Annotated in this window: 36 protein-coding genes and 2 pseudogenes; 17 read left to right on the top strand and 21 right to left on the bottom strand. The window is 73.6% G+C overall.

The window, feature by feature from the left end:
• Positions 1-104: 104 nt before the first annotated feature.
• From ACZ42A_RS38405 to ACZ42A_RS38390, 4 genes are read right to left on the bottom strand one after another with little or no spacing between them, the layout of a single operon-like run.
• Entirely contained in the window at positions 105-1,463 is a 1,359-nt protein-coding gene (locus ACZ42A_RS38405; protein WP_468532016.1) for a glycoside hydrolase family 32 protein, read from the bottom strand.
• On the bottom strand, positions 1,460-2,314 hold the full coding sequence (locus ACZ42A_RS38400; RefSeq protein WP_468532015.1) for a carbohydrate ABC transporter permease: 855 nt from the start codon (positions 2,312-2,314) through the stop codon (positions 1,460-1,462). Before ACZ42A_RS38400 ends, ACZ42A_RS38405 begins: the two co-directional genes overlap by 4 nt.
• Before the next feature lie 14 nt (positions 2,315-2,328).
• Positions 2,329-3,282, bottom strand: coding sequence for a carbohydrate ABC transporter permease (locus ACZ42A_RS38395; RefSeq protein WP_468532014.1), 954 nt, complete (start codon positions 3,280-3,282; stop codon positions 2,329-2,331).
• Positions 3,279-4,685 carry an ABC transporter substrate-binding protein gene (locus ACZ42A_RS38390; protein WP_468532013.1) on the bottom strand — a complete coding sequence of 469 codons (1,407 nt, stop codon included), beginning with the start codon at positions 4,683-4,685 and terminating at the stop codon, positions 3,279-3,281. Before ACZ42A_RS38390 ends, ACZ42A_RS38395 begins: the two co-directional genes overlap by 4 nt.
• Before the next feature lie 182 nt (positions 4,686-4,867).
• Here ACZ42A_RS38390 and ACZ42A_RS38385 point away from each other — a divergent pair, with 182 nt between their 5' ends.
• Positions 4,868-6,427 carry a glycoside hydrolase family 32 protein gene (locus ACZ42A_RS38385; protein WP_468532012.1) on the top strand — a complete coding sequence of 520 codons (1,560 nt, stop codon included), beginning with the start codon at positions 4,868-4,870 and terminating at the stop codon, positions 6,425-6,427.
• Between the two features lie 12 nt (positions 6,428-6,439).
• Here ACZ42A_RS38385 and ACZ42A_RS38380 read toward each other — a convergent pair.
• From ACZ42A_RS38380 to ACZ42A_RS38360, 5 genes and pseudogenes are all read right to left on the bottom strand, one after another.
• A pseudogene (locus tag ACZ42A_RS38380) lies at positions 6,440-6,878 on the bottom strand (M15 family metallopeptidase); the annotation flags it as partial.
• A gap of 61 nt (positions 6,879-6,939) precedes the next feature.
• The gene (locus ACZ42A_RS38375; RefSeq protein WP_468532011.1) at positions 6,940-8,439 is read right to left on the bottom strand and encodes a metallophosphoesterase family protein; all 1,500 of its coding nucleotides are present in this window, start codon (positions 8,437-8,439) and stop codon (positions 6,940-6,942) included.
• Positions 8,440-8,529: 90 nt separating this feature from the next.
• A complete protein-coding gene (locus ACZ42A_RS38370; RefSeq protein WP_468532010.1) occupies positions 8,530-9,732 on the bottom strand; it encodes a glycoside hydrolase family 64 protein in 1,203 nt (400 codons plus the stop codon).
• A gap of 174 nt (positions 9,733-9,906) precedes the next feature.
• Positions 9,907-10,653: a dienelactone hydrolase family protein gene (locus ACZ42A_RS38365; RefSeq protein WP_468532009.1), complete on the bottom strand. Its 747-nt coding sequence runs from the start codon at positions 10,651-10,653 to the stop codon at positions 9,907-9,909.
• A 108-nt stretch (positions 10,654-10,761) separates the two neighbouring features.
• Entirely contained in the window at positions 10,762-11,382 is a 621-nt protein-coding gene (locus ACZ42A_RS38360; protein ID WP_468532008.1) for an L-threonylcarbamoyladenylate synthase, read from the bottom strand.
• Positions 11,383-11,636: 254 nt separating this feature from the next.
• On the opposite strand from ACZ42A_RS38360, the gene ACZ42A_RS38355 reads away from it, so the two are divergent.
• The 3 genes from ACZ42A_RS38355 to ACZ42A_RS38345 all read left to right on the top strand — a co-directional run bounded on the left by ACZ42A_RS38355 (position 11,637) and on the right by ACZ42A_RS38345 (position 14,352).
• Positions 11,637-12,227 carry an NADPH-dependent FMN reductase gene (locus ACZ42A_RS38355; protein WP_468532007.1) on the top strand — a complete coding sequence of 197 codons (591 nt, stop codon included), beginning with the start codon at positions 11,637-11,639 and terminating at the stop codon, positions 12,225-12,227.
• Positions 12,228-12,260: 33 nt separating this feature from the next.
• Positions 12,261-12,743, top strand: coding sequence for a MarR family winged helix-turn-helix transcriptional regulator (locus ACZ42A_RS38350; RefSeq protein ID WP_468532006.1), 483 nt, complete (start codon positions 12,261-12,263; stop codon positions 12,741-12,743).
• An 82-nt stretch (positions 12,744-12,825) separates the two neighbouring features.
• Entirely contained in the window at positions 12,826-14,352 is a 1,527-nt protein-coding gene (locus tag ACZ42A_RS38345; protein ID WP_468532005.1) for a helix-turn-helix domain-containing protein, read from the top strand.
• A gap of 150 nt (positions 14,353-14,502) precedes the next feature.
• Here the strand turns inward: ACZ42A_RS38345 and ACZ42A_RS38340 are convergent, their stop codons facing one another.
• Complete coding sequence (locus tag ACZ42A_RS38340; protein ID WP_468532004.1) at positions 14,503-15,177, bottom strand: TetR/AcrR family transcriptional regulator; 675 nt, start codon at positions 15,175-15,177, stop codon at positions 14,503-14,505.
• A gap of 159 nt (positions 15,178-15,336) precedes the next feature.
• On the opposite strand from ACZ42A_RS38340, the gene ACZ42A_RS38335 reads away from it, so the two are divergent.
• Positions 15,337-15,573, top strand: coding sequence for a hypothetical protein (locus tag ACZ42A_RS38335; protein ID WP_468532003.1), 237 nt, complete (start codon positions 15,337-15,339; stop codon positions 15,571-15,573).
• A gap of 160 nt (positions 15,574-15,733) precedes the next feature.
• On the top strand, positions 15,734-16,546 hold the full coding sequence (locus ACZ42A_RS38330; RefSeq protein ID WP_468532002.1) for a hypothetical protein: 813 nt from the start codon (positions 15,734-15,736) through the stop codon (positions 16,544-16,546).
• Positions 16,547-16,564: 18 nt separating this feature from the next.
• On the opposite strand, the gene ACZ42A_RS38325 is transcribed toward ACZ42A_RS38330, so the two are convergent.
• From ACZ42A_RS38325 to ACZ42A_RS38310, 4 genes are all read right to left on the bottom strand, one after another.
• Positions 16,565-19,327 carry a SpoIIE family protein phosphatase gene (locus ACZ42A_RS38325; RefSeq protein WP_468532001.1) on the bottom strand — a complete coding sequence of 921 codons (2,763 nt, stop codon included), beginning with the start codon at positions 19,325-19,327 and terminating at the stop codon, positions 16,565-16,567.
• Between the two features lie 92 nt (positions 19,328-19,419).
• Positions 19,420-21,948: a SpoIIE family protein phosphatase gene (locus ACZ42A_RS38320; RefSeq protein WP_468532000.1), complete on the bottom strand. Its 2,529-nt coding sequence runs from the start codon at positions 21,946-21,948 to the stop codon at positions 19,420-19,422.
• A gap of 116 nt (positions 21,949-22,064) precedes the next feature.
• On the bottom strand, positions 22,065-22,799 hold the full coding sequence (locus ACZ42A_RS38315) for a lipoprotein (protein ID WP_468531999.1): 735 nt from the start codon (positions 22,797-22,799) through the stop codon (positions 22,065-22,067).
• A 78-nt stretch (positions 22,800-22,877) separates the two neighbouring features.
• A complete protein-coding gene (locus ACZ42A_RS38310; protein ID WP_468531998.1) occupies positions 22,878-23,753 on the bottom strand; it encodes a fructosamine kinase family protein in 876 nt (291 codons plus the stop codon).
• A gap of 199 nt (positions 23,754-23,952) precedes the next feature.
• Here ACZ42A_RS38310 and ACZ42A_RS38305 point away from each other — a divergent pair, with 199 nt between their 5' ends.
• The 4 genes and pseudogenes from ACZ42A_RS38305 to ACZ42A_RS38290 all read left to right on the top strand — a co-directional run bounded on the left by ACZ42A_RS38305 (position 23,953) and on the right by ACZ42A_RS38290 (position 26,752).
• Positions 23,953-24,591 (top strand): class I SAM-dependent methyltransferase, encoded by a 639-nt coding sequence (locus ACZ42A_RS38305; RefSeq protein WP_468531997.1) that lies wholly within the window; start codon positions 23,953-23,955, stop codon positions 24,589-24,591.
• A gap of 69 nt (positions 24,592-24,660) precedes the next feature.
• Positions 24,661-24,774: pseudogene (locus tag ACZ42A_RS38300) on the top strand (alpha/beta hydrolase fold domain-containing protein); the annotation flags it as partial.
• A gap of 170 nt (positions 24,775-24,944) precedes the next feature.
• Positions 24,945-26,483, top strand: a complete 1,539-nt coding sequence (locus ACZ42A_RS38295) for an FAD-dependent oxidoreductase (protein WP_468531996.1) — start codon at positions 24,945-24,947, stop codon at positions 26,481-26,483.
• 95 nt (positions 26,484-26,578) lie between these two features.
• Positions 26,579-26,752 carry a CsbD family protein gene (locus ACZ42A_RS38290; RefSeq protein ID WP_468531995.1) on the top strand — a complete coding sequence of 58 codons (174 nt, stop codon included), beginning with the start codon at positions 26,579-26,581 and terminating at the stop codon, positions 26,750-26,752.
• A gap of 97 nt (positions 26,753-26,849) precedes the next feature.
• Here ACZ42A_RS38290 and ACZ42A_RS38285 read toward each other — a convergent pair whose 3' ends face one another.
• The 3 genes from ACZ42A_RS38285 to ACZ42A_RS38275 all read right to left on the bottom strand — a co-directional run bounded on the left by ACZ42A_RS38285 (position 26,850) and on the right by ACZ42A_RS38275 (position 28,583).
• Positions 26,850-27,587 (bottom strand): D-Ala-D-Ala carboxypeptidase family metallohydrolase, encoded by a 738-nt coding sequence (locus ACZ42A_RS38285; RefSeq protein WP_468531994.1) that lies wholly within the window; start codon positions 27,585-27,587, stop codon positions 26,850-26,852.
• Between the two features lie 167 nt (positions 27,588-27,754).
• Positions 27,755-28,249 (bottom strand): NUDIX hydrolase, encoded by a 495-nt coding sequence (locus ACZ42A_RS38280; RefSeq protein ID WP_468531993.1) that lies wholly within the window; start codon positions 28,247-28,249, stop codon positions 27,755-27,757.
• A gap of 1 nt (position 28,250) precedes the next feature.
• Positions 28,251-28,583, bottom strand: coding sequence for a MazG-like family protein (locus ACZ42A_RS38275; protein ID WP_468531992.1), 333 nt, complete (start codon positions 28,581-28,583; stop codon positions 28,251-28,253).
• A gap of 227 nt (positions 28,584-28,810) precedes the next feature.
• On the opposite strand from ACZ42A_RS38275, the gene ACZ42A_RS38270 reads away from it, so the two are divergent.
• From ACZ42A_RS38270 to ACZ42A_RS38250, 5 genes are all read left to right on the top strand, one after another.
• Entirely contained in the window at positions 28,811-29,314 is a 504-nt protein-coding gene (locus ACZ42A_RS38270; protein WP_468531991.1) for a hypothetical protein, read from the top strand.
• Positions 29,284-30,708 carry a hypothetical protein gene (locus tag ACZ42A_RS38265; protein WP_468531990.1) on the top strand — a complete coding sequence of 475 codons (1,425 nt, stop codon included), beginning with the start codon at positions 29,284-29,286 and terminating at the stop codon, positions 30,706-30,708. The genes ACZ42A_RS38270 and ACZ42A_RS38265 overlap by 31 nt, the downstream gene beginning before the upstream one ends.
• Positions 30,705-32,132: a vWA domain-containing protein gene (locus tag ACZ42A_RS38260; protein ID WP_468531989.1), complete on the top strand. Its 1,428-nt coding sequence runs from the start codon at positions 30,705-30,707 to the stop codon at positions 32,130-32,132. The genes ACZ42A_RS38265 and ACZ42A_RS38260 overlap by 4 nt, the downstream gene beginning before the upstream one ends.
• Before the next feature lie 66 nt (positions 32,133-32,198).
• Positions 32,199-33,311 (top strand): ATP-binding protein, encoded by a 1,113-nt coding sequence (locus tag ACZ42A_RS38255; RefSeq protein ID WP_468531988.1) that lies wholly within the window; start codon positions 32,199-32,201, stop codon positions 33,309-33,311.
• Entirely contained in the window at positions 33,308-36,139 is a 2,832-nt protein-coding gene (locus tag ACZ42A_RS38250) for a DUF5682 family protein (protein WP_468531987.1), read from the top strand. The genes ACZ42A_RS38255 and ACZ42A_RS38250 overlap by 4 nt, the downstream gene beginning before the upstream one ends.
• A 77-nt stretch (positions 36,140-36,216) precedes the next feature.
• Here ACZ42A_RS38250 and ACZ42A_RS38245 read toward each other — a convergent pair whose 3' ends face one another.
• Positions 36,217-36,765 carry an HAD domain-containing protein gene (locus ACZ42A_RS38245; RefSeq protein ID WP_468531986.1) on the bottom strand — a complete coding sequence of 183 codons (549 nt, stop codon included), beginning with the start codon at positions 36,763-36,765 and terminating at the stop codon, positions 36,217-36,219.
• A gap of 15 nt (positions 36,766-36,780) precedes the next feature.
• A complete protein-coding gene (locus ACZ42A_RS38240; protein ID WP_468531985.1) occupies positions 36,781-37,749 on the bottom strand; it encodes an ankyrin repeat domain-containing protein in 969 nt (322 codons plus the stop codon).
• Between the two features lie 120 nt (positions 37,750-37,869).
• Here ACZ42A_RS38240 and ACZ42A_RS38235 point away from each other — a divergent pair, with 120 nt between their 5' ends.
• A complete protein-coding gene (locus ACZ42A_RS38235; RefSeq protein ID WP_468532017.1) occupies positions 37,870-38,859 on the top strand; it encodes a hypothetical protein in 990 nt (329 codons plus the stop codon).
• On the opposite strand, the gene ACZ42A_RS38230 is transcribed toward ACZ42A_RS38235, so the two are convergent.
• The gene (locus ACZ42A_RS38230) at positions 38,856-39,524 is read right to left on the bottom strand and encodes an O-methyltransferase (protein ID WP_468531984.1); all 669 of its coding nucleotides are present in this window, start codon (positions 39,522-39,524) and stop codon (positions 38,856-38,858) included. The genes ACZ42A_RS38235 and ACZ42A_RS38230 overlap by 4 nt on opposite strands.
• A 95-nt stretch (positions 39,525-39,619) precedes the next feature.
• On the opposite strand from ACZ42A_RS38230, the gene ACZ42A_RS38225 reads away from it, so the two are divergent.
• Entirely contained in the window at positions 39,620-40,525 is a 906-nt protein-coding gene (locus tag ACZ42A_RS38225; protein ID WP_468531983.1) for a winged helix-turn-helix transcriptional regulator, read from the top strand.
• Here ACZ42A_RS38225 and ACZ42A_RS38220 read toward each other — a convergent pair.
• Positions 40,487-41,368 (bottom strand): alpha/beta fold hydrolase, encoded by an 882-nt coding sequence (locus ACZ42A_RS38220; RefSeq protein WP_468531982.1) that lies wholly within the window; start codon positions 41,366-41,368, stop codon positions 40,487-40,489. The two genes, ACZ42A_RS38225 and ACZ42A_RS38220, sit on opposite strands and share 39 nt — an antisense overlap.
• Between the last annotated feature and the right edge of the window lie 231 nt (positions 41,369-41,599).

The raw sequence follows: 41,599 nt of genomic DNA, 5'->3' as shown, positions 1-41,599 counted from the left end.
CCCCCCCCCCCCCCCCCCCCCCCCCCCCCCCCCCCCCCCCCCCCCCCCCCCCCCCCCCCCCCCCCCCCCCCCCCCCCCCCCCCCCCCCCCCGCCCGCCTGCCGGTCAGTTCAGGGTCGGCGGCACCAGCTCCCACGCCGTGACGGCGGCTTCGGAGCCCTCGACGGTGAGCTCCGGCGCGTCGCCGGGACGCCGGTAGACCCGCTCGGTCACCGTCGCCCGGTCGCCCGCGAACACCTCGTACAGCGAACCGTCGACGAGGACCCGCACCGTCAGCTCCTCGCCCCCCGGCACCCGCACCTCCACCGGCGCGGGGCGCCCCGCGCGCCGTACGGTGAGGCTGCCCTCGGCGGGGTCCACGCGGAGCGTCAGCCCCTCGCCCAGGCGCACCGTCGTGACCGCGCGGGCGGTGACCGTCAGGTCGTACGCGTCCGGCAGCCGCGCCCCCGCGCCGGGCGCCGAGACGAACGGCTCCGGTGCCCGCAGCAGGTCCAGCTCCGGTGCCGGTACGACCCGCAGGGTGCCGTCGGCGTGCACGTCGACGACACGCGGCGCGGTGAGCACCCCGGCCCAGCCGGCCCGCTCGGCCTCGCCCGGATCCCGGGACTCCCAGGACCAGGCCCACATGAGGGCCCGGTCGGCCTCTTGGAGGACGGCGGGCGCGTAGAAGTCGCGGCCGTGGTCGAGAGGCCCGCCGGTGCGGGGGACGAAGCGCAACTCGCCGTCTTCACCAGCCTCCAGACGGCCCGTCAGGTAGCCCGTCGTGCTCGGGTCGCCGTCCCACAGGGACACCGCCAACGCCCACTCCCCGCCCGGTGTCACGAACAGCTGCGGGCACTCCCAGCCGACCGCCTTGTCGCCGAACGCGTCCACGGCCACCGGGTCGTTGCCGTCCAGGAGCACTCCGGCGAACCGCCAGTCGGACAGGTCCTCGCAGTCGTAGAGCAGCACCGACGGGGTGCCGTCGGCGTGGCCCGCGCCGACCAGCGCCCAGCGGCGCCCGCCGTACCGGAAGACGAACGGGTCGCGGAACATGACCACGTCCAGGTCGGTGGGCGGCCCGGACACCACCGGTTCCGGCAGCGACCGCCACTCGGTCAGCGCCGGGTCGTCGGGGTCCGCCGCGCGGGCCAGGCAGATCGCGCCCAGGCCGGTGTGGTGACGGTCGATGCCGGTGTACACCGCCGTCGGCACGCCGTCGTCGTCGACCATGCAGCCGGACCAGCAGCCCGCCTCGTCGGGGCCGCCGGGCGTCGGGGTGAGCGCGATGGGGTGATGCTCCCAGCGGGCCAGGTCGGGGCTGGAGGCGTGGCCCCAGTGGACGTCGGCGTGCACGGGGGCGTTCGGGTTGTGCTGGTAGAAGAGGTGGTAGCGGTCGCGCCAACGGAACGGACCGTTCGGGTCGTTGATCCAGTCGGCCGGCGGACGGACCCGGAAGCGCGGGGCGTGGGGGTCGAGGCTCAACGGTTGACTCCTGCGGAGGTGATGCCCTCGCGGAGAGGGCGCTGGCCGACGACGAACACGGCGACGGCGGGGATCATGGACAGCACGACACCGGCGAGCACAACGGAGACGGAGCCGGTGCCAAGGTTGCCCTGGAGAGAGACCAGGCCCAGCGGCAGGGTGTAGTTCTGGCCGGAGGTCTCCAGGATCAGCGGGCGGAAGAACTCGTTCCAGTGGTAGTTGAAGGCCAGCACGCCGACGATCGCGAGACCGGGTGCCGCCAGCGGGGCGTACACCGACCGGAACACCCGCCAGGGTCCCGCGCCGTCGAGCATCGCCGCCTCGCCGAGGTCCTTCGGCATGCCGAGGAAGTACTGGCGCATCAGGAAGGTGCCGAACGCGGTCGGGAACGCCGGGATGATGAGGCCGAGCAGCGTGTCGGTCAGCCCCATCGACTTCAGCACCAGGAACACCGGCACGATGGTGACCTGCAACGGCACCATCATCGTCGCCAGGACCAGCGCGAACAGCGACTTCTTGAAGCGGAACTCCAGGCGCGCGAAGGCGTACCCGGCGAGCCCCGCGGTGATCATCTGGCCGACCGCGATCAGCGCCGTCACCAGCGTCGAGTTCAGGGCGAGCAGCCAGACGTCGATCTGGTCGAAGACCCCGCGGTAGGACTCGGCGGTCGGGTCGGACGGGATGATCCGCGGCGGCAGGTCGAAGGACTCGGCGGGGACGCGCAGCGAGGTGGACACCGTCCAGATCACCGGGCCGAGGGTCAGCAGCGCGCAGACGGCGAGACCGGCGATCCGCGCCCAGGGCGCCAGGGTGTACCGCACACGGCCGGCGGTCAGGGTCGATTGGCTCATGGGACTCACCCGGCTCACTGGTAGTGGACGAAACGCCGGCTGAGCCGGAACTGGAGGGCGGTGACCGCCATGATCAGCACGAACAGCAGCACGCCCACCGCGGACGCGGTACCGAACCGCAGCTGCTCGAACGCGGTCTCGTAGATGACCATCACGACGGTGCGGGTGGAGTCGCCGGGACCACCGTTGGTCAGCACGTACGGCTGCTCGAACACCTGGAGCGCGTTGATGATGCCGACCACGGACGCCACCAGCAGCGTCGGCGACAGCAGCGGCAGCGTGACATGCAGGTGCTTGCGCAGACCGGTCGCGCCGTCCAGGGCGGCGGCCTCGTGCACCTCCTTCGGGATGTTGTTCAGGCCGCCCACGAACAGCAGGAACGAGAAGCCGAACTGCTGCCAGACATAGACCAGGATCACCGCGGCCATCGCCCCGTTCTCCGAGGTCAGCCAGGGCACCGGCGCGATCCCGACCAGGCCGAGCAGCCAGTTCACCACTCCGAAGTCCTGATTGAACAGGTACTTCATCACCACCGAGATGGACGCGGCGGACAGCACCAGCGGGAAGAAGAACGCCGACCGGAAGACGGACCGCAGCCAGACCGGCATCCGCCCGTTCACCGTGATCGCCAGCACCAGCGCGATCAGCAGCTGCAGCGCCACCGCCAGCACCATGAAGACGAGGGTGTTGCGGAAGGAGACCAGGACGGTCGAGTCGCTGAAGACCTCCCCGTAGTTGGCCGCCCCGGCGAACCGCGGGGAGTCGATCACATTCCAGTGGAAGAGGCTCAGCACCACGGACCCGACGATCGGCACGACCGTGAAGACGACGATGCCGACGATCGTGGGAGCCAGGAACAGGGTGGCCAGCAGCCGGGTGCCGCGCTCCCGCGCCGGGGGACGGGCAGCCACCGCGGGCGGGCGGGGCGCGGACCGCTTCTCCACGGGCGGTGTCTGAGTGTTCGTCATACGTCACGCTCCATGGCCTTCTCCAGATCGCCCTGGAGTCTGCGCAGCGCCGGACGCACCGAACGCGGCGCGGCCAGGGCGGTGCCCGTGTGCTTGAGCAGCACCTGCTCGACCTCCGCCACCTGCGGCGGCGCCGGGATCGGCCCCGTGTCGGGGAACCGGTCGAGGGTGTCGTAGAAGACCCGCCAGTGGTCAGGGCCGGTCTCCCGGTAGCGGCCGGCGGTCAGCATCGACCGGCGCGCCGGGGTCGTCTGGTTGGTGGTGAACAGCCGCGTCAGGGTGTCCTTGCGCGCGGCGTACTTGATGAACTCCCACGCCTCGTCCTGCCGCTTCGACGTGCGCAGCAGCGCGTAGCCCGCCGCCCCGTACTGGTGCCGCTGGGTGCGCCAGCGCGGGAAGTACTGCACGTCGTACGCGTCGGCCCGCATGCCCGCCTGGTGCAGGCCGCCCGCCCAGAAGCCGCCCGCGGGCGTGACCCCGACCCGGCCCGTGGAGAACACCCCGACGAGGTTCTGCCCGTTGCCGCCCTCGGGGCGGGTGCACAGGCCCTCCTCGATGAGCGAGGCCAGATAGTCGTACGTCTCCTCGAAGCGGGCGCCGGTCGCCTGCGGCGTGGTCCAGCGGAAGCCGCCCCCGCGCCCCTGCCGCTGGTCCGCCGGATAGAACGTGTCCCACAGCCAGTCGCCGCCGGGCGCCTTGGACTCGGCGAGCAGATTGGTGCCGTTGGCGAAGAGCCAGGGGACCACCCCGCCCCACAGGCGGTTGGTCCAGAAGTACGGGGTGAAGTGCGAGCCGCTCGACTTCTTCATGCGGCGCAGCAGCGCGGTGAAGTCGTCCCGGGTCCAGTCGGCCGGCGGATGGTCCGCGCCCGCCCGCCGCAGCACCTGCCGGTTGAGATACATGTCGGCCGCGTTGAACTCCACCGGCAGCTGGTAGAGGCTCCCCTCGTACATCATCGACTCCACCAGCGAGGGGTGGACGTCGGCGAAGTACTCACGCAGCTCGGCGGCGTCCCGGCGGACCCAGCGGTCCAGCGGCACCCCGAGCCGCTGCGCGAACAGCTGCACGCCCTCCGTCGCGACGTAGACCAGGTCGGGGGCCGTGCCCGCGGCGATCTGGGTGAGGATCTTTGCGAAGAAGTCCGACCAGTCGACGGCCTGCACCGCGTTGATCCGGAGCTTGATGTCGGGGTGCACCTCGGCGAAGCCCTCGGTGAGGGTGCGCACGGCGGCCGGGCCGTAGGCGGGGCCGAGGGTGGCGACGACGAGGGAGCCGTCGTCGCGGCCGGGGATGTCGGCTCCGGTGAGCCGGTCCCAGGCGGCGGCGGTGCCGGCCAGCGCGGCGGCCGCCGCGCCGTAGGCGCCGTACCGCAGCAGGGTGCGGCGGGTGTGCGAGTCGGTCATCGGGCGGGCCTAACTCGTGTTAGTCGAGAACTGATGCCGACGATGATGTGAAGCGCGTTACAGCCCTGTCAAGAGTCGGGCACCCCTTGACCTTTAACGAGTTAGGTCTACAGTCCTGGTCCACATGAGCCGCCGTTCCGAGCCGCTGTGCCGGGCTCGCCCGACGAGAGGAACGATGTGTGATGCGTGGACTGTCCAGAAGAGCGCTCTTCGCCGGCTCGGCGGCGGGCGCCACGGCCGCGCTGCTGCCGCCCGCGGCGGCACCCGCCGCGGCGAAAGCCCGCACCGGAGCCGCGAGTTGCGCCCGTTACCGGGCGGCCTACCACTTCACGGTCCCCGACCAGTGGAAGAACGACCCGCAGCGCCCGGTCTGGATCGACGGCGAGTACCACTACTACTACCTGTACAACCCGGACTACTTCACCGGCGGCACCACCGCCGGCACCGCCTGGCGCCTGGCCACCAGCACCGATCTCGTCCGCTTCACGGACCGGGGGATCGCCGTGCCCAAGGACACCACGCCCAACGGCGACGTCTGGTCGGGCTCGGCGGTCGTGGACACCGGGAACACGGCGGGCTTCGGCGCCGGAGCGGTCGTCGTGCTGGCGACCATGGAGCCGGTGGAGGGCGCCCACACCCAGGCCCAGTACCTCTACTACTCCACCGACGGAGGCCGCACCTTCCGCCACCACGGCACCGACCCGGTCCTGCCCAACCCCGGCGTCCGTGACTTCCGCGACCCGAAGGTGATCCGCGACGAGGAGCGCGGCCGGTGGGTGATGGCGCTCGCCGAGAACAACAAGGTCGGCTTCTACCACTCGCCCGACCTGAAGGCCTGGACGTACGCCGGCGGCTTCGTCAAGGACGGCATCGGCGTGCTCGAATGCCCCGACCTGTTCCGCATCACCGCCGAGGACGGCACGGCGAAGTGGGTGCTCGGCGTCAGCGCCAACGCCAAGGGCTCCGGGCTGCCCAACACCTACGCCTACTGGACCGGCGCCTTCGACGGCAGCGCCTTCCACCCCGACGCCGCGGACCCGCAGTGGCTCGACCACGGCTGGGACTGGTACGGCGCCGTCACCTTCGAGAAGCGCACCGCCACCGGCGCCCTCGACGAGCGCGCCCGCCACGCCATCGGCTGGCTGAACAACTGGGACTACGCCAACACCACGCCCACCATCGACACCGACGGCTTCAACGGCACCGACTCCGTCGTCCGCGAGGTGACCCTCAAGCGCGCCGCCTCCGGCACCTACTACCTCGCCTCCCGTCCGGTCGCCGCCCTGGACCGGTACGTCTCCCGCACGGTGCACCTCGGCGACCTCGAGGTCGAGGGCAGCCGCGTCCTCGACTACCGGGGCACGGCCTACGAGCTGACCTGCGAGATCACCTGGGACCAGGTCACCGGCGCCGGCTTCCAGCTGCGCCGTTCCCCCGACGGCGTGCGGCACATCGACGCCGGGGTCTACAACGACTACGCCTTCCTCAACCGCCGGCCCACCGTGAACCCCGACGCGTCGGGGCGCTGGCAGGAGAGCAAGAGCCCGTTCGACCCGTCGGCGCGGCGGGTGCGGCTGCGGATCCTCGTGGACCGTACGTCGGTCGAGATGTTCGTGGACGACGGCCGGTATGTGCACACCTCCGAGGTGTTCCCGTACCTCATCGACAACCGGCTGGCACTGTTCACCATCGACGGCCGGGCGGTGTTCCGGAACACGGTGATCCGGGAGTTCACCCTCTGAGCCACCGCCCGCCTACGGGCCCGGGCGCGGGCCGTAGAGCGCGGCCTCGGCGCCCGTCGCCGGCGCCCAGTACCGGTCGCCGTACGACCAGTGCCACCACTCCGTGGGGTAGTTGACCAGCCCGGCCACGGTCAGGGCGGCGCCGAGCACCGCCCGGAGCTCGGCGGCCCGGGGGCCGATGTCCGCGGCCCGGGTGTAGCAGGCCCCCGTCGCTCTCCTCGGGGCTCGCGTTGACCCGGGTCCCGAGGTCGAGTTCGGTGCCGTCGGCGTCGGCGTCAGCGAGGGTGAGGTCCACGGCGGCACCGGCGCTGTGCGGTGCGATACCGGGCGGCGACGCATAACGGCTCGCCGCCGTGCGGACCCGCTCGTCCGGCCAGTCCGGGCGGGCGGCCCGCAGTTCGGCGGCGTACTGCTCGAAGCAGGCACGTTGGAGGGCGAGCGGACGGTGGCCCGCGCCGGCCGGATCCTGCTTGCGGGCGTCGATCAGCAGGGACGGGCACGGCCAGGCGGATTCAGGTCAGCGGGATGGTCACCTCGTCCTCCACCGGTGGGTCGAGTTCCTGGGCGCGGTGGCCTGTCGCGGCGTGGCAGCGCAGGCGGAGGGTGTCGGGGGTGACGTCGATCCGGAGGAAGGACTTGAAGAAGGGTGGGGTGTGGGTGGCGCAGGAGGGGGAGAGCAGGCCGGTGTAGAGCTTGCGTGCGGGGAGGCGGAAGCGGCCCGGTCGGCGGCCGGTGCCGAGCAGGGCGGCGACCAGGCGGGTGCGGCGGGTGACGAGGGCCGGCGCGCCGGGGGCACGGGCGGGCCGGCCCTCGAGACGTTCGGCGACGACGGCCGCGGCCTCCGCTTCGGTGAGGGTGAAGAAGCGCCGCAGCCGGGTGCGGCGGGCGTAGATCCGGCTGTAGAAGGCCAGGGAGTCGCCGCGCAGTGGATAGCAGCGGAAGTCGTCCTCCGTCAGGCCGGCCACCTGGACCGGGGGGATGGTGTGGGTGGCGTGCGTGAACGCCCCGCCGCCGCCCGCGACGACGTACTGGATGGTGCGGTCCCCGTCCACCCGTATCGGATAGCGCTGGTAGTTGTGGATGTCGCCGCCGATCGCCGCGACATAGCGGTGCGCGGGGTCGCGGACGATGTCGTCGACCGTGCCGCCGCCCTCGATGGGGGTCGGGCGGGGCACGCCGTCGGCGTACAGCGGCCGCCCGGTGATCAGGATCTTCGGGCGCGGGTCGCGGGACACCTCGCGGAGCCAGGCGCCCTGTTCGGCGTCGAGGGTGCCGAGCAGCCCGGTGTCGATGCCCACGATCCGGATCGGCCCGGCGTCGATCGCCCAGTACGGGCCCGGCTGAACGGACAGCTGATCGGGCGCGGAGCGCAGCTTGCAGGCCTGGGCGAAACCCGCCTCGTCGACCGCGCCGGGCCGGTGCCACAGCCGGTCGCGCAGCCAGGCCCGGGTCAGCGGGCGCGGCCGGGGCGCGGGCGGCAGCGGCGGCGCGTCGTCGCAGAAGACGCGCATGAAGCCGTGCAGATCCTCGTACCAGTCGTGGTTCCCGGGGACGGCGTAGATCGGCGCCGGATAGTCCTGGTACGGGCGGAAGAACTTGTCGCCGTAGTCGTCCGTGGCGCCCACGGGGTAGATGACATCACTCGCGATGATCATGAACTGGGTGTCCTGCCCCACCCGCAACAGGCCCGGCACCACCGCGTACTGCGGGTCACCGCCCTCGCCCGTGTCCCCGGCCACCAGGAACGCGAAGCGGTCCGGGTCGGAGCGCCGGATCACCTTGTCCGCGGGCGCCCCGGCCGCCGCCTGCTGTGCCACCCAGCGGCTGCGGGTACGGCCCGTGGGGTCCCCGAACCAGGACGCCAGCATGCCGTTGCGGGCGAGCCACAGCGTCCGGGGGTCGAGCCACGACAGCTTCCTGCCCCGGGCGGCCGGGACCAGGTGCCGGTAGTCGCCGGGTTCGGGCGCGCCCCAGCCGGCGCCCTCGGCGGTATCACGTGAGGAGTCAGACACCAGTGCATCGTAATGATGATCGAAAACGGCGCGAGAGGGGCCCCGGACGGTGGTCTCGGCCCCATCTCGCGCCATGCCGCGCCGAGTTGCTCAGCTGAACGGATCGAGCGTCAGATACGCCTGGCGCGGATCGCCGTCGTGGACGAGCGACTCGTGGTGGCCGACGTCGTCGAAGGCGAACGCGTAGGCCTTCCCGTCGGCCATCCGCTCATGGATGATCCGCGCGTAGTGGTTGGTCACCGCGTCCCGGTAGAACGCGGCGGAGGACGTGTCCGGCTGGTTCGGGTTGACCAGCAGCGTGGACCGGTTGAAGCCCGCGCACAGCGTGCGGGAGATCGGCCCGCGCACCTCGTCGTTGGGTGCGTCGAGGAGCTTGTGACAGCCGAAGACGCTGTCGGCGTCCGGCTTCTGGAAGCTGGTCACGACCGACCCGGCGGTGTTGGTGAAGCGCAGCACGCCGCCGGACACCCGGCCCTGGTACTTGGTCTGCGGCCGGTCGGCGAAGGGGGTGACGGTCAGCGTCGTCGTCGCGTACTTCTGCCATACGCGGTCGATGTAGTCGTTCATCACGGACGCCGGCATCCTGCCGGTGCCGACTCCGTGCGCCGGGGAGAGCGCCCGCAGCACCGTCCCGTCGGACCGGGTCTGCACCAGCCCGCCCCAGCCGCCCGGTTGGGCGCGCAGTGCGGCGAACACCCCGTTGTAGCCGCCCGCCTTGAGCCGTCCGGTGCTCGCGGTGGTCCCGTCGGGGCGCTGCACGCCGACCGCGTACGGCGCGGAGAACATGTCGACCTGGGTGCTGTTGAGCCACAGCCCGGAGTCGTTCAGGGTGTACTCGGACCAGTTGAAGAGGATGTCGTGGTTGGGGTCGCTCGGGTTCTGCACGGCGGGCTGCACCAGGCCGCCGGTGGCGAGCCGGAAGTCGAGCTTGCGGCCGTAGGAGAAGTAGATCCGGCCGGAGAGTTCCGGGATCCGGATCGTCGTGGACTGTCCGGCGGCGGGGCCGGGGATCGAGGCGTCCGGGGCCGGGACCGGCGGGACGCCGCCGGCGGGCCACGGGTGGAAGGTGCCGGCGGCGTCGGCCCACCCCTGCTGACCGGTCGTCAGTGAGGTGCCGAGGACGTAGACGTGGACCGGGTCGCCGCGCCCCGAGTTGTTGGTGATCTTCAGCGGGATGGTGGCGGGTACCGCGGCGTCGGCGGCCGGCGGTGTGCTCAGGGTGAGCAGGGCGCCGAGCAGGGCGGCGGCGACGGCCAGGGCCGCCGGCCGGCGGTGTCTGAGGGACGCGAGCATGCCTCACCTCCGTGCGGGGAGCGCTGTGGGGGGCGCTCGGTGTGTGGGGGGAGACCGGCACGGACGAACCACCGAACCGGCGCGGTTGGCCCGTACCAGTCGTTGAGAGCGCTCTCAGACTCCCGCTGCGTCACGCTCATGTCAATGGGAGAGGTGGGGAAAGGTGAGGATGCGTCAGAACGTACGGTCCAGCAGATCCAGCACCGCCGCCCAGTGCCGCCGGTCGCCCTCCGCGTGGTACGCGGACGTGTCGGCCTGGGTGAAGCCGTGCTCCGTGCCCGGGTAGACCTCGCAGCGGTGCCGGACTCCCGCCTCCGTCAGCGCCTTCTCCAGCAGCGCGAGCTCCTCCGCGGAGTCGTTCTCGGCCTGCCCGAAGTACAGCTCGGCGGTGATGCGGTGGGCGAGCAGATGCGGGCTGTCCGGCGTCTGCGTCGCGAGCCGCGAGCCGTGGAACCCGGCGACCGCCGCGACCCGGTCCGGGTAGGTGCCCGCGGTGTGCAGGGCGAGCCGGGCGCCCATGCAGTAACCGACCAGCGCCACCGGCCCGTCCGCCGCCGCCGGGCAGCCGGCGAGGTACCGCAGCCAGGCGCCCGCGTCCCGCATCGCGGACTCGGGCGTGAGCCCGTGCACGAGCGGGCCCAGGTGCCGGAACAGCTCCGGGCGCGCCTCGTCGTCGATGAACTCGGGCAGCTCCACCACCGGGGCCCGCCCCGTGCGGTGGAACACGTTCGGCACGAGGACCGTGTACCCGGCGGCGGCCAGCCGGTCGGCGATCGACCGGAGGCCGGGACGCAGCCCGAAGGCGTCCATGAAGAGCAGCACGGCCGGACGGGGGCCGCCGTCCTCGGGGTGGACGAGGTAGGCGTCGGCGGTGCCGTCCTCGGTGGGGACGTCGACGGCTGTTCCCTGTACGGCGGTCATGATCGGGGTTCGCCTCTCTGTCGTACGCGAAGAGGGACCGTCGGCCCGACGGGCCCGTGGCGGCCATCGTGGCATGCGAGGTCCGCGCCCCGGCGGCCGCCCCCGCGGCTACTCGAACCGGCTGGTGTCGCCCGCTCCCCGCCGGACGATCTCCACCTCGCCGCCGGAGAAGTCGATGACCGTCGTCGGCTCGGTGCCGCATTCGCCGGAGTCGACCACCGCGTCCACCACGTGGTCGAGCCGGTCCTTGATCTCCCAGCCCTGGGTCAACGGCTCGTCCTCGTCGGGCAGCAGCAGCGTGCTGGACAGCAGCGGTTCGCCGAGTTCGGCGAGGAGCGCCTGGGTGACGACATGGTCGGGGATGCGCACCCCGACGGTCTTCTTCTTCGGGTGCATCAGGGCGCGCGGCACCTCCTTCGTCGCGGGCAGGATGAAGGTGTAACCGCCGGGGGTGGACGCCTTGACGGCCCGGAAGACGTCGTTGTCGACCCGTACGAACTGACCGAGCTGTGCGAAGTCCTCGCACACCAGGGTGAAGTGGTGCCGGTCGTCCAGCCGGCGGATGGAACGGATCCGGTCCACCCCGTCCCGGCTGCCGATCCGGCAGCCCAGCGCGTAGCAGGAGTCCGTCGGGTACGCGATGAGCGCACCGGCACGGACGCTGTCGGCGATCTGCGCGATGGTGCGCGGCTGGGGGTTGTCGGGGTGCACGTCGTAGTACTTCGCCATCCGCCGAGCTTATGCCGTCGGGCGCGGCGGGCCGGGCAGGCAGCGCACGGGTCCCGGCTGCGTCGACTGCACGAAGTCCGTGTATGCGTGGTGGTTCGCCGGGGCGATTCCACCGTGACTCGAGTGTCATGGAGGAACGTGGTGCCGAGGGCTGCCCGCAGCACCCACGCCGTCCGAGCCGGCACCCCGACCACGACCACCACGACCACCCCGACCACCCCGACCACCCGTGCCGACACAGATACGGAGTCCTCGTGTCCCAGCCCGTCCTGCAGATCATCGTGGCCAGCACCCGGCCCTCCCGGGTGGGTGCCGCGGTGGGCGCGTGGGTCGCCGGGGCGGCCCGCGCCCACGGTGGTTTCGAGATCGACGTCGTCGACCTGGCCGAGATCGATCTGCCGCTCTTCAACGAGCCGCACCACCCGGTGACCGGCCACTACGTCCACGAGCACACCCGCCGGTGGAGCGCCCGGGTGCGGCACGCCAACGCCTTCGTCCTGGTCACCCCCGAGTACAACAACGGCTACCCGGCCTCCCTGAAGAACGCCCTCGACTACCTCAACCGCGAGTGGTGGTACAAGGCCGTCAGCTTCGTGTCGTACGGCGGTGTCTCGGCCGGACTGCGCTCGGTCCAGCAGCTCAAGCAGGTCGTCGGGATGCTGCGGATGGTGCCGGTCGCCGACGCCGTCTCGATCCCCCACATCGCCCAGCACATCGAGGAGGACGGGTCCTTCCGCAGCAGCGAGCCGATCGACGCCTCCGCGAAGAAGATGCTCGACGAGCTGCGGCTGGTCGGCGCCCAGCTGATCCCCTTGCAGAACGGCGGCGCGGACGTCTCGCTTTGACGTAGGTATGACGCGATACCTACCCTGGACGTCATGTCCGACACCGGCGCACCCGCGCAGCGCACCGCCCGCGTGGCCGCCGAGCTCGCGGCCTCCCTGCCCGCGCTGTTGCGGGCGCTGGACCGGCGGATCAGCAGGGACTTCCCGCACCCCAAGCCGCCGGAGAGCCAGCTGATGCTGCTGCGCTTCGTCGCGCAGCACGAGGGCTGCACCGTGCGGGAGGCCGCCGAGGCCCTGCTGATGAAGCCGAACAACGTCAGTGCGCTGGTCTCCCAGATGACCGAGCAGCGACTCCTGGAGCGCCGGCAGGACCGCGCCGACAAGCGCGTCGCCCACCTCCACCTCACCGAGACCTCCCGGCGCCGGCTCGCCGAGGTCCGTGAGCTCGAGGAGGCCCACCTCGGCGAGGCGCTGGCCGCCCTCACCGACGCCGAGCTGGATGCCCTGGGCTCCGCCACGGAAGCCCTGAGGTCGCTGACCCGCCATCTCCACTCGGCGCCCGCCGCGCCCCGCTGACGACCGCCTCGCGCCCGGCGGAGGTGAGGTAACGTCCCGACCCACGAGCCGAGGGCAGGACGAGGAACGAGGAGAAGCCGACATGGCCGGCCGGGAACACGGGGCCGTCATGGGCACTGCGGACCACACCGCCGCGCCGACCTGGGCGGAACAACTCCTGGACCATCTGCGGCCCGCCGCGCGCGACCCGCGCCGGGTCGTCGCCTGGCTCGCCGAGGCCGCCGCGGCCGACGTCTGCCTCCAGGACGCCACCGGCACCCCGCTGGCCGGCCGGCCCGTCCCGGCGGACCCGGCGCTCGCCGCGGACATCGCGGCCGGCCGGATCGCCTCCGCCGCCCTGGAGGACCACGGACGCCATCTGCGCCTGGTCCGGGTGGCGTTGCCCCAGCCGGCGAGGGCGGCCGTCCTCACCGTGGCGCGCACCGCGCCGTTCGACCGGCGTACGGCGGACATCGTCACGCACACCGCCGGTGTGCTGGAGCTGCTGCTGTGCGCCCACGAGACCACCGCCGCCGGACACCGGCTCGAACGGGCCGCGTCCGACCTGCGGCTGGCCATCCTCCAGCTGCTCATGGTCGAGGACACCGTCTCCGCCCGCCGGGTCGCCGCGGGCCTGTGGCCCGGGCTCCTCGACACCGACACGGCCTGTGTGTACGTCGCCGAATGCCGCCCCGAGCAGCGGGACCTGCTCGCCGACGCCTGCCTGGACGCCACCGGGGAGCGGGCCCTGGTGGTGCGCTGCCCCGCCAAGGACGGGCATGTCATCGTCGTCATGCCGGGCGAGACCGCCGCGGACGAGCTGCGGTCGCTGGTCGACCGCCGGCCCGGCACCTTTCTCGGCGGCAGCGCCCGGCAGAGCCTCGCCCAGACCGCAGCGGCCTACGGGCAGGCGGTCAGCGCCCTGGCCGTCGCGCGGTTCCGGCCCGACCGGGCCGCCGTGTACGCCGAACGCACCCACCCCGAACGTCTGATGGACCCGCGGGCGCTGCGCGACTGGACCCTCGCGTTGCTGCGCCCCCTGGACCGCCTCGCCCACCACGTCCGCGCCGAACTCCTCGCCACCACCCGGCTCGGCCTGGAGTTCACCGCCGTCAGCACGGCGAAGGTGCTCGGCGTCAGCCGCAACACCGTCCGCGCCCGCATGGACCGCGTGGAGGCCCTGCTGCGCACCGACTTCTCCGACCTGACCGCGCGCGCCGCCGTCCACCTGGCCCTCAACACCCAGGCCGGGCTGGGGAACACCGCCGACGGGCCCGCCGACCCGGGCCGCACGCGCCTCGGTGATCTGCTGTCCGGACCGGCGGTGCGGACCTGGGCGCACGGCCTGCTGGACCGACTGGACGACGACGGGCGCGATCTGCGTCGCACCCTGCGCGCCTGGCTCGCCGCCGGCGGCAACGCCGAACGCGCCGCCCGGTGCCTGGGCGTCCACGCGCAGACCGTCCGCGAGCACGTACGCGCCGCCGAACCGGTCCTGGAACGCCAGCTTCTCGCGGGCGGCCATGACCTGTACGAGGTCGTCCTCGCCCACTTGGCGCTCGGCGACCTCCCCGAGCCCGCTCTGGACGCGGCGGACCGGAACAATCCGGACTCACCTGTGCACGGGTGAGTCCTCCGCCCGCCGGAGCTGGCATCGACGCGGTTCCCAACCGGTCCGCCGGGCACGTAGCTTCGGCTCGGCAGGACGGCGCGACCGGTACGGGGGACCGGTCGCGCCTCCACGGATACGGCGTCAGCCCCGCGTCGTACCCGGGTGTCCTCAGAGTGCTTCTCGCTCTTCGACGGTGCGATGGGCGGCCGCGGCCGCTGCCTCTCCGGTCAGGGCGTCGTAGGCCCGCTCCACCAGTGCGGCGAGGTCCGCGGCTCCCCGGTCGTCGTCCTCGGAGCGGCGCGCCCACAGGCGCAGCGCGGCGGTGAGGACACCGGCGGCGGCGTCGACGACGACCGCCGGACGCACGTCCCGCAGGCCGTCGGTGCCGAGCCGCTCGGCGAGGATCCGGATGGAGTCCTCCCGGGCGTCGGCCCGGATGCGTTCGTAGGCGGCGGACAGCGCGGGTTCCGCGTCCAGCAGCGCCAGCAGCCGCCGCATCGGGGGGCGTGGGTGCCAGGCCGGGTCCTCGCGGTCGGCGAGCCACTCCGCCACCGCCCGCCGGCAGGCGAGCAGTGGCGGTTCGGTGGCGGGGCGGGCGCGCAGGCGGGCGTTGACGCGGTCGCCGTCGGCCCGGACGAAGTCCAGGGCCGCGTCCTCCTTGCCGGTGAAGTGCCGGCTGAAGGTGCGGCGGGTGACGTCGGCGCGCTCGGCGATCACCTCCACCGTGGTCGCCGCCAGGCCGCGCTCCAGGATCAGCTCCAGGGCGGCGGTGGCCAGCGCCTCGCGGGTTCGCCGCGCCCTGCGCCGCCGGCGGTCCTCGGTCGCGGGCTCCGTGGCCTCCATGTCTCCGAGGCTACGCCGGTCATGTCCCCATGGGACATCTTGCCCGGTGGGACATGTGTCCCCACGGGGCGTTCCTGCCCGTGTGTCCCCGGACAGGACGGGTACCCGGCCCGCAGCGACAAGCGTGAAGACACCACCGCACAGAAGGAGGAGGCCCGAGTGACCAGCAGCACGGAGACCGGCGGTGTGACCGGCACGGCAGACAAGGACTACAACCTCATCTGGTACGTGGAGGCGTGCCTCGACAACGCGCTCCGGCTGGAGACGTACATCCAGGACGCGGAGCGCGCCAAGGACACCGAGGTCGCGGAGCTGTTCCGCAAGGCACAGTCGGACAGCCGCAAGGGTGCCGAGCTGGGCAAGGAACTGCTGCGGACGCGGCTCAGCGGCGGCTGACGGGCACTCACCCCACCCGGCCCGGATCCCGGCGACGCCCGGGGCCGGGCCTTCGCCGTGCCTCCGGCCGCGCGGCCGACTGGCCGGAACGCTTCCCTTCGTGCCTTCATAGGGGGACTCGCACAGGGGGACGCGGGGAGCGACGGGGGGAGTCGGGGCGATGGCCGGACCACAGGGGACACCGAGCGACGCGGAGCGCAGGAGGGAGATCCGCAGGCGGACCGCCCGGGTGCGCGCCGCACGCCGCTCCCGGCTGGCGGCGGAGCGCAGGCGGCGTACGGGAGTGACGTCGGCGGAGCTGCGGCGCCGCAGCCGACTTCGATGGCGGCGGATCTGGGCGGTCGGCGCCCTGCTGGCCGGGGTCGCTCTCCTGGCGGCCGGAGCGGCGCTGATGGCCGAGGTGACCCGGGCGGCGGACACCGTGCGGGAGTTCCGCGCGGCCGAGCCGTGCGCCGGCGACGGCGACGACTGCCTGCGCACGCTCCCGGCGACCGTACGGGACACCCGCAGCGCGGACGGCCGGCACGTGCTGCGGCTCGAGGCGTCCGGGCGGCTGCCCGCCGAGGTCGTCCTGAGGAGCCCCGAACCCCTGCTTGCGCGGCTGAGCACCGGCGCCCGGATCGACGTGACGCTGTGGCGGGGGGAGGTGACCGGAATCGCGTGGCAGGGCGTCCGCCAGGACACCGCCGGCACACCGCGCGAACGTTCCGAGCACGCCACCGCCTTCGCTCTCGCCCTGGTCGGGGCGGGGCTCTACGGCATCGGGACCGGCGTCCTGCTGCTGCGCCGCGGCGCGCGCGAGCTGCCCGACGCGTTCGGTGCCTGGAGCGCCCTCGCCTGGACCGCCATGATCGCCACCATCCCGGCCGTCGGCTACGGCTACCTGCTCGGCGGGCCGGTCGCCGCCGCCGGCATGTGGCTGCTGTTCCTGGTGGCCGGTGGCTGGTTCGTGCACCGGATGGACCGCGACTGACGCCACGGTCCGGCCGGCTCACGGCAGCGGCTGCTCCGCCCAGATCACCTTGCCGCCCGGCAGATAGCGGGTGCCCCAGCGCTCCGCGAGCTGGGCGACGAGGAACAGACCGCGGCCGCCCTCGTCCGTCATGGCCGCGTAGCGCAGATGCGGAGCCGTGCTGCTGCTGTCGAAGACCTCGCAGATCAGGCTGCGGTCGCGCAGCACCCGCACCCGGATCGGGGCGCCGCCGTAGCGGATCGCGTTGGTGACCAGCTCGCTGAGCACCAGCTCCGTGGTGAACGCCAGTTCCTCCAGGCCCCACTCGGCCAGCCGCCGGGTGACCGAGGAGCGTACCTCCGCCACGGCCGCCGGATCGGACGGCACGTCCCAGGCGGCGACCCGGTCGGAGCCCAGTGCGCGGGTGCGGGCCACGATCAGGGCGATGTCGTCGCTCGGCCGGGCCGGCAGCCGCGCGTCCACCACCGCCCGGCAGGTGTCCTCCGGCGACGGACCGGCCTGCTCCAGCGCCTCGCGCAGCAGACCCAGGCCGACGTCGATGTCCCGGCTGCGGTCCTCCACCAGCCCGTCCGTGTACAGCACCAGCCGGCTGCCCTCCGCCAGCTCCAGATCGGCCATCTCGAACGGCAGCCCGCCCAGGCCCAGCGGGGGACCGGCGGGCACCTCGGGGAACTCCACCGCGCCGTCCGGCCGCACCACGGCGGGCGGCGGGTGCCCCGCACGGGCGATCGCGCAGCGCCGGGAGACCGGATCGTAGATCGCGTACAGACAGGTCGCGCCCGTGACCGGGTCGCTGCCGCCCTCCTCGGCCTCGTGCTGGTCGATCCGGGCGACCATCTCGTCGAGCAGCGTCAGCAGTTCGTCGGGCGCCAGGTCCAGCGCCGTGAAGTTGTGCACGGCGGTCCGCAGCCGGCCCATCGTCGCCGCCGCGTGCAGGCCGTGCCCCACGACGTCGCCGACCACCAGGGCGACCCGGGCCCCGGACAGCGGCAGCACGTCGAACCAGTCGCCGCCGACCCCGGCCTGCGCCGGCAGATACCGGTAGGCGACGTCCAGCGCGTTCTGCTCGGGCAGGCTGCGCGGCAGCAGACTGCGCTGGAGGGTCACCGCCATGGTGTGCTCGCGGGTGTAGCGGCGGGCGTTGTCGATGGAGACCGCGGCCCGCGCCACCAGTTCCTCCGCGAGCGCCAGATCCTCCGCGTCGAACGGCTCCTGCTCACGCGCACGCCAGAAGTTGGCCAGGCCCAGGACCAGCGACCCGGCCCGCAGCGGCGCGGTGATCAGGGAGTGGATGCCGTACTCGAGCACCTGCGCGGTGCGTTCCAGGTCCTGCGCCTGCCAGCCCGGTGCCTCGGTCAGCCGGGGCTCCAGGATGGCCTGCCCGGTGCGCAGGCTGCGCGCCTGCGGCGAGGAGGGCACGAAGTGGATCCGCTGGCCCACCGGGTACAGCGGCGGATCCCGCCGGATCCCGCCGAAGGCCGTACGGCGCAGCTCCGGGCCGGCCTGCGGCGGCTCCCCGGCGAGCACCGCGTCGAACAGGTCCACGGTGACGAAGTCCGCGAAGCGGGGCACGGCCAGCTCCGTCAGCTCCTCCGCCGTCCGGGTCACGTCCAGGCTCGTGCCGATGCCCACACCCGCCGCGTACAGCATGTCGAGGCGTTCCCGCGCCACCTCCGCCCGGCCCGACAGGGCACGCAGCTCGGTGGAGTCGCGCAGCGTCGCCACACTGCCCGGCGGGCCGCCCGCCAGGTCCGTGGGCCGCTGGTTGATCGCCAGCAGCCGGTCCTTCACCAGCCGCACCTCGTCCGTGGCGACCCGGCGGGAGGCCAGCAACTCGGAGGTGGACGGATCGAGGCCCAGCTCGCGGACGTGCCGGCCCTCGGCATCGGCCGGCAGATCCAGCAGCCGGCGCGCCTCGTCGTTGGCGAGCAGCAGTGCGCCGTCGCCGTCCACGATCAGCACGCCCTCGCGGACGGCGTGCAGCACCGCGTCGTGGTGCTCGTACATCCGGGTCATCTCGCGCGGCCCCAGCCCGCGGGTCTGCCGCAGCAGCCGCCGGCTCACCAGCGCGGTGCCCGCCGTGGCCACCGCGAGCCCCACCGCCCCGGCGGTCAGCACCAGCGGCAGCTGCCGGTCGGCGGCGCCGCCCACGTGCTCGGTGGTGATTCCGGCCGACACCACGCCGACCACCGTCCCGTCCGGCTCCTGGATGGGCACGTTGGCCTGCACCAGCCGCCCGATCGTCCCCTCGATCTCCTCGGTCACCGGCTGCCCGGCGAGCGCGGGCTCGAGGTTTCCGACGAACTTCTTGCCGATGCGGTCGGGCAGGGGATGGGTGTAGCGGATGCCCTCGGTGTTCGTGACGACGATGAAGTCCACGCCCGTCGCCTCGCGCGCCGCCTCCGCCCGCGGCTGGAGCACCGCCGTGGGATCCGGGCTGCCGAGCGCCTCCAGGGTGCCCGGCGCCTCGGCGAAGGTCTCGGCGACGGCCAGCGACCGGTTGCGGGCCTCCTGCGTGCTGTCGTACCGCGCCTGGAGCACCAGCGCCACCACCGCGGCGGCGACCAGCACCAGCACGACGACCACCTGGAGCACGAACACCTGCCCGGCGACAGTGCGCCCGCTCAGCACCGGCCGCAGTCCGCTCGCCGGGCCGCGCCGGTCCGCGCGCCGCCGCGGCCCGCGACCGTCCTCGAGGGCTGCCGGCGGCACACGCCGGGAACGCGCGGTGCCGGGCGGTCCGGTGGACCGAGCCCGGGATCGACCCAAATGTCGGACCATGTGCCCTGTCTACACTCCCCGGCCCCGGGAGGCGAGGGCGTCACCCGGGGCCGTCGTACGGTCGGGTTCATCCGGTGTCGTACGGTCGCGTTTCATCCGGTGGGCCCGGGCTCGCCACGCCGGCAGGCGAGCAGCAGTGCGATGTCGTCCGGTCGGTCGACGGCGTGCCGGGCGGCCGCGGTGAGCCGGTCGGCGACCCCCGCGAGCCAGCGCCCGCCCGACCGCAGTGGCGGCGTACCGGCCTTCGCCAGGGCCAGCCGCAGCGCGGCGATGCCGTCGTCGATGTCGCCGCCGGGCCGCTCCACGAGTCCGTCCGTGTACAAGGCCAGCAGCGCGCCGGGCGCCACCGGCAGCTCCGACACCGGGTAGTCGGCGTGCGCGTCCACCCCGAGCACCACCCCGCCGGGCAGGTCCAGCACATGGGTGCGGCCGTCCGGGTGACGCAGCAGCGGCGGCGGATGGCCCGCCCGGACGATCCGGGCGACGCCCGTGAGCGGGTCGAGACGCACATAGCAGCACGTGGCGAACTGGCCCGGATCCAGGTCGATCAGCAGCCGGTTGGTGCCGCTCAGCACCTCGTCCGGCGGACGGTCGTCCAGCGCGAACGCCCGCACGGCGCTGCGCAGCTGACCCATCGTGGCAGCCGCCTGTACGCCGTGCCCCTGGACGTCGCCGATCACCAGGGCCACCCCGTCGCCGGCCTCGACGACGTCGTACCAGTCCCCGCCGACGTCCATCCCCTGGGTGCCCGGAAGATAGCGGCCCGCGGCCTCCACCCGGGGGTGGACCGACAGCCGGCGGGGGAGCAGCGCCCGTTGCAGGCCGCGGGCGAGCGCGGCCTCGGTCTCGTAGCGCTGGGCCTTCTCCATCGCGTGCGCGATCACCCCGGCCAGCGCGGTCAGCACCGTGCGCTCCTCGGTGCCGAAGCTGCGCGCCCGGTCGAAGCCGAGGATGCAGGAGCCGACCGGCCGCCCCGAGGCGATCAGGGGCAGGAAGGCGCGGGACCCCTCCGTCGCGTCCAGCGGAATGCCGGGGTAGGCCGCCGCCAGCTGCTCCATCGAGTCGAAGAACAGCGGCTGGCCGGTGGTCAGCGTCTCCACGCCGGGCAGCCGGGCGTCGAGGCCGACGCCCTGGAAGGGCGCGAGGAACCCGGGCGGGAAGCCGGTCTCCCAGGCCAGGTACAGATGCCGGTCCTGGAGCAGATAGATGGCGAGCCGGCGGCCGCCGAAGGCGGGCAGCAGCTCCTGCATGACCACCGCCGACACCTGCCGGGCGGTGACCGCCTCGGTCAGCGCCAGCGCGAGCACGATCGGCCGGTACACCGGGGACGCCTGGGCCGCCCCCGCCCCCGCCCTCCCCTCCGGCCCCGCCGTCCCGGCCTCCGGTGGCGCGGCGGCGTCCCCGCCGCCCGTGGACCGGGCCACGGTGCAGGTCAGCACATCGGCGCCGGGATGGACGGAGACGGCCAGCCAGTCGCCCTCGCCCGGCCGGAACGGCTCGCCCGGCCGGTGCGCTTCCGGCGCGCTCTCCCGGCTCTCGGGCGGCGGCCGACGGACGTGGAAGTGCACCGGGTCGGGGGCGAGCAGGGCCGCCCGCAGATGGTCCTCGAAGGCGGGCTGGCCGAGCCACGGCACGCCCTCCCACAGGGGCCGCCCGAGGAACCGGGCCCGCGGTTCGCCCAGCAGCCGGGCGGCGTGCGGATTGGCGTGCACGATCCGCCCCAGGCGGTCGAGGGAGAACAGTCCCTGCGGCAGCTGGTCGGCCGCCGCGTCGGCCACCGAGCCCGCGTCGAGGACGATGCCCTCGACGCAGGACGGCGTCCACAGCTCGACCCGCAGCGCGGCGCCGTCGGCGGTGTGCACGTACAGCGGCTCCTCCAGGCGGGGACCGCCGCCGGCCGTGTCCCGCAGCAGCTCCAGCAGCCGGTGCGCGTCCCGCTTGGTCAGCGTCCGCACGAGAGCGCGGGCGCTGCCCGGCAGGTCGTCGGGGGACAGCCCCAGGAGCACGCGCACGGTGTCGTCGCCGGTGGCGACGTCCGCCGCCGGATCCCAGGAGAACCGGCCGACCCGCACCGACGCCGGGCGGGTGGTCGGCGGCGCGACGCACACCGGCTCCTCGTCCCAGGTCAGAGTCGGCCCGTCGGTCTGCGGACGGCCCACCGCGGCGCCCAGCTCCTCGGCCAGCTCGGCCAGCCGGTCTCGGGCGGGCAGCATCTCCGCGGCCTCCGGCGTGGCCGGCCGCAGCACGGTCAGCACCCCGAACGTCTCGCCCCCGCGGGACAGCGGCACACAGATCGACCCGATGGGGAACGGCAGAGCGGCGGCGAACTGCGGGTACCGGCGCATGGTCTCCGTGGCGTTCGGCAGCACCACCTGCACGCCGAGCCGGTAGGTGTCGGCGACCGGGAAGCGCCGGTCCACGTGCACCCGCCACCAGGGCCGGAACAGCACGCCCGGCAGCCCCGCCAGGGCCGCCAGCCGCAGCACTCCGGGCGTCGAGGACCGGACGTAGACTCCGGCGGCCCGGGCTTCGGCGGCGCCGGTCGCCTCCACCGCGGCGTCGGTGAGCAGCGCGGACAGCCGTGCATGTGTCCCGCTTCGGGCCTCGCCGCTCCCAGTCATCGGTCCTATCCCCGTCCGAGCGTGCCGTCGCGCAGGCGACACAGCAAGGATGCGCCCGGACGCCCGCCGCCCGCACGCGGGCGTACGCCCGCGTGCCCGCGCCCCGGGGGCGGCGGTCAGGAGCTGCGCAGGGTCCGCTTGGCGAGTTCGAACGCCGGAAGCATCCCCGCGTGCTCCTCGTCGTCCAGCCCGCCGAGGTGCAGGACGACCGGCCCGTCCGCCGTGGTGACGGCGAGCGCGCGCTGCTTCTGCGTCTCCTCAAGGATCGCGCTCGTGCGCAGGTACGACACCTCGACCCCGGTCAGGTCGCCCGACCGGAAGGTGCGGTAGCGCTGCTGGTCGAGGCTGACCTCGTCACTGGCCTCGGCGGTCACGAAGGCCTCCAGGACGGTCCGCGCGTCGTCGTCGCCCGGCTCGCCGGTGAAGACGCGCAGGAAGCCGATGTGCCCGGCGGGCTTGGCGTCCACCTCGCAGGCGGCGACGACCGGTCCCTGGCGGAGCAGCGAGTCGGCGATCTCGGCGGCCAGTTCCTTCTCCAGGCTCTCCGGGTCGTCCGAGCTCTTCTCCTCCAGTTCGTCGACCTGGGACTCGGCCGCGGCGGTGTCGATCGCCTCCGCCTCCCAGTCCTCGGCGAGGTCGAAGGTGACCGGCAGCTCGCAGGCGGAGCCCGCGGCGCCTAGGGTCCCGCCCCGCTCGGCGACCGCCGGGTCCGCGTCCCCCGAGGCACCGGGCGACGCGCTCGCCGACGCCTTCGCGTCCGACCCGCCGGATTCCGCACACCCCGTCAGCACCATGGCCACCACGGCGGCATGGGCCATGGCCCGCCCCGCCTTCCCCACCCTGACCTGCACTGTCCTGTCTCCTCTCACCAGTGGCGCGTCACTGTATCCGAGGGGACCGACAGCCGCGGCCAGGGGGCGGCCGCGGGGTCAGCGGGCGGCCAGGGCGGTGCGCGCTGCCTCAACGGCCTGAGCGGCGTACGACCGCCCGAACAGCACCACATGGACGAGCAGCGGGAAGAGCTGGTGCAGGGCGACGCGTTCCCGCCAGCCGTCGGCGAGCGGGGCGGCCTCCTGGTAGCCGTCCAGGATCCGGTCGAGGTGCGGGCAGCCGAAGAGCCGGAGCATGGCCAGGTCGGTCTCGCGATGTCCGCCGTGCGCGGCCGGGTCGATCAGCCAGGCCCGTCCGTCGGCGCCCCACAGGACGTTGCCGTTCCACAGATCGCCGTGCAGCCGGGCGGGCGGCTCCTCGGGCCCGGCCAGCTCCGGGAGCCGCCCGCAGACCCGCTCGACCACCCCGGCCTCCTCGGGGCGCAGGATGCCCTCGTCGACGGCGCGGCGCAGATACGGCAGCACGCGGTGCTCGGCGTACCAGCGGGGCCAGTCGTCGCCGGTGACGTTGCGCATCGGGGCCAGCCCGATCGCGGCGTCCTCGGGCCCGCCCGGCGGCGGTGCCCCGAACGCGGGCGCGCCCGCGGCGTGCAGCGCGGCCAGCTCCCGCCCGAACCGCACCGCCGCCTCCGCGTCGGGCCGCCCGGCCGGTACCCGGTCGAGGACGAGCCACGGCCCCTCGTGCCCGTGTACGGCGGGCACCGGCACCGCGCCGGCCTCCGCCAGCCACCGCAGCCCCGCGGCCTCGGCGCGCACCCCGCCGGGCGCCTCCTGGTGCTTCACCATCACCACCGGGCCGCCGCGCAGGGTGACCTCGGCGAGCGCCCCGGACACCTGTCGCACCCCGGTCACCCGCCGCCCGGTGCACCGCGCCGCCACCGCCGCCGGACGGAACGTCCTGTCCACTTCACGCACGGCCACCAGAGTACGACCGGACCCGCCCCGGATTTGCCGAACCGGCAAGGATGTTTGCCGCACGCCCGGAGCCGATCCACGCTCGGTGGTGCAGGGCCGTACGCGACACAGAGGGCCATACGCGAGACAGAGAGCCGTACGCGACACGGACGTCCGTACCTGACACGGAAGTCCGTACCCGAACACAGGAGGACACACCATGACGCACACCCCCGCGCCGGACCGACCCGCCGACTTCTGGGAGGGCTTCTACCGCGCCAACGACCGCGTCTGGAGCGGCCGTCCCAACCCGCTGCTGGTCCGGGAGGCGAGCGACCTGACCCCGGGCACCGCCCTCGACCTCGGCTGCGGGGAGGGCGCGGACGCCGTCTGGCTGGCGTCCCGCGGCTGGCGGGTCACTGCGGTCGACATCGCGGCCACCGCCCTGGAACGCGCCGCCCGGCACGCCGCCGAGGCCGGCGTCGGCGAGCGGATCGCCTGGGAACGCCACGAGTTGGGCCGCACCTTCCCCGACGGCACCTTCGACCTGGTCAGCGCCCACTACCTGCAGTCCCCGGTCGACCTCGACCTGTACGGGATCCTGCGCCGCGCCGCCGCGGCCGTCGCACCGCACGGCACCCTGCTGATCGGCCTGCACGCCACGTGGCCGACCTGGCAGCACGAGCCGCCCTTCGACGGCGAGTTCCCCACCCTGGACGGCCTGCCGGCCGAACTCGCCCTGCCCGAGGGGGAGTGGACCCTGGTCACCGCCGAGACCGTCCGCAAGCCCAGCGTCTCCCCGGACGGCGTCGAGGGCCACCGCGAGGACAACGTCTGGCGACTGCGCCGGAACGGGTGAGTTCCTCGGCGGAGGTGGAGATGCTCGGCGGCGCGGCGCAGGGAGCCGGTGGCGCGTCCTGGGCACTCTCCGGGCTCCCCGCCCGCCACGCCGTACGCCGCCCCCGCGCGGGCCGCCGACCTGTCCGGCCCGCCTCCCGCCTACATCGCCACCGCCGAGTTCGACCCGAAGCGGGACGAGGAGCAGCCGCTCGCGCCCGCCGAGGCGAAGATCCCCGGGCCGGTCGCCTCCCAGACTCCCGCCGTGCCGGCGAGCGCCGGGCACCGGCCGGAGTGGGGCGTGTCGCGGCAACCCGTCAGGCGCACCCCGTCCCGTCCCCGTGTGATCGCCCCGCGCGTGGGCACTCGGCGCGCATGAGCGGACAGGTGGGGACCTACGGGTCGTACTGGCTGCAGACGCTGCCGCCCGGTGAGCCGGCCCCCGCGCCGGAGGGTGATCTCACGGTCGACGTGGCGGTCGTCGGGGCGGGGATCGCGGGCCTCAGCACGGCGTGGGAGCTGGTCCGGCGCGGGCGCGGGGTCGCGGTGCTGGAGGCCGACCGGATCGCGGCCGGTGTCACCGGGCACACCACCGCGAAGGTCACCGCCCAGCACACTCTGATCTACGACCGTCTGCGCCGCAGCCGCGGCGCGGAGGGGGCCCGGCTGTACGCCCGCTCCCAGCTGGAGGCGATCCGCCATGCCGCCGAGACCGCCCACGAACTGGGCGTCGACTGCGACTGGGAGGACACCGCCGCGTACACCTACGTGCAGGGCCGCCACCGCGTCCCCGAGGTGCGGGCCGAGGCGGAGGCCGCGCGGGAGGCGGGGCTGCCCGCCGAGTTCACGACCGAGACGGACCTGCCGTTCCCCGTGGCGGGCGCCGTCCGGGTCACCGAGCAGGCCCAGTTCCATCCCCGCAAGTACCTGCTGGCGCTGGCCGACAGCCTGCGCCGCGGCGGCGGCCGGCTGTACGAGGGCACCCGCGTGGTGGGACTCACCGAGGGGGAGCCCTGCGTGCTGACCACGGAGCAGGGGGTGCGCGTTACCGCGCGGGACGTCGTCGTCGCCACCCACTATCCGATCTTCGACCGGGCCCTCCTGTTCACCCGCCTCACCCCGCGCCGGGAGCTGGTGGTCGCCGCCCCCGTCGACGCGGCACAGGCGCCCGACGGCATGTACATCACGCCGGAGCACCGGACCCGCTCGGTGCGGACCGCGCCCTACGAGGACGGGCGGCGCCTGCTCATCGTGACCGGTGAGCACTTCCCCCCGGGCACCGGCCGCGACGTGGAGGAGCGGTTCGCCACCCTCACCGGCTGGGCCCTGCGCCACTTCGGCGATCTGCACATCACCCACCGGTGGGCCACCCAGGACAACGACTCCACGGACTCGGTGCCGCTCGTCGGCCTCCTGCACCCCGGTGCCCGCCACGTCTACGTGGCCACCGGCTTCGGCGGCTGGGGGATGACCGGCGGGATCATGGCCGGGCGGCTGCTCTGCGATCTGATCACCGGGCGGGAGAGCCCCTGGAGCGGCCTGTACGACCCGCGCCGTATCGCCTCCGTCGTCCGCGAGGGCGGACGGTTCCTCAAGCACCAGGCCACGGTGGCCCGGCACTTCGTCGGCGACCGGCTGCCGTCGCTGCCGCCCGGCTCGCGCGCGCCCGTCGACGACCTCGCGCCCGGGGAGGGCGTCGTCGTCCCGATCGGCGGCCGGCACGTGGCGGTCCACCGCGACGAGCAGGGCCGGCTGCACGCCGTCGCCGCGCGCTGCACCCACATGGGCTGTCTGGTCGCCTTCAACCAGGCCGAGGGCGCCTGGGAGTGCCCCTGCCACGGCTCACGCTTCGCGCCCGACGGCAGTGTCGTGCAGGGCCCGGCGGTGCGCCCGCTGCGGCCCCGGGAGATCTGACGGCCGCGCGTCCTGCCGGGCCCGGGTTTGGTGTGCCACGTATGGGGTCACCCGGTGCTGTGACCCCGAAAGTGAACCGTGGGGAGTGAGCGAGCGTGGCGCGCAACCAGAAGGCCAAGGCGAAGATGGAGCAGGCCAAGGGCAAGGTCAAGGAGACGGCCGCCCGCGCGGTGGGCAACGAGAGCATGACGACCGAGGGGCGGACGAAGAAGGCGAAGGGCGACCTCCGTCAGGCGAAGGAGAAGACCAAGGACGCGTTCCGTGAGTGACGCCGCCGACGACGTGATCGGCTGAATGACGACAGTCGCGACGGGCCGGGCTCCGCACGTATGCGGCGGAACCGGCCCGATCGCTGTCCGGGTGCGATCAGATGCCGCAGGTGGGCGCCGACCAGTACTGGCTGTCGCGGTGGTCGACGTGCGTGTGGTCGTTGTGGCCGGGGTAGCCCGGGCCGAGGATGCCGCGGAAGCCGTGGTAGCGGGCCTGCTTGGCGAGCGTGCACAGGGAGTGCGGCCCGGCGCCGAGATCGGCGGCGTCGCCGTAGAGGTGACGGCTGTTGCTCGCGCCGCCGACCGCCTCGTTGCAGGCGTACGACCGGAAACCGCTGGTGACGGTGATGGGCTGGTCGCCGAGCGCGTGCCGCAGCGCCTCCAGCTTCCACATGGTGCGCAGCGCGTTGGCCTTGGCGGTGGCCGCGCTGACCGCGCCGCCGGACCAGGTGGTGTTGCAGTCGTTCAGCTCGCTGTAGGAGAAGTGAACCGGGGTGCAGTCGTCGTCCTGGAGGGCGTACAGCTTGTTGTAGGTGTTGGTGCCGGCGACGCCGTCCGGCGATAGGCCGTACGCCGACTGGAAGCGCTTCAGGGCGGCTTCGGTGGCCGGACCGAAGCTGCCGTCGACGGCCAGGACGGAGCCGTAGCCCGCGTAGCCGCCGAGCCGGATCTGGAGCTGGGTGACATCGGCGCCCGAGGCGCCCTGGGACAGCGTGCGGGTCCAGGTGTAGCAGCCGTCGGCGTGCGCGGTGCCCGCCGTCGCGACGGTTCCCGCGAACGCGCCGGACAGGATCATGACAAGTGCGGCGACGAGTCGTGCCGTGCGTCTGAGCATGCGACCTCCAGGTCGGGGACAGGTGAGCCACTGCCGAACGTGAAGAGCCGTGTTGCGCGTCAACAGGGCCGTGTTACGCGCGTCAACGATGGGGCACAGGCGGGAGGCGGCGCAAGGGCGGGTGAGGCCTGCTCCGCCTCACCCGTGCCGCCCCGTCCCGCGGGCCCTCACCAAGGCCGTCCCTCCCGCAGGCATACGACGCTCCCGGACCGCGCGGCGGCGTACAGCGCGGCGATTATCGGCCGGTGGACGGCCAGCGACGGTTCCGCCAGCTCGTCCGGCGTGCGGAAGGCGTACCGGTCGTGCTCCGGGCTCAGCCGGATCCGCTCGGTCCCGTCGAGCGTTCCGCCGTCGAAGTAGCAGTCGAGGACCGGGCCGGTGCCGAGCACGTCGGCGCGGTGGTCGATGCCGATCAGCCGGGGCTCGTGCCCGATGTCGACACCCGTCTCCTCGAACGCCTCCCGCCGCGCCGCCGTCCACGGGTCCTCGCCGTGGTCGAGCATCCCGCCCGGCAGCCACCACTGGCCGGCGCTCGGCTCGTCGGGGGAGTAGCGCAGCACCAGCAGCCGCCCCCGGGCGTCGTGGAGCAGCACGCACGAGGCGACGAGCGCCCGGGGCTGCGTCTTCACCCACTCCTCGCGCGGCATCCACCCACCGCTCATGTCAGTCCTTCCTCGCGGCCAGCGTGCGGGCGGCGGCCTTCCGCAGATGCCCGGCGAACACCCCGGCCGGATCGGGGACGCCGAGGCGGTGCAGCGCCACCATCGACGTGATGATCACGTCGCAGACCTCGGCCGTGACGTCGTCCCAGGTGTGGCTCGTGCCCTTGCGCGGATTGGTGCCGCTGACCCCGATCACGGCCTGTGCGGCCTCGCCGAACTCCTCACCGATCTTCAGCACCTGGAGCAGCCGCCGCTGCTGGGCGGGGACGTGTGCGGCGGCCTCGTCCAGGAACGCCGCCAGCCCGGCCGTGATCTCCCAGTCGTCCTTGTCCACGAACGCCCCCTTCCGGCGGGCCGTCCCTCGCCCCGCCTCTCGACCCATGAACGATTCCCGCCCGCCGCGGAGACGGGCTCAACCGGCCATTCCACGGCGGCCGGTGGCATGAGGCGACAGTCACCGAGGGCCCGCGACCGGGGCGTTGTCAGTGGTCGCCACTAAGTTCTTTCCTGTCCCGCCGATCCGGCGTTGGGCTTCCCTTGTGCTGCAAAGGAGATGGTGCGTTGTCGGAGTTCGAGAGGTCGAGCACGGCGCGGGTGATCCCGCCCGCACGACCGCGCAAGCTCGCCAAGGTCCCGTTCGTGGAGCTGGCCGACGGACGCCTCCAGGGCGTCGTCTCCAGTGGCTCCGACATCGGACGGGTCTACGTCTCGTCGGTCGCCGTCGGGACGTACGCGTACGCGTGCAGCACCAACAACAACCGGCCGTGCGGCGGCGCGCGCGGCGGGTTCTGCAATCACATCGGCGCGCTGATCAACGAATCGGTGCTCCAGTACGGCGCCGAACGCGTCGCCCGCTACCTGCGGGTCGACCTCGGGGACGGCGAGGCGAGCGCCCACGCCCTCAACATGGCCATGAGCGGCACCCGCCCGTCCCCGGCGGACAGCAAGGCGGCCGCGTCGGTCTTCAGCCGGTTCCTTCGCCACCTGGCCTACCTGGAACTCGCCGCGACCACCGGCCCGTTGCCGGAGATGCAGTGGTTCCCGCCGACGAGGGCGGTGGCCTGATGCGCATCGATCTGCTCACCGAACCGGTCGACGGCCTCGACGAGGCCCTGGCCGCCGTCGACGCCTTCGACCAGGTCCTGGTCGGCGGCCTGCTCCGGCCTCAGCCCGCCCAGGCCGCGGGCCTGATGGAGCTGGCCGACGCCGTCGCCGCGAGCCCGCTCGCCGCCCGGGTCGCCGAGGCCGCCGAGAAGGCGGCCGCCGGCGCCGCGAGCGAGGACCACTTCATCGCGCTCGCCGCCGCCCGCGCCGCCCTGCTCGGCGCCGCGCACGACGCGCTCACGGCCCGCGCCGACGAGGCGACCGGCCGCACCCGCGAGGAGGTCCCCGCCCCGTCCGCCGCCGAGGAGCAGGCGCCGAACCTGCTCGCCGCCGCCCGCTCCTGGCTGAGCGACCTGGCGCGCGCCGGCTGGCAGGGCATCGACCACGACGTCGCCTCCGGCTCCGCCCAGGTGGTCTCCGCGATGCTCCCGGACCCGGAGCTGCGCCGCCTGGCCACCCTGCTCGACGGGTTCGCCGCCGAACTCGCCGCGTCCTGCCCGGGCGCCTCCCTGGAGCGGATACCCGTGCGCCGCTGGGCCGACCTGTGGGCCCGCGGCATGCTCCTGACGCTGCCCGGCGCCGCCGCCGCACCGGCCACCGAGACCGTCACCGGCCGGCTGCTGCCCCTCGGCGTCGACGTCCAGGAACACGCCACGGCCGCCCAGGCCCAGGTGCACGCCGTCCTCGAACCCGCCGACGGGGGCACCCCCCGGCTGGTGCGGGCGAGCGTGTCGGTGCCCAAGCCCGACACCGTCCTCGGCGCCGGTGTCTGGCAGCTGCTGCGCCCGCACATGACGCTGCTGGCCGCCTTCGGCGAAGGCCGCTCGATGGACCTCACCGACATGCCCGTCACCGCCGAGGGCGATCTGATCTGGCGGGACGAACACGCCCGCCCGGGCGAGCCCGCCGACCCCTTCGCCACCGCCCGCGTCGCCCTGCCCACCGCCGCCGCACCGCCGACCGCGCCCCTGGACCGGCACCCGGTGCGCCTCACCCACCCCGTGTTCCTGGAGGGCTACGCCGCCGAACAGGACGCGGACGACGAGACGGTGACGTTCACCCTCACCGGACAGCGCCTGGCCGTCGACACCGACCGCATCCCGACCGCCGGACCGCTCACCCCGAAGGCCGTCGCCGCGTCCGGCGCCTGCATCGGGCTGCTCCGCTGGGATGCCGGACGGTTCGTCCTCCAGCCGCTCGCCGTGGAGACCACCGTGCGCAGGAAGACGGTCGCCGTGCACGCGGGCGCCTGGGCCGGCGGCACCACCGACAAGGCCGGGGCCAAGCTCGAGAAGGCCGCCACCGACGCGGTGAACGTGCTGCGCGAACGCGCCGGAAGGCTGCTGCGGAAATGACCGACCACACCACCGAAGGGCCCATCACCGCGAACCCCGACGAGAACCGCCGGCAGGTCCTGTACTGGCGGCTGCTCGCCCGCCTCTTCGACCACGAGGAGCAGGCGACCCTGGAGTCGGCCTCGCTCGCCGTCGTCGAGGACATCGGACTGCCGCCCGCCCTGCTGGACCCGCAGGCCTCCGTCGACGCCATCGTCCAGCGCCACCCCGAGCTGGCCGCCGAGTTCGACCGCCTCATGGTGCCCGACCCGGACGAGGAGGACCGCGACCGGGCCGCCGAGGTGCGCCGCGCCGCACTCGTGTCGAAGGTGCTGCTCAACGTCTTCTCCTCAGGCACCGGCACGGTCACCGCCGGGCAGCTCGCCCAATGGCAGTCCGACGCCGGATGGCTGGAGCGCGCACTCGGCTGCAAGCCCGGCGAACTGCGCGGCGGACGCGGCCCGGGCGCCGGCGCGGGCGGGGCGGCGGGCGGCGGAGTGAGCCCGACCGGCACCGGAGCCGGCCACCCCACCCCCGACCTGAGCACGCTCATCCCGGCGATCGGCCCCGAACTCGGCGCCATCGAGGCCGACCTGGTCAAGCGCATGCGCCTGCGCGAGGTGCTCGCCGACCCCAAGCTCGCCGCACAGCTCACCCCGAGCATGTCGCTCATCGAACAGCTGCTGCGCGACAAGAACAACCTCTCCGGCGTCGCCCTCGCCAACGCCAAGGCGCTGATCCGGCGCTTCGTCGACGAGGTCGCGGAAGTGCTGCGCACCCAGGTGGAGAAGGCCTCCGTCGGCACCCTCGACCGGTCGATCCCGCCCAAGCGGGTCTTCCGCAACCTCGACGTCGACCGCACCATCTGGAAGAACCTCACCAACTGGGACCCCGAGGAGGAGCGGCTCTACGTCGACCGCCTCTACTACCGGCACACCGCCCGCAAGACGACCCCCCAGCGGCTCATCGTGGTCGTCGACCAGTCCGGCTCGATGGTCGACTCGATGGTCAACTGCACCATCCTGGCGTCGATCTTCGCCGGCCTGCCCAAGGTCGACGTCCATCTGATCGCCTACGACACCCAGGCGCTCGACCTCACCCCCTGGGTGAACGACCCCTTCGAGACCCTGCTGCGCACCAACCTCGGCGGCGGCACCGACGGCACGGTCGCCATGGCCCTGGCCCAGCCGAAGATCGCCGAACCGCGCAACACGGTCGTGGTGTGGATCTCCGACTTCTACGAATGGCGGTCCGAGCCGCTGTTCGAGAGCATGGCGGCCATCCACCGCTCCGGCGCGAAGTTCATCCCCGTCGGCTCGGTGACCAGCGCCGGCCGCGGCAGCGTCAACCCGTGGTTCCGGGAGCGCTTCAAGGATCTCGGCACGCCGGTGATCTCCGGCCACATCCGCAAGCTCGTCCACGAGCTGAAGACGTTCCTCGCCTAGGCGCCCAGACGCCCAGGGCGATCCCTCTTCACTTTCACTTTCCTCTTCTCACCGAAAGGCCTACACATGTCCGACCTGTTGCGCGCCCCCGCCGAGATCAAGTACGCCGAGGAGCTGGACTGGCTGGAGTCGATCGACGACAACCCCAAGCCGTTCTCCTGGCGCCTTTCGCCGAAGATGATCCGGCTGTTCATCCTGGGGTCCGAGCGGGCCGACGGGCTCGACCGCGAGGTCTCCCAGAAGTGGTTCGGCGACCGCAGCATCGTCGAACGGGCCATCGTCACCCTTGCCTCCGACCGCGGCCTGCTGCTGATCGGCGACCCCGGCACCGGCAAGAGCTGGCTGGCCGAACTGCTCGCCGCCGCCGTCTGCCGCAACTCCACGCTCGTGGTGCAGGGCACGGCCGGCACCACCGAGGACCACATCAAGTACTCGTGGAACGTGTCCATGGTGATCGCCAAGGGACAGTCCCGGGAGTCGATGATCCCCTCGCCGATCATGACGGCGATGGAGTCCGGCGTCATCGGCCGCTTCGAGGAGCTGACCCGCTCGACCAGCGACGTCCAGGACGCGCTGATCTCCATCCTCTCCGAGAAGTACATCTCGGTCCCCGAACTCGACAGCGACAACATCGTCTTCGCCAAGCCCGGCTTCTCCGTCATCGCCACCGCCAACAGCCGCGACCGGGGCGTCAACGACCTGTCCTCCGCGCTCAAGCGCCGCTTCAACTTCGTCCGCATCCCGGTGGTCACCAACAAGAAGAGCGAGGCGGAGATCGTCCGCTTCCGCACCGAGGAACTGCTGCGCCGCCACCAGATCGAACTGGACGTGCCGCCCACCCTGCTGGACGTGCTGCTGCAGAGCTTCTCCGACCTGCGTGCCTCCGCCGCCGCGGCCGCCAGCGACGACGAGAAGCTGGAGTCCGCGCTCTCCACCGCCGAGCAGATCGGCGTCCTGGAGGACGCCATCCTGCACAGCAACTTCTTCGGCGAGCGCGCCCTGACCGCCCGTACGCTCGCCTCCTCGCTCGTCGGCTCGCTCGCCCGGCGCGAACCGGAGGACCTGGCCATCCTCAACAAGTACCTGCACGGCGTCGTCGAGCCGCGCAGCAAGGAGGAGGGCGGCTCCTGGCCGGAGTTCCTCGAGGGCGGCCGCGACGCGATCGCCACCCTGTCGTGAGCGCTCGGAGCAGCGCTGTGGACAGCGCCACGAACGAGGGAACCTTCACCGCCCTGCGCACCCAGCTCCAGGAAGCCGCCACCGCGTTCGCCGACGGACCCGACGCGCTGGAGGGCATCCTCCTCGGCATCGTCGACGACGTCGACCGCGCGGTGCGCGAACCGCTGGAGATCTTCCCGGTCTGCCACCACTCGCCCGCCTCCGCGCTCGCCATGGCACGCCGGCTGCGCGAGAAGCAGCCCAAGGTGGTCTACCTGGAACTCTGCGAGGACATGGCCCCGCTCCTGACCGAGCTGCGCAACTGCAAGCTCCCGGTCGCGGTGCAGGCGTTCGCGACCGAGGTCGACGGCTTCCCCGCCGAATGGGCACCGCTGTCGGTGGTCGCGCCGATCACCGAGGCGTCGGCCGAGTACCAGGCCATCGCCTACGCCCTGGAGACCCCGGGCGTCGAACTCGTCCTCGTCGACCGCTCCTCCGACCACGTCTTCCAGTGGCAGGAGTCCCCGGAGGACTCGGCTGCGCCGGCCGACCCGGACGCGCCCTCCGCCGAGGAGGAGGCCGCGCTGCACGGCGACGCGGTCGGCGTGGAGATCGGCGACCTGCGCCCGCGCTTCGCCGAACTGGAGGAGCACCTGCTGCGGCACGGGCGGGTGCGGCACTGGTCGGAGTGGTGGCACCAGTACGTCGAACTGCCGCTCGGCGACAGCGACCACGACACCTACCGCCAGGTCATGCTGCTGATCGGCAGCCTCTTCCGGCGCCTCGCCCCCGGCGACCCACACCGGGTCCGCGTCGACGAGGACCGCGAACGGTACATGTGGACGCGGATGCGGCAGCACATGGCCGCGACCGGCACCGACCCGGCGGACGCCCTCTACGTGTGCGGCGCCTTCCACGCGGCCAGCCGCGTCGCGGAGTTCGGCGTCCACGGCACCGACACCTTCGAGATCAGCCCGCCCAGCGCCACCAAGTGGCAGCACGGTCTGATCCCGTCCAGCCACGCGGCGATCGAGGCGCAGTTCGGCCTCGCCGCCGGCTCGGTGTCCATCGCCGCGACCCAGTGGGCGAAGAACCTCAAGCGCACCCGCGTGAAGCCGTACCGGCTCGCCGGGCAGGCCGGGACCAAGACGCCGAAGAAGGCGGCGAAGCCCGCGGCCGTCCCTGTCCCCGCCGACGAGCCCGCCGCCTCCGACAAGCTCACCGGATTCCTGCGGCGGCCCCCCGTCCTGGACCGCCTCGACGAGGCCGAACTGCTCGGCTGGTCGGTGGAGATCGTCCGCGCCGCCCGCCGCAACGGCTATCTCGCCTCCACCGCCGATGCCATCGCGGTGTTCGAGACGTCGATCCTGCTGGCCGGGATGCGCGACCGGGCCAAGCCCACGCCGTACGACTTCCAGGACGCGGCGGTCACCTGCATCGAGAAGGACACCGTGCCGGGCCGGCGCGATGTGCGCCGCCTCGTGGAGATCATGCTGGGCGGCGACCGGATCGGCCAGGTCGGCTACGACGCCCTGCCGCCGCTCGCCCGCGACGTCCACGACCGGCTCGCCCCGCTGAACCTCAAGCTCCAGCAGCGCGGGGTGCAGCGGGCCCTGCTCGACCTGGCGTCCCGGCCGGAGCTGGAGCAGTGCTCCGACGTGCTGTGGATGCTGCGGTACCTCATGCCGCACGGCGCCGCCCGCCCCATCATGGGCGAACGCAAGCTCGGCGAGCGCTCCATCCAGGAGTCGTGGGACCTCGCCCTCGGCACCCACCAGCGGGCCCTCATCGAGCTGGGCTACGAGGGTGTCAGCATCGAGCAGGTCCTCGAACAGCGGCTGCGGCGCACCGCGTACGGCCCGCAGGCGACGACGGCGACCGTCCTCGCGACCGTCGAGGACGCCCTCCTCTACCTGCGCAGCCGCCGCCTCGCCGACGAACTCGGCCGGCACGCCCTGGAGGTTCTGGCGACCGAGCGCAGCGTCGACGGCGCGCCGGAGGTGCTGCGCCGGGTGCGCGGACTGCTGGCGTACTACCGCACCAGCGAACCGTCCCTGCCGCAGTGGATCGAGTCCTTCGTCAAGACGGGCTACGCGCACTACTGCACGCTGCTGCCGACGGCGTTCACCGACGACGACGCGAGCGTCCGCCAGGTCGCTGCCATGCTGGGCTTCCTGTTCAGCATGGAGAGCCTCGCCCTGTCGCTCGGCTGCGACCGCAACCAGCTGGAACTGGCCGTCGCCCAGTCGCACCCCGAGGACCCCGCCAAGACGGCGCTGCTGTGGGCGGCCAAGACCCAGCTCGGCACCCTCTCCCGCGCCGACCTGCGGGCCCGGTGCGACGAGCTGCTGGGCAACCCCCTGGTCCTCCCCGCCTATCCGCGCTACCTCAGCGGATTCCTGCACGCGCTGGAACCGGTGCCCGGGCTGGCCGACTTCGTCGTCGAAGCCGTGTCCAACGCGTTCGCCCGGCTGCCGGACCCGGTGCTGCTGCCCTGGCTGCCGACCCTGATCACCAACCTCCGGTCCGGCGGCGCGGACCTCGCACCCCTGCTGATCCGCGAGGCGGGCCGCGTCTTCCCCGGCCGGCTCCCGGCACTGGACGCGTGGATACCGCCGTGGCGGGCCGACCCGGCCCCGACGGCCGTACGCCCGTCCCGCGACTCCTCGTCCGGGCCGCGCGGCCTGGCCCTGCTCGCCGCGCACCCCGCGACCTGCGACGCGGTGGCGGATCTCCTCGGCTGCGACGGCGGCTGGGAGACGGCGGAGCGGGCTCCGTCCGGCGCGGCCCTGCTCGCCCGCCATCCGCGGACCGCGGAGGCGCTGGGAGCCCTGCTGGCCACTCCCTGACGAGCCCGGACACCCGCCGGAGCCACCGCCCCCGGGAGGGAGCGGTGGCTCCGGCGTACGTGCTCACCTCATGGCCGTCACGGAGCGCCGCACGCCCGCGCGAAGTCCTCGAGAGCCCGGAAATCGTCGTCCCGCAGCCCGAGCCGGGGATCGACGTGCCGCAGCAGCGCCGCGCCCGCGTTGCGTACGGCCACGAACATCCTGTCCCTCTCGCCGAGTTCGTCGTCGACCCAGGCGAACGGGCGCCCCGCGGCGTGCGCGAGGAGAGGCCGGGTCTTCCAGAAGACGCCGTCCGGGCCGCCGGGGTCGCGCGGCACGGGCCAGTCCACCACGGGCAGCTCCGGCAGCCCGAGGACGGGCGCGATGAAGGTGTTCGCCTCCACGCCCCATGTCGTGGCCCACACCAGCTCGTACCTCTCGCTCAGCGCCAGGAGCCGAGGCCCGTGATCCGCGTTGAGCCACACCCGCAGCGGCTTCACCGCCGCCGGCGGCTGACCGGGGTGCTGGGCGACCCACCCCTCCGGCTTCATCCGGTACGTCGCATAGCCCTCGGGGCGGCGGTGCGGCTTCGCGGCATACGGGTTGAGCGGGCCGTCGACGTCGAGGTACAGGAGGGGGCGTGGCATGCCGGGGTCCATGGGTCAGTGGGTCCAGTGGTCCCGGTCCGGCAGCTCCACCCACACGTCCGCCGGGCCGAACACCGCCCGTGCGTCGGGCAGGCGCAGACCGACGTACGCGCAGCAGTAGGCCACCGGGCTGCGGCGGTAGAGATAGGCGGCCAGGACCTCCTCGGGGGTCGAGTCCGGGCCGGGCGGGCCGGCCGGATTGAGATGCCAGCCGTCCACGACGCCGTCGCGGGCGGTGCCGCCCTGGTTGCCGCTCTTGACGTTGGCGTACATGCCGTAGCACACGGTCCCCTCGGACAGCCGGGCGAGTACGCCTGGCATCGACGGCGCGTACCCCCACGGCTGGGTGACGACACAGCCGCCCGGCACCGTGGTGACACCGACGAACGACAGGATCTCCTCGGGGTCGCAGGCGTACGGGTCCTCCAGGAGTTCCTCCAGCTCCTCGCCCTCCGCCGGTGTCGCCTCCAGCCGGCGTATCGCCTCCTGCGCGTCGATCCCCGCCACGCAGGCCAGGCCCAGGCCCTCGTAGTTGATGCCGCCCAGCGCGGAGAGGAGCCGTGCGGCCTCCTCGGCCGTCGCGCGCTCCGCGTCGGTCAGGCCGCGCTCTCCCTCCGGCAGCGGGAACAGATCCGCTGCGGGACCGGCCAGCGTGAGCCGCCCCGGCGACCAGCCGCCGATCAGCGGCCGCCAGGGGTCCGCCCCTGCCTCGACCAGGGCCTGAGCGGTGTCCAGCCGGTCGGCCATGACGGCCTCCCACAGCGCGGTCCTGCCATGGACGACCGCGTCCACGTCCGCCACGTGCCGGGCCAGCTCCGCGACCGCCTCGGGCGAGCCGAACAGCGCTGCCCAGCGCAGCGGGCGCTCGGTACCCCACGCCTCCGGATCGGCACCCGCGGCCAGGCGCCGCCGGACCTCGTCGGCATCCTTCCAGCCGTCCCAGCCCATGCCTGCCCAGGCGTCGTCTTCCCGCCGTGTCACCATGCCCCCTTCGGCACCGACCCGGGCGGCACGTGCGCCGCCCGGTGGGCCCACGATCGCAGATGGGTCTGACAACCCTGGTTCGACGTGCGCGTGCCCAGCGCCGGCGGCAGGCTGGGGACCATGCAGCGCAAGGGCGGACGCGGCACGGGCGGCGGGCAACCCGACGTGGAGGCGGTCCTCGACGAGCTGTACACCACGCCCCCGTCCGGGTTCGTGGCCCGCCGCGAGGAGCTGGCCGCCGCGGCCCGGACGGCGGGACGCACCGAGGACGCCCGGCGGATCCGCGCCGCCCGCCGGCCCACCCTGGCGGCCTGGGCCGCGAACCTGCTGCTGCGCGGCGAGCCCGGCGAGAGCCGTCGGCTGCTGGACCTGGGCGAAGCGCTGCGCGAGGCCTACCGCACGCTGGACCCCGCCGCGCTGAAGGACCTCACCGCCCAACGGCGCCGTGTCGTCTCCGCGTTGTCCCGCGAGGCCGCCCGGCTCGCCGACGCGGCCGGGCACCGGCTGTCCGCCGCCGCACAGCAGGACGTCGCCGCCACACTCCATGCCGTGCTCGCCGATCCCGACGCCGCCGAGCAGTGGGCCACCGGTCGGCTGACCGGCGCGCTCAGCCCCCCGTCCGCCTTCCTGTCCCCGGACTCGGACGCGGCGCCGGTCACCGCCCGGCCGAAGCCGACGAGCGCCGCCGAGGCGCCCGCGAAACCCGCCGGGAAGTCCTCGAAGACAACACCGAGCCCCACACCGCTCCAGGACGAACTCGCCGAACGCCGCCGCATCCGGGAGGAGCAGCTGGCCAAGGCCCGCCAGGCCGCCGAGGAGGCCGAACGGCGCCTGAGCGACCGGCGCGACCGGGCCGCGGAGACGGAGGAGTCCCTGGCGCGGGCCCGCGCGCGCAGGGACGAGGCCCGGCAGGAGGCGGACGCCGCCGAGCAGCGGCTGCGCACCGCGCGCCAGGCCATGGAGGACGCCGACCGCGCACACAGCGAGGCCGAGCGACGGCACCGGTCCGCTGCCGACGCCCTCACCACGGCCGAACAGGAGGCCCGTGCCGCGGCGACCGAACTGCGGCGCCTGGAGAGCCGTACGGGGCGCCGCAAACAGCCCCGCTAGTCGGTGACGAGGGCGAGAGTGAAGCCGTCGTACCCCTTCGCGCCGACGGTCTGCAGCGTCGTGGCCGTGAGCCTTGGGTGCTCCGCGACGAGTTCGGTGAAGCGGCGGACGCCCTGGACACGGGCGTCCGTGCTGGCCGGGTCGGTGACCGCGCCCTCGCGGACCACGTTGTCCCCGACGATGACGCTGCCCGGCCGGGTGAGTCGCAGCGCCCACTCCAGGTAGGCGGGGTTGGACGGCTTGTCGGCGTCGATGAAGACGAGGTCGAACGGCCCGGCCTCCTCGTCCGCGAGCAGCGGCAGGGTGTCCAGGGCCTTGCCGATCCGCAGGTCGACGAGGTGGTCCAGGCCGGCCCGCGCCACGTTCCCCGCCGCGACGGCCGCGCACCGCTCGTCGGCCTCCAGCGTCACCAGCCGCCCGTCCGCGGGCAGGGCCCGGGCGAGCCAGATGGTGCTGTAGCCGCCGAGTGTGCCGATCTCGAGAACGGTGCGGGCACCCTGGATGCGGGCGAGCAGGTGCAGCAGCTTCCCCTGGTTCGGGGCGACCTGATGGGGCGGGAGCCCGGCCGCGTCGCTGCCCGCGACGGCCGCGATCAGCGCGGCGTCCTCCTCCACCAGCAAGCCGTTGAAGTAGTCGTCGACGGCGGTCCACGTCTGCTGCGACACAGTGGGTTCCCTTTCGATACTCACTCGGTTCCGATGGGGAACCTACTATGGGCGGACGACACCCGCGATCGGTTTTCCCAGTCAGGAGTACGGCGATGACCCCTCGGCCCGAGGCCGGCGACACCTGTGGCATCGCGCAGGCCGCGGCGGTGGTCGGCGACTGGTGGAGCCTGCTGGTGCTCCGGGAGATCGCCCGCGGGCACGTCCGCTTCGACCGGCTCGCCCAGGAGCTGGGCGTCTCCCGCAAGATCCTCACCGAGCGACTGCGCGCCCTGACCGGCCATCAGGTGCTGGAACGCCGCCTCTACCAGGAGCGGCCACCGCGCTACGAGTACGTCCTCACCGAGCGGGGCCGCGGCCTGCTCCCCGTGCTGGTGGCCCTCCAGGACTGGGCCGACCGCTGGCTGCTCGGCGACGGCACGCTCACCGGCGAGGCCGCCGACGACGGAGCGGAGGCGCGCCGGGTGGCCGCCCTCGTGGGCGAGCCGGTCCCCGCCGGGCTGCGCCTGCCGGGCACCGACGGCCGCGACCACGACCCGGTCGCCGAGGACGCCCGGGCCACCGTGCTGTTCGCCTACCCGGCCACCGGCGTCCCCGGCCTCCCCGCCGGCACCGAGGAACCGGCGATCCCCGGCAGCGCGGGCTGCACCCTCGAGAGCCGGGTGTTCCGCGCCGCCTGGGAGGAGTTCCGCTCCGCGGGCGTCGCCGTCCACGGCGTCAGCACCCAGACCCCCCGGGAACAGGCCGCCTTCGCCCGCGCCGAGGAACTGCCCTTCCCCCTGCTCTCCGACACCCGGCTCCAGCTCACCGCCGCCCTGCGGCTGCCGGCCTTCCGCGCCGGACAGGACCTGCGGATCAAACGGCTGATCCTCGTCATCGGCCCGGACCGGCGGGTACGGCACACCCTCTTCCCCGTCCACGACATCCCGGCGGCGGTGACCCGGGCCCTCACACTCGCCGGGTCAGACGTCGCGGACGTCGCGGGCGAGCCAGTGCCGTAGCGCGGCGGTGACCTGCGCGGGCCGTTCCTCCGTGATCCAGTGGCCCGCGTCGTCGAGCATCGTCAGTTCGGCGCCGGGGATGTGCCGGGCCAGCTCCAGGGCGATCGCCGGGCTGAGGTAGGTGTCGGCCCGGCCCCAGACGACGGCCGTCGGGCAGCCGATGTCGCCGAGCCGGCGGCGCAGTTCGGGCCGGGCCGCGACGCGGTACTGCGAGAAGTAGTGCAGCAGCCAGCGGCGGCCCTGGGCGGTGTCCATCCAGCCGATGTAGGCGTTCAGCTGCTCGTCGTCGAGGTAGCCGCGCCGGACCAGGGACCCCAGTGACCAGCGGTGCACGGCACCCAGCGGGAGCCGTGCCGCCAGCGACCGGATCGCGGGGGTCCGCCCCGCCAGCGTGACCAGTTCGAACGCCGCCTTCCAGCGCGGCGCGAAGGTGCCGTGGGCGCGGCTGTTGAGCAGGGCCAGCCGGCGGACCCGGCCGGGGTGGTCCTGGGTGAAGCCGAGGGCGAGGAAGCCCCCGTAGTCATGGCCCGCCAGGTTCACCGACGGGCAGTCCAGCGCGTCCAGCAGCCGTCCCAGCCGGGCGACCTCCGTGGCGTAGTCGAAGCGCAGCCCGAGCGGCCGGTCGGAGCGGCCCCAGCCGAGCAGATCCGGTGCGATCACCCGGTGCTCCCGGGACAGCTCCGGGATCTGGTGGCGCCAGCAGTCGTGACTGGCCGGGTAGCCGTGCAGCAGCAGGACCGGTTCGCCGTCGGACGGCCCCGACTCCCAGCAGGCGACCCGTGCGCCGTCCACCACGACCGTTCGGGTGCGCTCCGTCCGCGTCCCCGGTCCTTGCGTACTCATCGTCTCTCCTCGCCGTGCGCAGGTCGGGCCCGCCCTTCGGCGACGGGCCCGGTGGTACAACGAAGCCCTTCGTCCTCCGTACTGATCGGGTACCCGCGCGGGTGACGGCCAAGAGGTGGTGCGGGGCGCCGACTTCCTAGGGGGTGTCTTTCCGATCATCTGACCGTTGGGCTGGTTGTGAGGGATGGGGAGATATCTGGTGCCGCGTGGGCGGTGATTGAGCCGTTGTTG

This window comes from Streptomyces sp. NPDC030838 (assembly GCF_055572035.1).
This window is presented reverse-complemented; position numbering and strand designations above follow the sequence as displayed.

Coding starts and splice junctions, on each gene's coding strand:
- ACZ42A_RS38400 (WP_468532015.1), bottom strand. CDS start 2,314: ATGAGCCAATCGACCCTGACCGCCGGCCGTGTGCGGTACACCCTGGCG.
- ACZ42A_RS38395 (WP_468532014.1), bottom strand. CDS start 3,282: ATGACGAACACTCAGACACCGCCCGTGGAGAAGCGGTCCGCGCCCCGC.
- ACZ42A_RS38390 (WP_468532013.1), bottom strand. CDS start 4,685: ATGACCGACTCGCACACCCGCCGCACCCTGCTGCGGTACGGCGCCTAC.
- ACZ42A_RS38385 (WP_468532012.1), top strand. CDS start 4,868: ATGCGTGGACTGTCCAGAAGAGCGCTCTTCGCCGGCTCGGCGGCGGGC.
- ACZ42A_RS38370 (WP_468532010.1), bottom strand. CDS start 9,732: ATGCTCGCGTCCCTCAGACACCGCCGGCCGGCGGCCCTGGCCGTCGCC.
- ACZ42A_RS38365 (WP_468532009.1), bottom strand. CDS start 10,653: ATGACCGCCGTACAGGGAACAGCCGTCGACGTCCCCACCGAGGACGGC.
- ACZ42A_RS38360 (WP_468532008.1), bottom strand. CDS start 11,382: ATGGCGAAGTACTACGACGTGCACCCCGACAACCCCCAGCCGCGCACC.
- ACZ42A_RS38350 (WP_468532006.1), top strand. CDS start 12,261: ATGTCCGACACCGGCGCACCCGCGCAGCGCACCGCCCGCGTGGCCGCC.
- ACZ42A_RS38345 (WP_468532005.1), top strand. CDS start 12,826: ATGGCCGGCCGGGAACACGGGGCCGTCATGGGCACTGCGGACCACACC.
- ACZ42A_RS38340 (WP_468532004.1), bottom strand. CDS start 15,177: ATGGAGGCCACGGAGCCCGCGACCGAGGACCGCCGGCGGCGCAGGGCG.
- ACZ42A_RS38330 (WP_468532002.1), top strand. CDS start 15,734: ATGGCCGGACCACAGGGGACACCGAGCGACGCGGAGCGCAGGAGGGAG.
- ACZ42A_RS38325 (WP_468532001.1), bottom strand. CDS start 19,327: ATGGTCCGACATTTGGGTCGATCCCGGGCTCGGTCCACCGGACCGCCC.
- ACZ42A_RS38320 (WP_468532000.1), bottom strand. CDS start 21,948: ATGACTGGGAGCGGCGAGGCCCGAAGCGGGACACATGCACGGCTGTCC.
- ACZ42A_RS38305 (WP_468531997.1), top strand. CDS start 23,953: ATGACGCACACCCCCGCGCCGGACCGACCCGCCGACTTCTGGGAGGGC.
- ACZ42A_RS38295 (WP_468531996.1), top strand. CDS start 24,945: ATGAGCGGACAGGTGGGGACCTACGGGTCGTACTGGCTGCAGACGCTG.
- ACZ42A_RS38285 (WP_468531994.1), bottom strand. CDS start 27,587: ATGCTCAGACGCACGGCACGACTCGTCGCCGCACTTGTCATGATCCTG.
- ACZ42A_RS38280 (WP_468531993.1), bottom strand. CDS start 28,249: ATGAGCGGTGGGTGGATGCCGCGCGAGGAGTGGGTGAAGACGCAGCCC.
- ACZ42A_RS38260 (WP_468531989.1), top strand. CDS start 30,705: ATGACCGACCACACCACCGAAGGGCCCATCACCGCGAACCCCGACGAG.
- ACZ42A_RS38255 (WP_468531988.1), top strand. CDS start 32,199: ATGTCCGACCTGTTGCGCGCCCCCGCCGAGATCAAGTACGCCGAGGAG.
- ACZ42A_RS38245 (WP_468531986.1), bottom strand. CDS start 36,765: ATGCCACGCCCCCTCCTGTACCTCGACGTCGACGGCCCGCTCAACCCG.
- ACZ42A_RS38240 (WP_468531985.1), bottom strand. CDS start 37,749: ATGGTGACACGGCGGGAAGACGACGCCTGGGCAGGCATGGGCTGGGAC.
- ACZ42A_RS38235 (WP_468532017.1), top strand. CDS start 37,870: ATGCAGCGCAAGGGCGGACGCGGCACGGGCGGCGGGCAACCCGACGTG.
- ACZ42A_RS38225 (WP_468531983.1), top strand. CDS start 39,620: ATGACCCCTCGGCCCGAGGCCGGCGACACCTGTGGCATCGCGCAGGCC.
- ACZ42A_RS38220 (WP_468531982.1), bottom strand. CDS start 41,368: ATGAGTACGCAAGGACCGGGGACGCGGACGGAGCGCACCCGAACGGTC.